Origin of the sequence: Rhizobium phaseoli, assembly GCF_003985125.1 — a bacterium.
GTDB classification, from domain to species: Bacteria; Pseudomonadota; Alphaproteobacteria; order Rhizobiales; family Rhizobiaceae; genus Rhizobium; species Rhizobium phaseoli.
The window spans coordinates 170,151-227,074 of sequence record NZ_ML133572.1; the positions used below are offsets into that span (position 1 = coordinate 170,151).

The window sequence follows — 56,924 nt, forward strand, 5'->3', positions numbered from 1 at the left end:
AAAGCCCGTATCGGCTGGCCGAGGACCTTGCGACGGTCGATGTTCTCTCGCGCGGGCGGCTGAATATTGGCGTCAGCGCCGGCCGGCCGCTGCATGCCGAGCTGATCGGTCCGCTCGCCTTCGACGGTGACTGGACGAGCTACGATTTCTCGCATGACCGCGTGCTGCGCTTTGCCGACAATCTGCGTGGCACCTATCTCGGCGACGACGAGACCTTCATCAAGACGCCCTTCGGCCCACGGCGGCCGCGCCTGCAGCCCTATGCCAACGGCTTGATCGACCGGATCTGGTATGGCGGCGGGTCGCAGCGCTCGGCCGGCTGGGCCGGCCGCAACGGCTTCAACCTGTTGACGGGCAATGTGATAACGGGGGAGGGGACCGACGATTTCTTCGTCGCCCAATCCAGGCTGATTGAAACCTATCGCGACTCTGGAACGCAGCGCCGCGTCGCGCTCGGCCGCGTCATCGTGCCTTTCGACAGCGCTGATGCGCCAACGCGCCGCCGCTACCGCGACTATGCCGACGGCCGCCATCAGCGGACGCTTTCGCCGCAGGGCGAGCGGCGCACCCTGTTCGCCCGCGATATCGTCGGCACGTCGGACGAGATTCTCGAGCGGCTTTTCGCCGATCCGATCCTGCCCGAGGTCAGCGAGTTGCGGCTGGAGCTCCCTTACGAGTTTGAGCACGAGGAATATCGCCAGATCCTCCACGACCTGGCGACAAGAATCGCCCCGGAGCTCGGATGGAAAGCGCAGCCGGAAATTCGGCCGCTTCCTGAAGGGCCGTCAGCAGACGACGGCACGCATTCGCCATCAACCCATCATCTCAGGAGGAACATTCGTCAGTGACCAAATCGGTGGAATATTTCTTTTCGATCGGCTCGCCCTGGTCCCACATCGGCTTCGACGCCTTTACCGAACTGGCGGCGAAGAACGACGTCGTCGTCACGCCCTATCTGACGACGGTGGTCGAGGAGAATGGCGGCATCTTCTCGCGCAACCGCCCGGAGATCCGTCGTGCTTATTGGACGCGCGACCTCAAACGCTGGGCGCGCGTGCGTGGCAAGGAATTGCGGCTGGAGCATCGGCCGGAGCTCAGCGATCCGACCCCGGCATCCCTCTTCGTGATCGCCGCCTATCTCGACGGGCAGGATTGGATTGGCGTTAGCAGGGCCCTGCAGCATGCTTTCTGGAGCGAGGCGAGGGATATCGGCAAGGCTGATGTTCGCGAGGCGATCGTGACAGCAGCCGGTTTCGATGGCGCAGCACTTCTCCGGCGGCAAGCCGACGACGACGTCCAGAACAAATGGTCGGCAGACCGCGTGCATGCGCGCGACAGCGGCGTCTTCGGTTTTCCCAGCTATGTCTACGACGGCGAGCTTTATTGGGGCCAGGACAATCTGCCCTTCCTGGAAAGCCATCTCCGCGGCGACCGACCGTAAGCTTCAAGACGAATGTTTTTTCAATCGAGCGCCGAAGGAGAGATGCACATTCCTTTAATCCAGTAATTTTATAGACAATATTTGAAGGCAACCAGAGAGAGGAAAAACCATGTCAGGTTTCAAACTCGTCGGCATTGCCGGCAGCTTCAACCGCCCATCGAAGACATTGGCGCTCGTCCGGCATGTCGCCGAACGCGCCAGCATCAGATACGGCTTTTCGAGCAAAACCTATGATCTGCACGATGTCGGTCCGTCGCTGGGCGGCGCGCTGTGGCGCAAGGACCTCGACGAGCAGGCCAGGCGTGTCGTCGACGAGATCGTAAGGGCCGATGTGCTGATTATCGGTTCGCCGACTTACAAGGGCTCATACCCCGGCCTTTTCAAGCACCTCATCGATCTGATCGATCCGCAGGAGCTTCGCGCGAAGCCGATCATCATTACGGCGACCGGCGGCGGCGATCGGCACGCCTTGATGGTCGAGCATCAGCTCCGGCCGCTATTCGGTTTCTTCATGGCCCATACGCTGCCGACGGCAGTCTATGCGTCCGACCGTGATTTTGCGGATTACGCGGTCTCTTCCGATGCGCTTTCGAACCGCATCGGCGAAGTGGTCGGCGAATTGTCGGCCTTCTTTCCAGAGGCAAGACCGACAGTAGCGGCGGCCGAATAAGGCGAGTCACGAACTTCGTTCTCAGGAGGCAGCGATGAATGATGCAGGCCCGCAGGGATCAAGCGAACAGATCTGGAGCGTCTTTGAATTTGCTCGTCGATATCGGCTGGCCAAGCGCGAGGAAAACCGCCTGCTGATGCTCTACGGGCCGACTGCATCGCTGCGCGATCTTCTCGCCAATGCGCAACGTCATTCGTTGATTTCCCAACCGACCAGTTCCTGACAGGAGGTTCGCATGAAGCTCGATTTCCATTTCTGGCTGAAGGTTGCGATCGCCCGCTTCCGGCGCCGGCTGCGAAAGCCTGCAAACGCAGCGGTCACCCGCGACGAGGAGCAGGAACGGTCGGCGCGCGAATACGAACTTCACTATTGGGGCGCAATGCCGGGACTTTGGTATTGAGGAGGGCGGCGGGATGGCGATTGCTGTTGAGACCGGCGACCGTCGGCACGACACCAGCAGAGCAACGGGAAGCCTCATGTCGCAGTTCAGGCATGCGCCCGGGATCTGCACGGTCGCCGGTTCCTTCACCTTCCTCTTCGCCTTGGTGATCGGACTGATCAGATGAGCGAAGTCCTCATTCTCCCCGGATTGTTCGGCTCGGGAGAGGGGCATTGGCAACAGCACTGGCTGCAGGATCAGCCGGGCAGCCGTTTTGTCGCTCAGGACGATTGGGATCATCCCAGCCTCGACAGCTGGTTGCCGCGACTGGAAGAAGCGCTTGAAGAGGCTGGCGAAGCCTATCTGGTCGCCCATAGTCTCGGATGCCTGCTCGCCGCTCGGCTGGCCGGGCGAAGCGCTGCCCGGCGCGTGAAGGGAGCATTGCTCGTTGCTCCCTGCGATCTGCCGGCCACGGAAATACTACATCCCGGGCATATCGCGTTCGGCGGCATGCCGACGGCGCCTCTGCCATTTCCGAGCATCGTCATCGGCAGCATGAACGACGCCTACATGACGGTCGATCGGCTGACCCTGTTTGGACGACTGTGGAAGGCGGAGACCAGGAATATCGGCCTTGCCGGCCACATCAACATCGCAAGTGGTTTTGGCCGCTGGCGAACCGGCTACCGGCTGCTGGATGCCTTGCAGATGCGCACCGGCGATCGAAGGCGCAGCGGTTTCGCGCGGCCGGCCTTTGCGATGTGAATGGAAGCGGAATGTCCGATATCATCGACGATCTCCTGCGCCTCAGTGAAGATCCGAATGCCGACCCCAGGAGCAGGCGCCGGCAAACCATGGAGCGCCTGGTGCAGACGCTGCTTGCCATGGCCGAGGTCGAAATTGGACCGGACGAGGCGCAACATCGCCATTCGATCATTCATTTGACGACGATCATCCGCGACATGACGGGAAGAATCGCCGAGGCCGACGATACGACATTTGCGGCGATCGTCAGGGAGGCCGCGATGCTGATCCGCAGCCTGCAGCGGCGCCGGGCCGACGCGGCCAGATTTACGGTGCATTGAAAGGTGAGGGATATCACCGAGCATAAGCAGGCTTTAATGCGGCGAAGCGAGGTTCGGATGCTCGGCGCAACCAGCATGGCTCTTACGGACGAGCTCGTGTCGCTCAGCCTTCGCCCCGAGCTCGATCCCGGTCCCGAGCCGCACCGCACGCCGCTGACCGAGGTGGAGGTGGAGACGTTCGCCAGGCGGCTGCTGCAGGAATCCGCCGGCGCGCCGCTCTGGGTTTTCGCCTATGGCTCATTGATATGGAAGCCGGACTTCGATGCCGTCGAGTGGCAGCGCGGCGCAGCAAGGGGTTGGCATCGGTCCTTCTGCCTGAAGATGACCCGCTGGCGGGGAAGCCGGGCGCAGCCCGGCCTCATGATGGCGCTTGATCGTGGCGGACGCTGCAACGGCATCCTCTACAAGCTTGCCGATGACGATCGCCTCGGTCAGATTCGGCGATTGATCCGCCGTGAGGTCGGCACGATCGAAGATGCGGCGACGGTTCGCTGGATTCCTGTCGAGACCGCACATGGCTTGGTGCGCGCCCTGGTCTTTTGGGCCGGCCCGAAAGGGGAGCGCGTTTCCCGCAGATTGCCGTTGGAGACGGTGGCGCGCGTGCTTGCCAAGGCCTGCGGACATATGGGCTCCTGCGCCGAATACCTCTATCTGACGGTGAAGCATCTGGAAGAACGCGGCATCCGCGATCGCAATTTATGGCGCCTCCAGGAGCTCGTCGCCGCCGAACTCCAATCGATCCATGGTCTGAACGAGGTTGCGCAAAGGCGTTAAGCGCCGCGCGTCTTTTCAGACCCGCGGCGCTTTGACGTTTTGAACTGCTCATTCCCTCAGAGCTTGCCTTTCCACGGCACAAGGTAGGTCTCCAGGAAACGGATGGCGGCCGAGAAGGTGAAGGCGCAGACCGCGATGATGCCGATGCCGACGAAGACGACGTCGGTTGCCAGGAACTGCGATGCCGACATGATCATGAAGCCGATACCGCGCGTCGAGGCGATCAATTCGGCGGCGACTAGCGTGCCCCAGCCGACGCCGAGGGCAATGCGGATGCCGGTAAGGATTTCCGGCAGGGCCGACGGCAGGACGATGTCGATGAAGAGCTGCAGCCGGCTCGCGCCCAGCGAAAGGGCGGCGTTGACGCGCTCGATCGGCAGCGATCGGACGCCTGCCTGGGCCGAGAGGCAGATCGGCGCGAACATTGCCAGCACCAGGAGCGTGATTTTGGACGTTTCGCCGATACCGAGCCAGATGATCATCAGCGGCAGGTAGGAGAGCGGCGGAAGCGGCCAGTAGAACTCGATCGGCGCATCGAATACGCCTTTGGCCCAGCGGTTCAGGCCCATGAGCAGTCCGAGCGGAATGCCGGCGGAGATGGCGATCAGCGCTGCGACGACGATGCGGAACAGGCTCGCAAGGATATGTTCGGAAAGCGATGCGCCGGCATAACCGTCGCGATAGACGAGGCCGATCTGCGTCAGCACCTCGTCCGGACGCGGCAGGAACAGGTGGGGCACGAGGGCGAGCGCGGAGACGAGCCACCACAGCAGCAGGATCGCCAAGGCGGTGGCAACACTGATCGCCGCCGTGGATTTCTCGCCGGCGCCGAAACTTGCCATCTTCACCAGCTTGACCTGCCGGTCCTCTCTATGCGCCGCAATCGACGGAGACTGGACGATATCGCTCATGCCGCACTCCTCAAATCGTCGCTGCTGTGGAGAATGGCGCGAATCTCCTCACGCAACTCGGCAAATTGCGGCGACGCCTTGATCGATCGTGCATCGCCGGTCTCGGCGAAGCGTCTGATGAAATCGAGATCGAAGCGGGCGACGACGCGCCCCGGCCGAGGCGACATGACGAGGACCTGCGTACCGAGGAACAGGGCCTCCTCGATCGAGTGGGTAATGAAGAAAATCTTCTTTGCCGTCTTGTTCCAGACGGAAACCAACAGTTCCTGCATCTGCTCGCGCGTCAGGCTGTCGAGCGCCCCGAACGGCTCGTCCATCAGCAGGATGTCGGGATTGGTCGCGAGCGCGCGGGCGATGCCGACCCGCTGGCGCATGCCGCCCGACAGCTCGTAGGGAAAGGCATTGGCGAATTCGTCGAGGCCGACGAGCCGGAGCAGTTCGAACGCGCGCGCCTGTCGCTCCCTGCGGTTGACGCCGGCAAATTTCAGGCCGAGCGCGACATTGTCGGCCACCGATTTCCAGGGCAGCAGCGCATCTTTCTGAAAGACGACGCCGCGATCGGCGCCGGGGCGTTCGACCGCGCGGCCATCGAGCGTGATCCGGCCATCCGACAGTGGAAGGAAACCGGCAATTGCGTTCAGAAGGGTTGATTTGCCGCATCCCGAGGCGCCGAGCGCGACCACGAAACCCCGTTCGGGGATATCGAAGGAAACGCGATCGAGCGCATGGACGGTCCGCCCGTCCCGGGCTGCAAAGAAAACGCTGGCGTGATCGACTTTAAGCATGGTCCGCTCGCAAGGTTCGACGCCGGCGCGCAAGTGTCGCGCCGGCGTCGGGGAGGATCAGTTGCTGACGCTGGTAAGCGCGTCTGCGGTGACAAAGGCGCCGTAATTTGCCAGCACGTCGGACACCTTGCCCTGTTCTTTCAGGAACGATGCCGTGTCCTTGAGGATCTTGCCGGCGCCGGCCTTCTCGCCGCCGCCGAGAAGCTTGGCGAGCGACTTGGCGTTGTCGCTGTCAGGCCCCCAGGCGGCCTTATCCGATGCGAAGGAGGCGTAGTATTTGTTGATGACCGAGGCGAAGCCCCTCAGGAATTCCGGGTTGTCGGTCGCGAACTTCGAGGTGGCGACCCAGGCGGAGAATGTCGGCGCTCCCTTGTCTGCCACATCCTTGGAGGTCACCAGCACCTTGCCGTTCTTCTTGAGTTCGGTGAGCGCCGGATCCCAGACGAAGCCGCCGTCGATATCGCCGCGATTATAGCTCGCGACGATCTCCGGCTGCGGAATTGCGAAAACCTGGACGTCCTTTTCGGTCAGGTCAAGCGATTTGATCAGCGCCAGGAGCTGATAGTGGTCGGTGGAGACAGGCGCGGCGGCAAGCTTCTTGCCCTTCAGATCGTTCAGGCTTTCGATGCCCGAGCCGTTGCGGACGACCAGAGCCTCATCGATGCCGGAGATGGAGGCGAGGTAGAAGGCCTTGACCTCGAGCCCGCGCGACACCGCAGCTGCAAACGGGCTGGAGCCGACATAGCCGACCTGAACGTCGCCCGAGGCGATGGCCGCGAATATCTCGGCCCCGGAATTGAACCTGCGGAAGTCGATGTCATACCCGGTCTTCTTGGCGAATTCGCCGTTGGCGATTGCCACGGAAGACGGCAGGGCGTCGGTTTGATAGCCGACGACGACCTTCTTGTCCGCCGCCTCAGCGGCGATCGCCGTTGCGAGAGTGCCGACGCCGACGGCGATTGCGGCAAGCAAATTTCTGAAATTCATCTTGAGCCCCTTTGTTCGAGGGCCACCCGGCCCCTTGATCTCACATGCAAAAGGGTAATGGTTGATATGGGGCTGGCGGGAGGAATAACAAACTATATTTATAGACTATGAAGATAATTGTTTTCGTGATTCTGCCGGTTGAGCCATCCGCGTGGCGGTGAGTGACAAGAAGCGGCTTTACCGAGGTTCAGGGAGAATGCCTTGACATACGATGTTATCGTCGTCGGTTCCGGTTTTTCAGCGATCGCTGTGACCTGTAATCTCGTCGAGCTGCTTCCCGCGTCGGCGAAGATCGCGGTCGTCGGCGACGATGCCGGTTTCGGACGCGGGACGGCATATAGGACGGAGCTCTATCTCCACCGCCTCAACGTGCCGGCCGGCCGCATGAGCCTGCTGCCCCATCACCCTGACGATTTCGTCGACTGGCTGAAGGCCCATGGACGTCCTATGCAGGCCGGCGATTTCGCCTCGCGCAGCGATTACGGCCTTTATGTCAGGGATACGCTTGCGCGGCTGCTTCGAAAGCGGGATGGCCGTTGCCGGGTCGACTTCATCAAGGCCAAGGCGGCCGGATGCGTGGAGCGCTACACCAGCACGCTCGCCTTCCATCTCGGCAATGGCGACGAGATTGCCGGAAAGAATGTGGTGCTCTGTCTTGGCGTTGGAAACGCGAACCTTCCGGTCGATCCGGCCGGCGTCCCGCCATTTTTGCGATCGCGGGTCGTCGAGAACCCATGGCGGCTTTCATGGCTGAGGCGTGTCGCACCGTCCGATGCGGTCTGTATTCTCGGCTCTGGCCTGACGATGATCGATCAGGTTCTGGCACTTCGCGCCCATGGTCATAGGGGCAGGATCGAGGTGCTTTCGCGGCGCGGCCTGGCACCGCTCGGCCATGCAAGGACGCCGCCCGCGCCGCTGCCGATCGACGTGCACACGCTTCCGGCTACGATCAGCGGCCTGTTGAAGCTCTTGCGGGAAAAGAGCAGGGAGGTCGCCGACTGGAGGAGCGTGATGGACGGCCTGAGGCCGGTCGCGCAGGCTCTCTGGCAACGGCTTTCGAACGAGGAGCGAGCCCGCTTCCTGCGGCACGCGCTTCCCTGGTGGAACATCCATCGCCACCGTGTCGCGCCCGACGTATTCGCCGGCTTCGAGACGCTGGTCTCGAATGGAACCGTTCGCTTTCACGCCGGCTTCCTGAAATCGCTCGAGGCCGAAGATGACAGGCTGGTCGCCGGATATAGGGTCAGAGCCAAGCGTGAGATCGCCGAGATCAAGGCGGACTGGCTGGTCAACTGCACGGGCATGGAGCGCGCCGGGATCAGCCATTCGCCGCTTCTGAGGGAAATGAGCCGCTTTCAGCTGATCGTCCCCGATCCTCTCGGCCTCGGCATCCAGGTGGATGCGGCTTCCGAAGTGACGGCTCCGTCCCGGATCTTGCCCGCGCGGCTGTTTGCCGTCGGCGCCTTGACGGCGGGACAATTCTGGGAGATCACCGCCGTCCCCGACATCCGGGTGCAGGCGAAGGCCGTGGCCGAAGAGATCGTCAAAACAGGGCCCGCCTCCGACACGTAGGCTGACAAACTTGGGACCGGCACGGTAGTGTTGAATTGCTGGCCGCCGACCGCTACAGTATTTGGTAGGCCATAATACGATTCCCGAGTTCGACTGCCGCAGCAAAGCTTGAGCCTGCGAAGTCAATCCAACCCCGAGGTACAGCATGAGCGGTGCTCTGAAGGACGCAGCAATTAGGGTCGAGCGTCCTGCGAAGACCTTGCGGGAACTGGCGCTCGACAAGGTCCGCGAGGCCATCGTCAACGGATACTTCCGTCCCGGAGACCGGCTTGTCGAGCGCGACCTCTGCGCTCAGCTCGGCGTCAGCCGCACGGTGGTGCGCGAGGTTCTGCGGCATCTGGAATCGGAAGGGCTTGTCGCCAATCTGCCGAACAAGGGACCGATCGTCGCCCAGCTCGATATCGAGGAAGCCAAGCAGATCTATGAGATCCGCGGTGCGCTTGAAGGCATGGCGGCGCGGCTCTGCGCGGAGCGCGGCAGCCCCGAGATCGTCGCCGCGCTCGAGGAATCCCTGACTGCAATCCGCAACAGCTATCGCGACAGCGATATGGCGGGCGTGCTGGCCAATACCTCGTCCTTTTATCAGACGCTGTTCACCATGGTCGACAGGCATGTCGCCTGGGGCGTCGTCAATCTCCTCACCGTGCGCATCAACCATCTGCGCTCGATGACGATCAAGACGGAACGACGCGGCATCGAAGGGCCGCTGCAGATGTCGAAGATCGTCGATGCCATCCGTCGCGGCGACGGCGAGGGCGCCCAGCGGGCGGCGATGGATCATGTCGCCGCCGCCAGCGCAATTGCCGAAGCGGTGCTGTCCGCCCAGAAGCCTGCGGAATAATTCCTTAAAACTCGTCGTATTGCATTAAACGATCACTGCAGGCCGCCGACAAGGCGACGTCGCATCGACATTTGTCGATGCCACTGCGCATAGGCAATCACATTCCCGGAACTCTACACTCCGAGCTTGACACCCGTCTTTGGTCGATGTGATGGTATGCCATAATGGATAACATATAAGTCGGCATCCCCAATCTGCGCCCGCGCCGAAACCAACTTGACACCGATGTATTATGGTATACCATAATATCAAATAGTGAGACGAGGTGTTCCATGGCCATTCAAATTCGTAAGACGGGACTGCAGATTGAAACGACGCTGATCGAAGGCGGCAAGGCCGCGGCGGTGCCGCTGAAGCTGTTTTCGGCTTTCGCGGTCGTGAAGAACCCCTGGGCGGGCCGCGGCTTTGTCGAGGATCTCAAGCCCGAAATCCATGCGGGCGCTCCGGTTCTCGGTGAGTTGCTGACCAAGATGATCATCGATGCGGTCGGGTCCGGCGATGCGGTCGAAGCCTATGGCAAGGCCGCCGTCGTCGGCCTGGATGGTGAGATCGAACATGCCTCCGCGCTCATCCACACGCTGCGCTTCGGCAATTTTTATCGCCATGCCGTCGGCGCCAAATCCTATCTCGCCTTCTGCAATACACGCGGCCCTGCCAATGCGCCGATCATGATCCCGCTGATGGACAAGAACGATGAAGGCCGCCGCTCGCATTATCTCACGATCCAGACCTCGATCCCCGATGCGCCGGCCGCCGACGAGATTGTCGTGGCTCTTGGCGCGTCGGTGGGCGGGCGTCCTCATCACCGCATCGGCGACCGCTACCAGGATCTGAAAGATCTTGGGCAGGACGTCGCCAATCCTGCGGGCGTTTGAAAGGGGCTCCGAGATGCTGACAGCCGGATCGATCTCGGGCGCCATTGCAGCAAACGGCGCCGGTGACTTACCCCGAAAGAAGACACCAGGCGGAACGGCCTATCACGAGGCCGGCAGCGGCGACCCGCTGGTTCTCATCCATGGCGTCGGCATGCGCCTTGAGGCCTGGGCGCCGCAGATCACCTTTCTGTCGGCCGGCCATCGTGTCATCGCCGTCGACATGCCGGGACACGGCGAGAGCGCAAAACTGCCGGCGGGCAGCCGCCTGGAGGAGTTCGTCGCCTGGTTCGGGCGCTTTCTCGACGAAATGGCGATCGATAGGGTGAATGTTGCCGGCCACTCGATGGGGGCGCTGGTATCGGGCGGGGCGGCGGCGACGTTCGGCGAACGGATCAGCCGTGTCGCCTACCTCAACGGCGTCTACAGGCGCGATCCGCAAGCAAAGGCTGCCGTGCTCGCACGGGCCGCGGCCATTCCGGTGACTGGCGTGGATAAGGAAGGTCCGCTGGCGCGCTGGTTCGGCGACGATGCAGACAGCGTCGTTGCGCGGGAACTGACGCGAGAATGGCTGAGCCGCGTCGATCCGGAGGGTTATGCTGTCGCTTACGCCGCTTTTGCCGGCGGAGACGAGACCTATGCCGATCGCTGGAAAGACGTGGCTGGTCCGGCCCTGTTCCTGACGGGGTCCGACGATCCGAATTCGACACCTCTGATGGCAGAGCAAATAGCGGCGCTCGCACCGAAGGGCTGGGTCCGCATCGTCGAAGGCCATCGTCACATGGTGAACCTGACCGCGCCTGATATCGTCAATTCGCTGCTCGCCGAGTGGCTGTCGTTCGGGGAGGATGAACGATGACAATCCAGACTGTCGACCCAAGAGCATTGCGCGATGCATTCGGGGCTTTCCCGACCGGCGTGACCGTCGTCACCGCCTGCGACGGAGAGGGAAATCCGATCGGCTTCACCGCGAATTCGTTTACATCCGTTTCCCTCAACCCGCCCTTGCTGCTCGTCTGCCTCGCCAAGACCTCGCGCAACTTTGCCACCATGACCGGAGCGCCGCATTTCGCCATCAACGTGCTGTCGGAAACGCAGAAGGACGTGTCGAATACTTTCGCGCGGCCGGTCGAAGACCGATTTGCGGCGGTCGAATGGGCCAAGGGATCGGCGGGCTGCCCGATCTTCTCGAACGTGGCGGCCTGGTTCGAATGCGCTATGGAAGAGGTCATCGAGGCCGGCGACCATGTCATCCTGATGGGCCGGATCGAATCCTTCGACAATAGCGGCCGCAACGGTCTCGGCTATGCGCGCGGCGGCTATTTCACGCCGACGCTTGCAAGCAAGGCGGTTTCCGCCGCCGCCGAAGGCAATATCGAGCTAGCGGCTGTGGTCGAACGCCGCGGAGAGGTTCTGCTGCTGGGCGAGGATGTGCTCTCCCTGCCGAACATCGACGCCCATGACGGCAACCCGACCGAAGCGCTGCAAAAATACCTAGAGACGCTCACCGGGCTGACGGTCAGCATCGGCTTCCTCTATTCGGTCTATGAGGGCAAGAGCGACGGCAAGCAGCACATCGTCTATCACGCCGTTGCCGGCGACGGTGAGCCTGCCGGTGGCAGATTCGTCAAGCCCGACGCCCTGGCTGCGGCAAAGTTCAAGACCAGTTCGACCGCCGATATCGTCAACCGTTTCGCGATGGAAAGCTCGATCGGCAATTTCGGCGTCTATTTCGGTGACGAGACCGGCGGCAAAATCCATCCCATTCCAGCCAAGGGCGCAAAAGCATGAAATTCTCCCTCTTCGTCCATATGGAACGGCTCGACGCCAGCCAGACCCATAAGAGCCTCTATGAGGAGTTCGTCGCGCTCTGCGAGATCGCCGACAGGGGCGGCATGCATGCGATCTGGACGGGCGAGCATCACGGCATGGATTTCACCATTGCCCCCAACCCCTTCGTGACCATTGCCGATCTCGCGCGCCGCACGTCGCGGGCAAGGCTCGGTACCGGCACCGTGATCGCCCCCTTCTGGCATCCGATCAAGCTCGCCGGCGAAGCGGCGATGACCGACATTATCTGTGACGGAAGGCTCGATATCGGCATTGCACGCGGCGCCTACTCCTTCGAATATGAGCGTCTGCTGCCCGGCCTCGACGCCTGGGGTGCTGGCCAGCGCATGCGCGAGCTCATCCCGGCGGTCAAGGGCATCTGGAACGGCGACTACGCCCATGACGGCGAGTTCTTCAAGTTTCCCGCGACCACCTCGGCGCCGAAGCCGCTGCAGCAGCCAAACCCGCCGATCTGGGTCGCCGCGCGCGATCCGAACTCGCATGAATTTGCCGTCGCCAACGGCTGCAACGTTCAGGTCACGCCGCTCTGGCAGGGCGATGACGAAGTCCAGTCGCTGATGGACCGCTTCAACGATGCCTGCGCCAAGAACCCTGGCATCGAGCGGCCGAAGATCATGCTGCTGCGCCACACCTATGTCGGCTCTTCCGAAGACGACGTCGCCCGGGCGGCCCATGAGCTCAGCGTCTACTACAACTACTTCTTCGCCTGGTTCAAGAACGAGAAGCCGATTACCCAGGGCCTGATCGAACGCATTCCCGACGAGCAGATCCGCGCAAATGCGATGCTTTCGGATCAGGTCATGCGCACCAACAATGTCGTTGGAGACGCCGAGACCGTCATCGGCCGGCTCAAGGCCTATGAAGCTCTCGGTTATGACGAATATTCCTTCTGGATCGACACCGGCATGAGTTTCGAGCGCAAGAAGGCGTCGCTCGAACGCTTCATCGCCGAGGTCATGCCGGCATTTCAGGAGTAAGGCCATGCGGCGTTTCCAGCATTATATCGACGGCGATTTCTCGGATGGCGAGGCTTCCTATCCAAGCATCGATCCGGCGTCCGGCGCGGTCTGGGCAGAAATGCCCGAAGCGCGCGAGAATGATGTGGATCGGGCTGTGAACGCTGCCGAAAGGGCGCTCTACGAAGGCCCCTGGGCGAAGATGACGGCGACGCAGCGCGGCAAGCTGCTCTACAAGCTGGCCGACCTGGTTGCCGCCAATGCGCAGATACTCGCTGAACTGGAGACGCGCGACACCGGCAAGATTATCCGCGAGACGTCAGCGCAGATCGCCTATGTCGCCGAATATTACCGTTACTATGCTGGTATAGCCGACAAGATCGAAGGCTCTTACCTGCCGATCGATAAGCCTGACATGGATGTCTGGCTTCGCCGCGAGCCGATCGGCGTTGTCGCCATGGTCGTGCCGTGGAACAGCCAGCTCTTCCTGTCGGCGGTGAAGATCGGGCCGGCGCTTGCGGCCGGCTGCACGATGGTGGTCAAGGCCTCGGAAGACGGGCCGGCGCCGCTTCTCGAATTCGCGCGCCTGGTGCATGAGGCAGGCTTTCCCGCCGGCGTCGTCAACATCATCACTGGTTTCGGCGCCTCCTGCGGTGCGGCTCTCGGCCGTCACCCGAAGGTCGCGCATGTCGCCTTTACCGGCGGCCCGGAAACCGCTAGGCACGTCGTGCGCAACTCGGCCGAAAACCTCGCCTCAACCTCGCTTGAACTCGGCGGCAAGTCGCCCTTCATCGTCTTTGCCGACGCCGACCTCGAAAGTGCCGCCAACGCCCAGGTCGCGGGCATCTTTGCGGCGACCGGGCAGAGCTGTGTCGCCGGCTCGCGCTTGATCGTCGAGCGCAGCGTCAAGGACAGGTTCGTCGCCCTGCTGCGGCAGAAGGCGGAAGCAATCCGGATCGGCGCGCCGCTCGATATGGCGACCGAGGTCGGCCCGCTTGCCACCAAGCGCCAGCAGGACAATATCGGCGCCCTTATCGAGAGATCGATCGAAAGCGGCGCCCGGCTCGTCACCGGCGGCCGCAAGATAGACGGCGACGGCTATTATTTCTCACCGACGATCCTCGATTGCGACAATGTCGCCTCGCCCTCGCTGATCGAGGAATTCTTCGGACCGGTCCTTTCTGTCGTCTCCTTCGAGACCGAGGCCGAGGCGCTGAAGCTTGCCAACGACACCCGCTACGGCCTGGCCTCCGGCATCTTCACCCAGAACCTCACCCGGGCGCACCGGCTGATGAAGGGCATCCGCGCCGGCATCGTCTGGGTCAATACGTACCGCGCCGTCTCGCCGATCGCGCCCTTCGGCGGCTTCGGCCTGTCGGGCCACGGCAGGGAAGGCGGCATGGCCGCAGCACTCGACTATACCCGCACCAAGACGATCTGGCTCCGAACCTCGGACGATCCGATCCCCGATCCGTTCGTGATGAGGTGACGCGATGTTTTACGAGGTCCGCACCTATCGGCTGAAGAACGGCACGATCCCGCAATATCTCAAGGTCGTCGAGGAAGAAGGGATCGAAATCCAGAAGAGCCATCTCGGCACGCTGGTCGGGTACTTCTTTTCGGAGATCGGGACGATCAACGAGATCGTTCATATTTGGGCCTTTACAAGCCTGGACGACCGCGAGGCGAGACGCCAGCGGCTTCTGGCCGATCCCCGCTGGCAGGCCTTCCTGCCGAAGATCCGCGACCTGATCGACGTGGCGGAAAACAAGATTATGAAGCCGGCAAACTTCTCTCCCCGGAGCGAGGCGCGCTGACGGCATAAGGCATACCCGCAGGACAAACCAGAACAGGATAAGGGAACATGAAAACGACATTTGCTTTCGCGGCGGTTGCCGCATTCGTGGCGGTCTCCGCGCCGGCGCACGCTGACAGCATGGTCTTCTCGAGCTGGGGCGGAACGACCCAGGATGCGCAGAAGGCGGCATGGGCAAGCCCGTTCACCGAGAAAACAGGCATCACCGTCGTGCAGGACGGCCCGACCGACTACGGCAAACTCAAGGCCATGGTCGAGGCCGGCGAAGTCAACTGGGATGTCGTCGATGTCGAAGGCGACTATGCCGCCCAGGCCGGCAAGAACGGCCAGCTCGAGAAGCTCGACTTCTCCGTCATCGACAAGTCGAAGCTCGATCCGCGCTTCGTCACCGACTATTCGGTCGGCAGCTTCTATTATTCCTTCGTCATCGGCTGCAATGCCGATGCCGTCAAAGCCTGCCCGAAGACATGGGCCGATCTGTTCGACACGGCGAAGTTCCCCGGCAAGCGCACCTTCTACAAGTGGTCGGCTCCCGGCGTGATCGAAGCGGCGTTGCTTGCCGACGGCGTGTCCGCCGATAAGCTTTATCCTCTCGATCTCGACCGCGCCTTCAAGAAGCTCGATACGATCAAGTCGGATATCATCTGGTGGTCGGGCGGCGCCCAGTCGCAGCAGCTGCTGGCCTCCGCCGAAGCGCCCTTCGGCAGTGTCTGGAACGGCCGCATGACGGCGCTTGCTGCGACTGGCATCAAGGTTGAAACCTCCTGGGAGCAGAACATCACCGCTGCCGATGCGCTCGTCGTGCCGAAGGGCGCGCCGAATGCCGAGGCGGCGATGAAGTTCATCGCGCTGGCAACCTCGGCCGAACCGCAGGCTGCCCTTGCAAAGGCGACGGGATATGCGCCGATCAATCTTGACTCGGCCAAGCTGATGGACCCGGAAACCGCCAAGACCCTGCCGGATCAGCAGACCGCAAGCCAGGTCAATGCCGACATGAACTACTGGGCTGATAATCGCGATGCCATCGGCGAGAAGTGGTACGCCTGGCAGGCGAAATAGGCTGAAACTGGAGATGAACAGGCACGGCGAAAATTCGCCGTGCCTCCTGCAGCGGCGGTACCCGTTCATCGGACCTCGCCGCTCGCGGAAATTGACGGGTGGGAAGGACTGTCATGTCGACGTATAGCGACGCCTCCGGCGCAATTGAGCCTCTGCCAAAGATACGCAGGGCAACAGGTCTTGGCGGGGTCGTTCCGGCTCTTGCCTTTGTGGGCATCTTCTTTGTCGCGCCAGTGGCGATACTGCTGCTACGCAGCGTCCTGGAGCCCGTTCCCGGCCTTGGAAATTATGCCCAGCTGATTGGCTCTGCCACCTATCTCAAGATTTTCGCCAATACCTTCATCGTCTCAGGCTTCGTCACCGTAATTTCGCTGGCGATCGGCTTTCCCGTCGCCTGGGCGCTGGCAATCATGCCCGGTCGGCTGAGCTCGGTGATTTTTGCGATCCTGCTGCTGTCGATGTGGACCAACCTGCTGGCCCGCACCTATGCCTGGATGGTGCTGCTGCAACGCACCGGGCTCATCAACAAGATGCTGATGGGCATGGGCCTGATCGACCAGCCGCTGGCGCTCGTCAACAATCTGACCGGTGTCACGATCGGCATGACCTATATCATGCTTCCCTTCATCATCCTGCCGCTCTACGGCGTGATCAAGAAGATCGACCCGTCGACGCTGCAGGCGGCCGCCCTTTGCGGCGCCAATCGCTGGCAGTGCCTGACGCGTGTTCTGCTGCCGCTGGCGATGCCCGGCATGGCGGCCGGCGCCCTGATGGTCTTCGTCATGTCGCTCGGCTATTTCGTCACGCCCTCGCTTCTCGGCGGCACCGCTAACATGATGCTGGCAGAGCTGATCGCGCAGTTCGTGCAGTCGCTGGTCAACTGGGGAATGGGCGGCGCGGCGGCGCTGGTGCTCCTGGTGGTGACGCTCTCGCTTTATGCCGTGCAGCTGCGTTTCTTCGGCAACCAGAACCCGGGAGGACGTTGATATGTTGCTCAATTTCGACCGTCTCGGCTGGTGGAAATACGTCCTGCTTGCGATCACGCTTCTGACTGCAGCCTTTCTGCTGCTGCCGATCGTCTTCATCGCGGCCCTGTCCTTCGGCTCCTCGCAATGGCTGATCTTTCCGCCGCCTGGCTGGACGTTTCAGTGGTACAGCGAGCTTTTTGCCGATCCGCGCTGGCTGGAATCGGCTTTGACGAGCTTCAAGATCGCGGTCATCGTCACCATCCTGTCGGTGCTGCTCGGGCTCGTAACGTCCTTCGGACTGGTGCGCGGTTCGTTCATGTTCCGCGATGCGCTAAAAGCGCTGTTCCTGACCCCGATGATCCTTCCGGTCGTGGTTCTCGCGGTCGCCCTCTATGCCTTCTTCCTGAGGATCGGCCTTGGCGGCACCCTGACGGGCTTCGTCATTTCGCACCTCGTTCTGGCACTGCCCTTCTCGATCCTCTCCATATCGGGCGCGCTGGAGGGCTTCGACAAGTCGATCGAGGATGCGGCGGTGCTCTGCGGCGCCTCGCCTCTGGAAGCCAAGATCAGGGTCACGCTTCCCGCGATCAGCCATGGGCTATTTTCGGCCGCCGTCTTCTCGTTCCTGACATCCTGGGACGAGGTTGTTGTTGCGATCTTCATGTCCAGCCCGACCCTGCAGACGCTGCCGGTGAAGGTATGGGCGACGCTGCGGCAAGACCTGACGCCTGTTGTCGCAGCCGCGTCGACCCTTCTCATCCTTTTGACGATCATCTTGATGGCCCTGGTTGCCGTCGTGCGTAAGGTACTGAAACAATGAACGAACCATTCCTTCAGATCCGCGGCATACGCAAGGAATACGGCCCAGTCGTTGCCGTCCACGATGTCACTCTCGACGTTCGGCGCGGGGAGTTCCTGACCTTTCTCGGGCCGTCCGGATCCGGCAAGAGCACGACGCTCTACATTCTGGCGGGATTCGACAATCCGACGAAAGGCGACATTACGCTGGAGGGCAAGACCCTGCTCGCGACGCCCTCGCACAAGCGCAACATCGGCATGGTGTTCCAGCGCTACACCCTGTTTCCGCATCTGACGGTGGGCGAAAACATCGCCTTTCCGCTGAAGGTCCGGCGCAAGTCGAAGGCCGAGATCGACAGCAAGGTGAAGGAGATGCTGCGCCTCGTCCGGCTCGAAGGCTTCGAGGATCGCAAGCCGGCGCAAATGTCCGGTGGCCAGCAGCAGCGTGTCGCCCTTGCCAGGGCCCTCGCCTATGATCCGCCGGTGCTTCTGATGGACGAGCCACTGTCGGCGCTCGACAAGAAGCTGCGCGAGGAAATCCAGCATGAGATCCGCCGCATCCACCAGCAGACCGAAGTGACGATCCTCTACGTCACACACGACCAGGAAGAGGCGCTGCGGCTCTCCGACCGCATCGCCGTCTTCTCCAAGGGCGTCATCGACCAGATCGGGACCGGCCCGGAGCTCTACGCCAATCCCAAGACCCGTTTCGTCGCCGAATTCATCGGCGACAGCGACTTCATTTCCTGTGACCTGGTGTCGTCTTCCGGCGGAGAGGCCACGATCGCGCTGGGAGGCGGGGCCATCTTCAATCAAATCCCTGTGCATGGCAAAGGGAGCTCCGGCAGGGCGGCGCTGATGCTGAGACCGGAGCGCATTCGGCTGTCACGCGCAAGAGCCGCGGGCGCAGGTCTTGCCGCGACGGTCAGCGACATTACCTTTCTCGGCAACAATATCCACGTCTCCACGGAGACGGCGACAGGCGAGGCGCTTTCGGTTCGCTTGCCGTTCGGTCATGAGGCTATCGCCGGGCTCAATCGTGGAGATATAGTGCATCTCGATTTCGATCCCGGCGCCGCTCACGTATTTTGCTGAAAGTTGTCCCATGAAGCTCAATGATCCCTCGCTGTTCCGTCAGGCATGCCCCATCGCTGATCGCTGGATCGAAGCGGAAGGCCGCGTGTCGGCCATGGTCCGCAATCCGGCGACAGGTGAGGTGCTCGGTGCGGTCCCTGATTTCGGTGCGACGGAAACCGAAGATGCCATCCGGGCCGCTGTCGTTGCCCAGAAGCTTTGGGCGAAGAAGACTGCCGGCGAGCGCGCAACCGTGCTCAAGACATGGCATCGCCTGATGATCGAAAACCGTGACGATCTGGCGATGATCCTGACGTTGGAACAGGGAAAGCCCTTGGCCGAAGCCAAGGGAGAAATCACCTATGGTGCGAGCTTCATCGAATGGTTCGCCGAGGAGGCACGACGCATCAACGGCGAGATCGTACCGGGACACCAGCCGGACAAACGCATCCTCGTGCTGCGCCAACCGGCCGGCGTCGTGGCGGCGATCACGCCCTGGAATTTTCCGAACGCGATGATTACGCGCAAGATTGGCCCCGCGCTTGCCGCCGGCTGTGCCGTCGTTCTCAAGCCGGCGCTGCAGACGCCGTTTTCCGCAATCGCGATCGCCGTCCTCGCAGAGCGCGCCGGCCTGCCGTCCGGCCTCCTCAATATCGTCACGGGCGATGCAGCTGCAATCGGCGGAGCGCTGACCGCCAGCCGCGACGTTCGGGTCCTGACCTTCACCGGCTCCACCCGGACGGGCGAGCTGCTGTACCGGCAATGCGCGCCGACGATCAAGAAGCTCGGTCTCGAGCTCGGCGGCAATGCCCCCTTCATCGTGTTCGACGACGCCGACCTCGACGCGGCGGTCGAAGGCGCCATCATCGCCAAATTCCGCAACAACGGTCAAACCTGCGTCTGCGCCAACCGGCTTTATGTCCAGGACGGCGTCTATGAGGCATTTGCCGCCAAGCTGGCCGAGGCCGTTTCGAAGTTGAAGGTCGGCAATGGCCTGGAGCGTGACGTCGTGCTTGGCCCGCTCATCGACGACAACGCCGTTGCCAAGGTCGAAAGCCATATTCAGGATGCTGTCGCAAAGGGTGCCGGGATCGTAACGGGAGGCAAACGCCACGCGCTTGGCGGCCATTTCTTCGAGCCGACCATTCTGCGTGACGTTGCCGTCGGCATGCAAGTGGCGCGCGAAGAAACCTTTGGGCCTCTTGCCCCGCTTTTCCGGTTCCGCGATGAGCAGGACGTCATCGAGCAGGCCAATGACACCGAGTTCGGCCTTGCCTCCTATTTTTACGCGCGTGATCTGTCGCGGGTCTTCCGAGTGGCCGAAGCGCTCGAATATGGGATGGTCGGGGTCAATACCGGTCTTGTCTCCACCGCCGAGGCGCCGTTCGGCGGCGTCAAAATGTCGGGTCTCGGCCGCGAAGGCTCCAGGCACGGATTGGACGAATATACCGAGCTCAAATATGTATGCCTGGGCGGCATTGCCTGATCTTCAACCTTTGCGTTCCGGCGCCGCCCGTCTTTCAGGCGGGATGCTGCAGCGCTCATGCAGGGGCAATGAAAGATCGGCATGCATCTCGTCAGCATTGCCATGTACCTGACGTCCCGGCCGCTCGCGGAGGCGACGGCCGAACTCTGGTCGTTTCTCAGGCACTACCTCCAGCATGCCGGCCTCACCGGGGTGCCTGAAACGCTCGACCAGTCGGTTGCCTATGACGAAGCCTGGCTGAGGCCGGATCTGCTGTTGTCGCAGACATGCGGCTATCCTTTTGCCACGAGCCTGCGCGGCCGGGTGCGGCTGGTGGCCACGCCCGTCTATAGCCATCCTGGCTGCGATGGGCCGCTGATGCGCAGCTTCATCATCGTCCGGAAGAATTCTTCCCTTCGCGTGCTGGAGGATCTGCGCGGCACCACAGCTGCGATCAACAGCCCTGACAGCAATTCCGGCAGCAATCTCTTTCGCGCCGCCGTCGCGCCGCTTGCGCGCAACGGCCGCTTCTTTGGGCGGATTATCGAGACTGGCAGTCACGGCGGCAGCCTTGCCGCCGTTATCGAGGGCAGGGCGGAAAGCGCGGCCATCGATTGCATCACGCTTGAGAATATCCGCCGCTTCGATACCGCCCAGGTCGAGGGCATTCGGATCATCGCCGAAACGCCCAAGGCGCCCGGTCTGCCATTCATCACATCAGGCGGCGCATCGAGCCAAACAATTCTCCTCCTCCGAGGTGCGTTGCATGCCGCCATCAGAGAGCCGTCCTTGGCGGCCATGCGCGCCACGCTCGGCCTCGTTGATATCGCGTTGCTCTCCGAAGCGGATTACGAGCCGCTGCTATCATTGGCCGGCGATGCTTTGCCGCCATTAAGGGCCTGAAACAGGCAGGCGGACGTCAGAGCGCCGGGTTTGCTTTGGTTTCAGCGAGGCGGTGGGCAATGCGATCGGCATTCGCCATAATCGTCAACGTGATGTATTTCGAGGAAAGATCGGGAAGGATCGAGCCGTCGACGACGGGAAGACCCGGATGGAGGTTCAATTCGCCGTCCGCAGAGGTACCGAACGGCCCCGCTGCGCCCATCGGCAGGGTGCTGGCAAAATGCGCGTCCATGCCGGGTCCCGCCAGCGACGCGCCCAGAAGCGGAACGAGCCCTAACCGTTTCCAACCGCGGCAGTTGCGCGGAAGCAAATCCAGCCATTGATCAGCTCGCGCTTTCGCCAGATGACATCTTAAGCATTTGCCAGCGCAATAGTGGCAGATGCCTTCGGGAACTCCATCTTGAGCATTAAGCATTAGTAGATCTGTTGAGCTCTCTGCTGAACTGGTTGCGATACAATTTAACGCTGCCGCCACGCGAGATATATAGGACCGATGCTATGCTGAAACCGGCAACACCGATTCCGGCGATCAAATCGACGACATAGTGTCCGCCTTCGGTAATTGCGGCCAGCAGCATCAGCGTATTTAAAAAAATCATTGGGAATCTTGTCCATCGTATTGTCCATGCGCCCCAACTGCACAACACCGCTACCGCTGAATGGACCGACGGAAACGAGATAATACCACTTGCATGCTCCAATTGCAGGACAAAATTTGGATCATCTCTGACGGCCAAAATTTGTGGGACGTATTCGACGCCGAGTATGCCATTGATGTTTTTGAGATCGCCGGGGCGGAGGGAGAAATCAGTGTAGGTTCCGAGCGCTGGATACCAAATGGTAATGATACTCGCGATGACGCAAATGAGGCCATATGTCCCGACGACCTGATACGCGCGAGAGCGATGACCGCACAGGCTCAGCACCATCGGAAGGAATAAAAGCTGATAGTGGAATGCTTGGTATGCCAGCACTAGCGACTTTGCTAGCAGCGGATACGCATCGAAAAAGGCAATCAAACTCAACCAGTCAATGCTAAGAAAGCGATCCATTTGGAGAAGCTGTTGATCCTGCAGAGGCAGTTTCAGAGCAAAAGCAACATAGGTGGACACGACAAGCGGGCTTGTTAGCAATAAGCCCATTCCAGTGCATTCAACAATGCAGAGTAGCGACGGGATTCCACGCCAATGACACAGGAGGCCGAAGCCCAAAAGAAAAATCAGAGCGACCGTGCTTAGCTGCGCGAAGCCACTTGGATCCACTGATAGGCCAACGAGCCAAGCCGTTATGGGAACAATCGCGTACGCACCACCGGTAAGGCCGATCAAAAAGGCTCGCGCTCTGGATGCTTCAGTCATAACTAACCCTAAAAGTGCTTGTAATTTATTATCAATCACAAGTTAAGTTTTAGTATGCCATTGGCCATTTGTATGCAAATGCAGATTGCGCGACAACGCCACTGAGTGTGATGAATATTGACTACGCTGCCATGCTTAAAGGAAACGAAAGGGAATGCAGATGACATCGGGCAGCATCCATGTGAAGGTGAGTGGGCAGTTGCAGGATCATATTCAGCAGCAGATCGGCGACGACGGCCTCTATCCACCGCAACAAGCGCCGATAGCGATGCCCCGCTTATCGATTTTATCCGCGCGCCGACGCCGCAGGACAGAATTTGGCGTGATACCTGCGAAGCTTAGGGGGAAACGCAGGCGGACACCTACATTCTCGGGCTGCATGCTTATTTGCAGTGTCTGTGCGGGGAGCGGCTGATCTGGCGACACCTCCCGCAACGTCTGACGGTCCCGACATCAAGCCTTCTGCCTATTTCGGTCGCTACGAGCATCACTATGTGTCCTTTCGGGAGCTTGGGAATGGCGCTCCCGGTGTCATGAGCATTCTTCACGAACGAATGAATCCGCCTGTCCGGCTCAAAGAGGGCTTGGCGGCTCTCTCACGCAAGCAGCCGTGACGCGGGCAATCATCGGCTGCGCGCTCAAAACCGATGCGCCGCTCCCTCGACCGGACTTGCCCAGACGGTCATCCCAGGCGCAAATGGTGTCTCGCCTTCGGTGCGCACGACCATTTCGCCAAGATCGGCGACATCGAGATAGAGGATTGCGTCGGCGCCGAGGCGTTCTACGTGCCGGATCGTGCCATGCCACTGTCCGGCATCTGCCGAAAGGCGGATATGTTCCGGACGGATGCCGTAGGTCGTGCAGTTCAAGCGCCGCGCCGTCTCGCCGCCATAGAGGTTCATCATCGGGCTGCCGATGAAGCCGGCGACGAAGGGCGTGGCGGGGTTGCGGTAGAGCTCCATCGGGCTGCCGATCTGCTCGACCGCTCCGCCGTTTAAGACGACGATCTTATCGGCCATCGTCATCGCCTCGACCTGGTCGTGGGTCACGTAGATCATCGTCGATTTCAGCCGGGTGTGGAGATCGGAAATTTCCAGGCGCATCTGAGCCCGCAGCGATGCGTCCAGATTGGAGAGCGGCTCGTCGAACAGGAAGACCTTGGGATCGCGGACGATCGCCCGGCCGATGGCGACACGCTGCCTCTGGCCGCCGGAGAGTGCTTTCGGCTTCCGTTGCAAGAGGTGGGTGAGTTGCAAAGTTTCGGCTGCCGCCGCCACCTTGGCTGTGATTTCCGCCTTCGGCCGGCGGGCGAGTGACAGGCCGAAGCCGATATTTTCCGCAACCGTCATATGCGGATAGAGCGCGTAGCTCTGGAACACCATGGCAATGCCGCGCTCGGAGGGTTCGGCATGGGTCACGTCCTTGCCGCCGATGGTCAGCCTACCCGACGTCGTCTCTTCCAGCCCGGCGATGATGCGCAGCAGCGTCGATTTTCCGCATCCCGAGGGGCCGACGAACACCACGAATTCGCCGGAGGCCACCTCCAGATCTATCCCCTTGATAACCTCGAGGGCACCGAAGCTCTTGCGGACCTGTTTGAGCGTAAGTTCGGCCATTCTGCTACCCTTTCACCGCGCCCGATGTCATGCCCGCGACGATCTGCCGGTTGAAGAAGATGAAGACGATCAGCGGCGGGATCGTCACGAGGAGGATATTCATGAAGAGAAGGTTGTACTGGCTCGTATACATGCTCTGGAAATTATAGAGCGTCAGCTGCACCGTCACATTCTCTTTGCCGGGAAGGTAATAGAGCGGGTTGGTGAAATCGTTGAAAATCGCGATCGACTGCACGACGATGTTGGTGACGGTCACCGGCTTCAGAAGCGGCAGGATCACCCGGAAGAAGATCTGCCGGGGCTTTGCGCCGTCGATCAGCGCCGCCTCGTCGAGATCGCGCGGGATGGTCGAGATGAAGGACCGGTAAAGCAATGTGGAGAAGGAGAGATTATAGGCGACCTGGATCAGGATCATCCCGGTCATGGTCTTGAAGAGGCCGATCTCCTGAAGCAGGCCGATCGTCGGAACCACGGCGGGCGGCATCATCAGGCCCATGAAGAGCGCAACGGATGCCACCTTGTTCCAGGCGGTCCTGCGGCGCTGCATCACATAGCCCACCATCGCCGACAGCAGGATGAGGATCGTGACGGAGGCGACGGTAATCAGCGTCGAATTGAAATAGGCGAGCACAAGCTGGTAATCGCGCGCCTTGAAGACGGCGACGAGATTGTCCCAGAACAGCCATTGGCCGGGCAATTCGAAATCGAGACGGGAGGCTTCGGATTTCGATTTCACCGCCTGCAGAGCGACAAAGACGAAGGGCATGACGAAGATAACCGCGGCGACGGCAAGCGAGATCGCGCCGGTCACGTAAGGGCGGATGCGTCTCATTCTTCGACCCCGCGCCGGTTGAACCACAAAGTGAGTGGCAGGATGATTGCGGCGATCAGCGCGAACAGGATGACGTTGCCTGCCGTCGACAGACCGTAGAAGCCCGCCTGATACTGCTTGTAGATGACCGAGGCGATGACGTCGGAGGAGAAACCCGGGCCGCCGCGGGTCATCGCCCAAATCAGGTCGAAGGATCGAAGGCCGCCGATCAGCGACAATGTCACCACCGTGATGGTGGCGGGGCGCACGAGCGGCAGGGTGACGCGGAAAAATTGCTGAAGGCGCGTCGCTCCGTCGATTCTCGCCGCCTCGTAATAATCGGGGCTAATCGCGGCGAGACCGGCGATGAAGATGAGGGTGGCGAGGCCGACACCCTTCCATAGATCGACCAGGGCAACCGAAAAAAGGGCGAGCGCCGGATCAGTGAGCCATCCCGGCCCAGGAATGCCGAGCGCCTCGAGCGTAACGTTGATGATACCCTTGGTCGGATGCATCATCACGGTGAAGGTGATGCCGATGCCGATCGTCGAGACGAGGACGGGAAAGAAGACCAGCGTGCGCAGGAAACCGCGGGCGAAGATATTGCCGGTCAGCAGCACGGCCAGCAACAACCCGCAGACCGTCTTCAGACCAGACGTCGTCACGGCATAGATCAGCGTGTTGACGAGCCCCTGGATCAGGAAGGGTTCGGAAAAGAACTGACGGAAATTTTCGAGACCGATGAATTCGGCCGTCGACAGATCCCATCGTGTCAGGCTGAACCAAAGGGACGATATCGTGGGAACGAGAAACAGCACGCCATATATGACGGCGGCGGGAATGAAAAACCACAGCGGATAGGGCGATTTGCGCGCGGGGCGGCGTGTCTCGATCATAGCTCCCTCTTCGATCGGGTGGAGCCTCGCCTTTGCGGGCGAGGCTGACTGGCCCGAAAGACCGCTCTACCAGTTGGGCAGGCCGAGCTGCTTGGCCTGTTTGCGCACGTCATCGTCATAGAGTTTCGCCGCGTCGGTGGGCTGGCGGATGCCGGAGCCGACCTCGACGGTGATCTGCTCGAGCGCCGGCCCCTTCACCGGAGAGACGAATTCCAGTGCCGGCGTCGTTTTATCCTTGGCCTCGAAATAAGGAAGCATGTCCTTGATCGCAGGCGGTACGTCCGCCGGCAGGTCGCAGCCGTCGACCAGGGAGGGCCCTTGAACGGCGTTGGTGTCCACCATCACCTTGCAGCCCTCGACGCTTCCGGCGAAATCGACGAATTTCTTTGCTTCGTCGGCGTGCTGGCTGCTGGCCGGAATATAAAGGCCCGGCGGCATCCAGACCGTCAGCCCGTTCGTCGCCGCATCGTCGCTCGGCTGGGCGAAGAAGCCGACATCGCCAAGATTTTCGGGATAATTCTGCTTGAGCGCGCCGACGGCGAAACTCAGCATCGGATAATGCGCCGCCTCGCCGGTCGCCACCATTCTCAGGCCGTCGTCGTAGCTTGCCGCGCCGAAATCGTCGTTCATCAGGCCGGCGTCGTGAACGTCCTTCAGCCGTTCGAAACCCTTCATCGCTGCCGGCGTTTCGGCATATTTCGCTTTGTTGGCGGTATAGTCGGCGGCGAAGTTCGGCACGGCGGCGTGCAGATTATAATAATCGGCGAGAACGAAGAGCTGCGAGGTCCAGGTGTCGCGATAGGTCTGCGCCACGGCGACCTTGCCCGATGCCTTGACCTTGGCATTGTTGGCCATGAACTCCGCCCATGTCTTCGGAACGGACAGGCCGAGCTCCTGGTAGATCTTCCTGTTATAGAGGATTCCGCCTGCCATCGCCGTGCCGAAGGGAACGCCGTAGAGCTTGCCGTCGGCACCGACGACCGCCTTGAAGCTTCCGTCCACTTTCGCTTGCGACGACAGCCCGCTCAGATCGACCAGCGTCTGCGTGGGCTTCAGCGCCTGCAGCAGCGAGCCGGAATTATAAAGGAACACATCGGACATTTCGCCGGTCGCCAGGCGTGTCTTGACGATGTTGTCGCCCTCGCCGCCGCCCGGCCGCTGCTCGATCTCGATCGTCACGTCGGGCGCCTTAGCCTGGTAGGCGGCGACCAGGGCCTCGGCCGCCGCGACCGTGTCGGGGTTGTTGTCGATCAGGAAAGACAGCGTGGTTTCCGCCTGCGACGGGCCGGCCGCGGCCAAGGCCAGAAGCGCCGACGCGCCCCAAAGAATGCGCTTTATCCGATGTGTCATGACGTTCCTCCTCTGAACGGTGTGACCTTTATGCTCCTCAATGATCGGGTAGAGAAAAAACCAGCTGGTGCGTTCCGGGTGAAAGAACGGCCTCCCCGGTGACGGGCTTGCCGTCGAGCGACGGGTTCTGGTGCCGCCGTCCGGGCCGGAAGCGGCCGACGCAGCCCTCCGGAAGCGTCAGCACGTAGGTGACCTCGTTGCCGGTGCAGCGCCAGCCCGCCTCGATGCGTCCCTGGCTGACATCGTGATAGGCTGAAACATGCGAAAGCGACGGGATCGGCGCGGGATTGACGATGACCTCGGCAAATCCCGGCGCATCCGGGCTTGGTGAAATGCCGGCGACGCATTCGAACAGCCATTGGCAGACCGCGCCATAGGCATAGTGATTGTAGCTGTTCATGTCGGGTTCGTAGATGGTGCCGTCGGGCGCCATCGAATCCCAGCGCTCCCAGATCGTCGTCGCTCCCTTCGAGACCTGGTAGAGCCAGCCCGGCACATCCTCCTGCAGGAAGACCTTTTCGGCGAGATCGTCCATGCCGAGCTTCGTCAGGGCCGGCAGCAGGGCAGGGGTGCCGATGAAGCCGGTGCCGATCTTGTAGTCGGCATCGATGATCACCTGCCGGAAATGCCGCCGGGCGGCTTCGTCATGCTCGGCTGGTATCAGGTCGTGGAGGAAAGCCAGCGCATAGGAGGTCTGGTCGTTATGAGCGAGGCGTCCCGCCGGAGTGATGAACTCGTTGGCGAAAGCCTGGCTGATTTCGCCGGCACGCCGCTTCATCTGCTCTCCCAGCGCGTCTTCGCCGAGAACGGCGGCGATCTTTGCCAGAAGGTCGGTCGAGATGAAGTGGTAGAGGGTGGCGGCGCAATCGTCGGCGATCGTCGGGCGCGGCTTCCTGTTGTCGCCGACCGGCTGCAGCCAGTCGCCGAAGGTGAAGCCGCGGGCGCCCCAGTGCGACGGCGGACGCACGATCGGGCCATCCGAGATGGACCAGACGAAATCGACCCAGCGCACCATGGAATCGAGGCACTCCGACAGAGCGGCCCGATCGCCGTAATGGGTGTAGAGCACCCAAGGGATGACGACGATCGCATCGCCCCAGCCGGTCGAGCCGGCATAGCCCGGGAAGTCGGCGGGATGCAGACGCGTCGGGTCCGGCGAGAAATGCGAGACGGCTCCGTCCTCGCGCTGGTCGGCCATCACGTCGCGCAGATACTTCCTGAGGAAGGACTGGCTGTCGCTCAGCCAGCATGCGGTTGCGGCAAAGACCTGGGCGTCGCCCGTCCAGCCCAGGCGTTCGTCACGCTGCGGGCAATCGGTCGGCACTTCGACGAAATTGGCGCGCTGCGACCAGATGGTGTTCTGTACGAGGCGATTGACGAGAGAGTTGCTCGAGGTGAAGCCGCCGGCGGGCTCCGGCACCGACGAGATCGGGATCGATGCGATTTCGAGGATCTCGGCGTTCCCCGTGATCGTCACTCTGGCATAGCGGAAGCCGTGGAAGGTGAAATGCGGCGCATAGGTTTCGTCGCCGTCTCCCCGCAAAGTGTAGAGCGTGTGCGCCGCGGCCGCACGATAGTTGCGATTGTCGAAATGGCGATCGGGGCCGAGGACTTCCGAATGCTCCACCCGCACTTCGGCGCCGCCCGTGCCGCGGACCGTGTATCTGACGTAGCCGCCGACATTCTGGCCGAAGTCATAGATCGTCCTGCCTTCCTCATCGGTCCAGCTGTCGACCGGGGCGAGCGGCTGCAACTCCCGCACCGCCGCAGTCTCATGGGCGACGAGCAGCCCCTTGTCGAAAGGCAGCCTCTCGGTCCTGTGCGTTTCCCTAAGCGTTTCCCGGAGCGCGTCATAGATCTCGCCAAAATAGATCCCCGACTTCAAAATGGGCAGAAGGCCGCTGCGCCAGCTCGTATCGGTGGACAGAATGGTGCCGCCCGCCCCGACCAGATCCGCAATGGCGCCGATCCTGTCGCCCCAGCAGTTCGGGATCGCCTTGACGCCCCACATGATGGGCGACCGGTACCATCCGTCTGCGAGCCAGATCTCGATCCGGTTGAGGCCTGATTTGAGCAGGCTCGAGACGTCGTATCGCTGATAGGCGATGCGATCGTCATAATTTGTCCAGCCCGGCGTCAAAAGATCGGTGCCGACGCGTTCGCCGTTGATGAAGCAGCGGTAGAGGCCGAGCGCGGAGATGAAGAGTTCGGCCGGACCGCCGGCGCCATCGTGATCAAAGGTTCTGGAGACGAAGCTTGCCTGCGTTCCCTGGCCGCCGTCCGACAGCGGCGCGATCATGTCTCCCGACCAGGCGCGCGAAACCAGATCGCCGTCGATGGCTGCCGGCTGAAAGTTCATCAAGTCCTCCCACAGAATGTAGAACGTTCTCCATATAACGTTCTACATTTTTTTCGGGAGCGCAATAGAAATTTCGCCGCCACTCTGCCATGGTGTTTTTGCGGGCGATTATGACGGCTCGCAGGGCAGCCCAGAGATTTCATGTCGATCGAAGACAAACAACGACTGCAACGAAATGATCGCGTGACGATCCGGACAGTGGCAAAGCACGCAGGTGTCTCGGTTGCCGCGGTTTCCAAGGTGATGCGAAATGCCTACGGCGTCAGCGAAGGGCTGCGCGCCAAGGTGACCGGCGCCATCGAGGAGCTCGGCTATCGCCCTTCGCGGGCCGCACGGGGTCTGCGCGGCCGCAGTTTCACCATCGGCGTGCTGCTGATCGACATCCGCAATCCCTTCCTGCCGGAGGTGATTGCCGGCGTCAACGGCGTCCTGGCGCCGTCGCATTATCAGGCGATGATCGGCGTCAGCGATGCGCGCGTGCAACTGGAGACCTCGTTGATCGAGTCGATGATCGACTACAAGATGGACGGCCTGATCCTCGTTGCCCCGCGCTTGCCCTCCGAGATCATCGCCAAACTCGCGTCACAGATACCGATCGTCGCCGTCGGCTACCACGATGCCGGCGCCACCGCCTTCGATACCGTCAATGCCGACGACCAGCGCGGGGCGGAGATCGCGGTGGAGGCGCTGCTTGGCTGCGGCTACCGCGATATCGAAATGCTCAGTCTCGGCGAGCGCGAGGGACATCAGGTCTCCGTCGTTCGCCAGCGTGAAATCGGCTTCCGCCGTGCGATGCAGCGTGCCGGGCTCGGCTCGTCTGCCTCGATCAGCAAAATTCCGATCGCTCCGCCAAAGCGGGAGGAAACGATGCGAAAGTTCCTGTCGCGAGAAAACAGGCCGCGCGCCGTATTCTGCTGGAGCGATCTCGATGCGATCACGCTTTTGAGCCTGGCGATGGAGATGGGCGTGCGCGTGCCGGAAGACCTCGCCGTCATCGGCTACGACAATTCCTCGACCGCAGCGCTCGGCCTCGTCAATCTCGCAAGCATCGATCAGTCGGGCAGGGAGCTCGGCCAGGTCGCCACCCGGACATTGATTTCCAGGATCGAGGGCCGCACCAGCGCGGAGCATATTTTCCAGATACCGTCGTTGGTCAGCCGCAGCAGCCTGATCCGTTCCGGCAACGCCGAAGGCGCTTAGCGTGAGCGCGGGAAAAGCCGGCAGCTGCGGTGCGCGCTGCCGGCCTCATTGTCTCAGGCGGCCTTGCCAATCTTCGGCGGACGCGTGGCGGCCGCTTTTTCGACCATGGCGGTGACCTCGGCGCGGCGCGCCCCCGAAAGCGGCAGGCGTGGCATGCGGACGCGTTCGGAGCCGCGGCCCATGATCTGTTCGGCGAGCTTGATCGACTGCACGAGGTCGTGCTCGGCATCGAGATGCAGAAGTGGCATGAACCAGCGGTAGATCTCGCGGGCCTTCGCCCAATCGCCGCGTTCGGCGGCGGCGACGAGTTGCACGGATTCCTCCGGGAAGGCGCTGGTGAGGCCGGAGACCCAGCCCTTGGCGCCGAGCATCAGCCCTTCAAGCGCGACGTCATCGAGACCGGCGAAAATATCGAAACGATCGCCGAATTCATTGATGAGGTCGGTGAAGCGGCGCGGATCCGGCGCACTTTCCTTGACGGCCTTGATATTCGGCACGTCGGCGAGCACCTTCAGCACGTCGGCGCCGATGTTGACGCGATAGGCCGGCGGGTTGTTGTAAAGCATGATCGGCAGCGAGGTCGCTTCGGCGACGGTGCGGAAATGGGCGATCAGCTCTTCCGGCTTCGGCACATAGACCATGGCCGGCAGCAGCATCAGCCCGTCGGCGCCGAGCTTTTCGGCGTCGCGGGCATAGGCGACGGCGCGGCGCGTGTCGAATTCGGAGACGCCTGTGACGACGGGAACGCGGCCGTTGACGACCTCGACGGCGGCTTTGAGGATCGTGCGCTTTTCATCGGGATCGAGCGAATTGTTCTCGCCGCATGTGCCCATGACGATCAGGCCGTTGACCCCGTCATTGACGAGCGCGTCCTGAACGCGCTGGGTCGCGGGCAGATCCACGGAAAGATCTTCGTTGAACTGTGTCGTTACGGCGGGAAATACGCCCTTCCATCCTGTCGTCATCGCTTGCACCCCGTTGAAGTCAGGAGCGTTATATACAAACTGTCGACAGGACTCAACCGGCTTTATCAGGACCGTTGCAGAAACCGGCCGAAACGCAATACAAGGCTTCAGGACAGAGGCGGGACACATGCAGAATGACACGGAAAATGTGCGGGTGCGCGGCTCCGGCACGCAGAGCGTCTATGTGACGCTGCGCCGGGAGATCCTGTCGATGGCTCTAGAACCCGGCAGCCCGCTCGACGAGGTGCGGTTGTCGGAGCGTTTCGGCATGTCGCGGACGCCCATTCGCGAGGCGCTGCTGCGACTTGTCGCCGATGGCCTCGTCACGACCCTGCCCAACCGGAACACGATCGTCGCGCCGATCGATTTCGCGAGCCTGCCCACCTATTTCGAAGCGCTGACGCTGATGTACCGGGTGACGACGCGCGGGGCGGCCGAGCGGCGGAACGGCGACATCATGAAGACGATCCGGCTGCATCAGAAGCATTTTGCCGATGCCGTCGCCGCGCGCGACGCCTATGCGATGATCGAGGCGAACCGCGAATTTCACGTGGCGATCGCCGAACTTGCCGGCAATTCCTATTACACGGCCTTCTTCGCCAAGCTGCTCGACGAAGGCCGGCGCATCCTTCGCCTTTATTATTCGACCTTCGACGACCGCCTGCCGCGTCAGTATGTCGATGAACATGAGGAAATCATCGCCGCGATCGAGGCTGGCGACGCCGAGCGGGCCGACCGGCTGGCGATTGCCCACGCCAGCCAGATCGTCCGCCAGATCCAGGACTATCTCGCCCGCGACCTCGATAGGTCGGTTGCGATCAATATATCCTGAAGCGACGGATCAGGGGCAGAGCAAACGCATCAATCCTGAATGCCAGAGGCACTCCCCGCCTTCAGCTTGACTTCGATGACCGGGACCACGACCTTGGGGCGGCGCACCGGCAGGACGAATGTCAGTTCGTCCTCGGCGACGGGAAACTGCGTGTTCGCCCATAGCGTATTGGCGGACGGGCGCAGCCAGGTGACTTCGCTGGCATCATGCAGGAATTGCGCATATTCGATCTTGCCGGCCAGCGCATCGAAATGCAGATGCTTGTAGGGCCAGTTGAAGAGGTGGATATAGAGGCGGTCGCCGTTCTGGGTCAGGCGGCAGTCGGGCGGGGCGGTGAAGTCGGACTGGGTGCAGCCGACGATACTGCGCTCATGCAGCGCCATCCACTCCTCATAAGCGGTAAGGGCTGATAGTGCGCGGTGGTCGAGCGTGCCGCGCGCCGTCGGCCCGACATTCATCAGCAGATTGCCGCCGATGGCGACGGTGCCGACCAGCATCTGCACCAGTTGCTCGGTGCTTTTCCAGGTGTCTTCGTCGCGGTGATAGCCCCAGGAGCCGCTGAGCGTCTGGCAGGCCTCCCAGACGACGCGCCTGCCGTCGCGTTTCGGCCAGACGCGCGGCATATATTGCTCGGGAGTTACGATATCCGGCTGCAGACCGGCAAGGTCGAGCCGGTTGTTGATGATGATGTCGGGGGCAAGCTCGCGCACCAGCCGCACCAGCTTTTCGCTTTCCCAGTCCCGATGGCCCTTTCCCACAAGTTCGCCGAGTTTCCACTGCGGATAGCTGAAATCGAACCACATGATGTCGATCCGCCCGAACTCGGTCAGCAGCTCGCGCACCTGCTCGCGCATGAAGGCGGCATAGCGCTGCATATCCCGGCCTTCGTTGATTTTTGCTGCATCCGGATGATTGCGCTGCGGGTGGCGCGGATCGACGGTGAAGTCGGGGTGATGCCAGTCGATCAGCGAATAATAGAAGCCGATCCTCAGGCCCTCGGCGCGGAAGGCGTCGACGAAGGGGCGCAGCAGATCCTTGCCATAAGGCGTGTTGGTCACCTTGAAATCGGTAGCCTTGGTGTCCCAGAGACAGAAGCCTTCGTGGTGCTTGGTCGTCAGCACCACATATTTCATGCCCGCGGCCTTGGCGCGCCTTGCCCATTCGCGGGGATCGTAGAGATCGGGGTCGAAATGATCGAAATATTTCTGATAGTCGGTATCATCCAGCTCTTCGCGGCTTTTGACCCATTCATGGCGCGCCGGCAGGGCATAGAGCCCCCAATGCACGAACATGCCGAAACGGTCGTGGACGAACCAGGCCTTCTTCTCCTCGGGCAGGGCCAGTGACTGCAGATTGTCGGTATCCATGGGATATCCTCTTGTTGATCGTCGATCAGGTCGTTTCGCGGATGATGAGCTCGGGCACGATGACGATGCCGTGCTGACGGTTCTTGGTGGCGATGCGGCTGAGCAGCAGGCGCACGGCTTCCTCTCCCATTTCCCGTTTCTGCACCCGCAGGGTGGTCAGTGCCGGAGACAGAAGTTCTGCCGTCGGGATGTCGTCGAAACCGATCAGGGCGATTTGCGCGGGGATCGCAATGCCGGCGGCCCGGCAGGCCTTCATGGCGCCGATCGCGTTGAGGTCGTTGTAGCAGATGAGGGCATCGATGCCTGGCGTTTCCGCCAGCAATTGCGCCGCCGCCGTCTGCCCGCCGGCAGCCGTCGGATCGCAATAGACGATGCCCTGCGCCTTCAGCCCGTGGGCGGCCAGCGTCTTGCGGAAGCCGACGAGACGGCTCTTGCCGCCGAAGGAGCTGCGCGGCCCGGCGACGATCGCGATTTTGCGGCGCCCGCGCTCGACCAGATGGTCGATGGCCCGCGACGCGCCGGTCTCGTAGTCGGTGACGATGGTTCCGGCGATCTCGGGAGGCGCCTCGCGGTTGATGAGCACGACGGCGCGGTGGGGTGCGAGCGCCTTATGCAGCGCGGCGTCGGGCAGCCGGGCGCTGCAGACGATGATCCCGTCGACCCGATGCCTGAGCAGCGCTTCGATGAGTTCCTCTTCCCGTCTGCTGTTTTCGACGACGTTAGACAGCAGCAGGTTGTAGCCGGCCGCACTCGCGGCATCCTCGGCGCCCCTTATAACCTCGGGAAAGAATGGGTTGGTGATGTCGGGAACGAGAAGGCCGATGGTCTTCGACCGGTCGGACCGCAATCCGCGCGCAAAAGGATTGGGACGGTAATTGAGCTCGTTCGCCGCTGAGAGAATGCGCTGACTGGTTTCGGCGCTGGCGCCGCCCCGGCCGTTGAGCACGCGCGAGACCGTCATCGGCGACACGCCTGCGGCATGGGCGACATCGGCGATGGTTATTTTGGAGTCCGGTTCTTTGGGGCTGCTCAAGGGCTGTCTCTGAGAGGGCGAGAAATTTACGATAACGATAACTAACATAAATCAGGTGAAAGCCAAGCCTTTATGGGAATTCATTAGGCCGATACGAATCTTTTTGACAAGATGGAACGATAACGTTAACGTTTGGAATTGAGGAGAATACGTTAACGATAACCTGAGCAGAAGTAGGGAGGACAGAATGCAACACGTCAGAATTCTACGGCGGCAGGTTGTTTCCACAGTTGCCGCGGCCATCCTCATGGGCGCCGGCTGGGCCGGGGCTGCGTTCGGTTTTCAGGAGGCGCCGGAATTGAAGGCGCTGGTCGATGCCGGCAAGCTGCCGCCGGTGGAAAAGCGGCTGCCCAAAGAGCCGCTGGTGCTGACGCCGCTTGAATCGGTCGGCACCTATGGCGGCACCTGGCGCACGGCGACCTTCGGCGGCGGCGACAGCGAGATTGAGCGTTCGATCGGCTATACGAGACTGGTCCGCTGGAACCCTGAGTGGACCGAGGTGATCCCCGACATCGCCAGGAGTGTCGAGGTCAACGACAATGCCACCGAATATACCTTCACCCTGCGGGAAGGCACGCGCTGGTCGGACGGCGAGCCCTTCACCGCCGATGATCTGGTGTGGTGGAACGAGAATGTGCTGCGCAACACCAAGATCACGCCGGCGGCGCCCGACTGGCTGACCGCGGGGGGGGAGACCGTCAAGGTCGAAAAACTTGCCGACGACAAGGTCGTCTTCAAATTCGCCGCGCCGAACGGCCTGTTCCTGATGAACATGGCGACCGTGCGCGGCTCCGATATCCTGGCGGCGGCACCCGCGCACTACCTCAAGCAGTTTCACAAGGATTTCAATCCCGATGGCATCGATGCCCTGGTGAAGTCGGCCGGCGCGGCCGACTGGGTCCAGCTCTTCAACAATAAGATCGGCTTTCCCGGCCGCTGGCGCGATCTCGGCCGGCCGACGCTCGATGCCTGGGTGCTGACCGCGCCCTATAACGGCACGACCCAGGTCGTCGCCGAACGCAATCCCTACTATGCCAAGGTGGATACCGCAGGAAACCAGCTGCCTTACTTCGATCGCATCACCATCGACGTGATGCAGGATACGCAGGCGATCATCCTGAAGGCGATCAGCGGCGAAATCGACATGCAGAACCGCTTCATCGAGACGACGGACGCCCGCACCGTCATCGTGCAGAACCAGCAGAAGGGTGGTTACGGCCTGTTCATCGCCCGGCCGGCCTGGTCGAACGCGCTGCTGATCACGCTGAACCAGACCCACAAGAACCCGGCCTTGCGTGCCGTCTTTTCCAACAAGGATTTCCGCATCGGCCTCAGCTACGCCATCAATCGCGAGGAGCTCAACCAGCTGATCTATGCCGGGCAGGCCAAACCCTATCAGGCCGCACCCCGCGAAGGCACCGCGCTCTACGACGAGAAGATGGCGACGCAGTATCTCGAATATAACGTCGACCTCGCCAATCAATATCTCGACAAGGCGGGCCTGACCAAAAAAGACACCGAGGGTTTTCGCCTCGGTCAGGACGGTAAGCGCATCACTTTCGCGATCGACGCGCTGACGGGCAGCCCGATCCAGGTCGACGCGCTGGAAATGATCCAGCGCTATTGGCGGGCGGTCGGTATCGACATGCAGCCCCGCCCGGCCGAACGTTCGCTGATCTTCTCCCGCCTGCAGAACAACGACAATGACGGCCTGGGATGGGTCGGTGGCGGCGGCTACGACTTCCTCGGCCTGCTCGATCCCAAATGGTATTTCCCGCACGAATACGAGTCGAGCTTCGCGACCGCATGGGGTCTCTACTACCAGAATCCCAAGGATCCGAACGCCGAGGAGCCGAGCCCGGCCGCCAAGAAGCAGATGGAGCTCTACCGGCAGGTGCAGGAAGCCCCGACGCTGGAAAAACAGCTTGAAGCCATGAAGGAGCTGCTGGCGATCACCCGGGACGAATTCTACGTCATCGGCACCAATCTCGAGCCGGATCGCGTCGGCATCGTCAAGACCAATATGCACAACGTTCCGAAGGTCATTCCCAGCACGTCCTTCTACATGACCCCGGGACCGGCGAAGCCCGAGACCTTCTACTACCAGCAATAAAGACATCCGATCGTCGGAATGGCGTCCGTTGCGCCATTCCGGCAGCGGCCCCGCCCCATCATCCGGACCGAGCGGCGATCGCCGGTCGAAGGAGCTTGAACATGGCCGGCTTCATCATCAGACGTCTGCTTTACATGATCCCGATGATGTTCGCGATCTCGGTCGTGACCTTCATCATCATCCAGCTGCCGCCAGGCGACTTCCTGACCGCGATGACGGCGCGTCTTGCCTCGCAGAACGAGACCATCGATCCCAGCGTCATCGCGGGCCTGCGCGAGCGCTATGGGCTCGATCAGCCCTGGGCGGTTCAGTATTGGAAATGGATCAGCGGCATCCTGCTGCGTGGCGATTTCGGTCAGTCCCTCGATTGGAACAAGCCGGTCAGCGAGCTGATCTGGGCGCGCATGGGCCTGACGATGGTGGTCTCGGTCACCACACTGCTCTTCGTCTGGGCGGTGGCCTTTCCGATCGGCATCTATTCGGCGGTGCGGCAGTATTCGGTCGGCGATTATGTCGCCACCTTCTTCGGTTTTCTCGGGCTTGCCATCCCGAACTTCTTGCTGGCGCTGGTGCTGATGTTCGTCTCCGCGCAGTATTTCGGCCAGAGCGTCGGCGGGCTGTTTTCGCCCCTCTATATCAACGCGGCCTGGAGCTGGGCCAAGCTCGGCGATCTCATCTCGCATATGTGGATCCCGGTCGTCGTGCTCGGCACGGGTGCGACGGCGGCGCTGATCCGCATCATGCGCGCCAATCTGCTCGACGAACTCAACAAGCCCTATGTCGACATGGCGCGCGCCCGGGGCCTGAGCGAAATCCGGCTGCTGCTCAAATATCCGGTGCGGGTGGCGCTCAACCCCTTCGTCTCGACGGTCGGCTGGGTGCTGCCACACCTCGTCTCGGGTTCGGTGGTGGTCTCCATCGTCCTCAGCCTGCCGATCACGGGGCCGCTGCTGCTCAACGCCCTGTTTGCCCAGGACATGTATCTCGCCGGCACCTTCATCCTGCTGATGAGCATGCTGACGCTGATCGGCACCCTGATCTCCGATCTGCTGCTCGCCTGGCTCGATCCACGCATTCGCAATGGCTGAAGGACGAAACCAATGACCGATCAAGCCATCGCACTGATACCTGAACGTGTTCGCAATTCCGATGCGATCGCCGGCCAGTGGAAACTGATCTGGCGCCGCTTCCGCCGCCACCGACTGGCGCTTGGGGCAGGGGTCGTCATCCTGCTGATTTACCTGGTCGCCCTGTTTGCCGAGGTGATCGCCCCGGTTTCATCGCAGACCTACGATTCCCGCTACACCTATGCACCGCCCCAGCGGCTCAAGGTCGCCGGTTACGACGCGGCGGGGCAGTTTCATGCGCTCTACGTCAACGGCTATTCGATGAAGGTCGATCCGATCGCGCTCAGCCGCACCTACGTGCCCGATCCGGCGGTCGTCATTCCCGTCGGCTTCTTCGTCAAAGGCGAGCCCTATCGGTTCTGGGGACTGTTCGATTTCGACCGTCACCTGATCGGCCCGGTCGAGGCGGGTAAACCCTTCTATCTGTTCGGCGCCGATCGGCTGGGCCGCGACGTCTTCAGCCGGACGGTGCATGGCACGCGTGTTTCGATGTCCGTGGGCCTGATCGGCGTGGCGATCAGCCTCGTCCTCGGCATCATCCTCGGCGGCATTTCCGGTCTTTGCGGCGGCTGGGTGGATGATGTCATCCAGCGTTCCATCGAGCTCATCAACTCGATTCCGACGATCCCACTATGGATGGGCCTGGCGGCTGCCGTTCCGATCAGCGCCGATCCGATCCTGGTCTATCTCTGGATCACGATCATCCTGTCGCTGATCGGCTGGACCGATCTGGCGCGCGTGGTGCGCGGACGCTTCCTGTCGCTGAAGACCGAGGACTTCGTCATCGCCGCCCATCTCGATGGCTGCTCCAGGATGCGCATCATCTGGCGGCACATGGTCCCGTCCTTCATGAGCCACATCATCGCCTCGGTCACGCTCGCCATTCCGACGATGATTCTCGCCGAAACCGCGCTCTCCTTCCTCGGCATCGGCCTGCGGCCGCCGGTGGTCAGCTGGGGCGTGCTGCTGCAGGAGGCGCAGAACATTCTCGCGGTTTCGAGCGCGCCCTGGCTGTTTCTTCCGGGCCTGGCGGTGATTGTCACCGTGCTTGCCCTCAATTTCCTTGGTGATGGATTACGCGATGCTGCAGATCCCTATGAATACTGACACCAATTTCGCCGCCGCCGGCGGCCGGAGCCCGCATCGCGACGCGCTGATTGAGGTCGACGACCTCAGGACGCATTTCTTCGGCGGCGCGGGGACTATCAGGGCGGTCGACGGCGTTTCCTTCTCCATCCCGCGCGGCAAGACGGTCTGCGTCGTCGGTGAATCCGGCTCGGGCAAGAGCATCACCGGCCGCTCGATCCTCAATCAGGTGCCGCGCGGTGGGCGCATTGTCTCGGGCGCGATCCGCTACCGGCCCGATCCGGCAGCCGCCGCCATCGATCTCGCCTTGCTCGATCCGCGCGGCCGCGACATGCGGGCGATCCGCGGCGCCCAGATCGGCCTGATCAGCCAGGAGCCGATGGCGGCCCTGTCACCCGTCCATACGATCGGCAACCAGATGGTGGAGGTGATCCGTCTGCATCTGAAGATGGGAAAGAAGGAGGCGCGCGAGCATGCGATCGAGACGCTGGCCCTGGTCGGCATTCCCAGGCCGGCCGAGCGCATGGACAGTTACGCCTTCCAGTTTTCCGGCGGCATGCGCCAGCGCGTCTGCATCGCGCTGGCTCTCGCCTGCCGTCCGAAACTGCTGATCGCCGACGAACCGACCACGGCGCTCGATGTGACCACGCAGGCCAATATCCTCGATCTTCTCGCCTCGCTGCAGGCCGAATTCGGGCTCTCGGTGCTGTTCGTCACCCACGATCTCGGCGTGGTGGCCGAGATCGCCGACGAGGTCGTCGTCATGTATGTCGGCCGGGTGGTGGAGGCGGGCGATGTCGACACGATCTTCCACGCGCCCGTTCATCCCTACACCAAGGCCCTGCTGCAATCGGTGCCGCGCATGCACGGGCAGCCGAGCGAACGGCTGGCGACCATCGAGGGCATGGTGCCCTCGCGTTTCGACCGGCCGGAGGGTTGCAGCTTTCATCCCCGATGCAGAGAGGCGAGGGCGGGTCTCTGCGACCAGAGGGATCCCAAATCCATCGCCGTCGGCGACGGACACGTCGCCAGCTGCCTGCTTTACGAGGGGAGACAGTAATGGCCGGTTCCCAAACGCTGCGCAGCCCGCTGCTGGAGCTCAATGATCTCAGGATGCATTTTCCCATTCGCAAGGGCGCGGTCCGGCAGGTGGTCGGGCATGTCAAGGCGGTCGACGGCGTTTCGCTTCGCGTCGAAGACGGCGAGACGCTCGGCATCGTCGGGGAATCCGGCTGCGGCAAGTCGACACTCGCCCGCACGATCCTGCGCATCTACCAGCCGACCAGCGGCGAGATCCGCTATCGTGGCCGCAACGGCGCCACGGTCGATCTCGCAGCTTTGTCCGGTCCGGCCCTCAAGGAAATCCATCGCGACCTGCGCATCGTGTTTCAGGACCCGCAATCCTCGCTCAATCCGCGCCTGCCCGTCATTGACATCATCGGCGAGGTGCTTGGTGTCAACGGCATCGCCAAGGGTCGGGAATTGGAGCACCGGGTCGCCGAGCTGATGCAGAGTGTCGGCCTGCGGCCCGAATATATGCGCCGCTACCCGCATGCTTTCTCCGGCGGCGAACGTCAGCGCATCGGGATTGCCCGGGCGCTGGCGTCCAACCCGCGCCTTGTCATCGCCGACGAGGCAGTCTCGGCGCTCGATGTCAGCGTGCAGGCGCAAACCATCAACCTCTTGCAGGATCTGCAGGAGCAGTTCGGCCTAACCTATCTCTTTGTCGCCCACGATCTCTCGGTCATCAGGCACATCTCCGACAATATCGCCGTCATGTATGTCGGCCGGGTCGTCGAAAAGGCGCCGACCGAGCAGATCTTTTCGCGCCCGCGCCATCCCTACACCGAAGCGCTGCTCTCGGCGGTGCCGATCGCCGATCCGAGGCTGCGCCGTCACGGCAAGCGCATCCGGCTGGCGGGCGAGGTGGCCGACCCCGCGCATCCGCCTCCCGGCTGCGCCTTTCATCCGCGTTGCCGCTACGCCACCGAGCTTTGCAGGCGGGAGCTGCCGCCGCTGCGCAGCGTCACCGCCGATGGACACGAAGTGGCCTGCCATCACGCCGAATCGCTGACCCTCAATCCTTTCGCCGACCGTACTGTTCCGGAGTTCAATTGATGCCCGAATTCATTCCACGCTCCGAGCAGCGTCCCATTGTGGATACCTCCTCCAGGACGCTCGATCTCATCTACTTCGACCTCGTCACGCTTCCCGCTGGTGGCCAGGATACGCGGCGGCTGCCCTTGCACGAAAGCCTCTACGTCGTGCTGTCGGGGCAGGTGGATATCGCGGTGGATGAGGTCAGCTTCGAAGCTGTGGGCCGGCGAGCCGATATCTGGGGAGGCGATGCGGATTCGGTTTACGCGCCCGTCGACGCCAATGTCCGGATATCGGCCCGTGGGCGCCCGGCGGAAGTCGCCATCGCCGGCGGCCTCTGCGAGACGCGCTATGCGCCGTTCCGGGTCGCGCCTGAGGAGGTCGACGCGGTCAATGTCGGCTCGCCCGATACGCATAGCCAGCGACGCATCGCCCACTTGTTGGGGCAGCGGCAGAACGGCCGCTGCGGCAATCTGCTGGTGAGCGAGCTCTATGCCGGCGAAGGCTGCTGGTCGGGCTATCCTCCCCATAAGCACGATACGGAAGACGGCGATGCCGAGACCCTGCACGAGGAGCTCTATCACTATCGTTTCCAGCCCGAGACGGGCTTCGGCAGCCAGATCACCTATGACGACAACGGCCCGGTCAAGATCCTCATGACCCGCAACGGCGATACTGTGCTGGTCGATCGCGGCTATCACCCGACCGTCACCTCGCCTGGCCATCGCGGCTATATCTTCACCATCCTCGTCGGCAAGCACCGCCGCGGGCTGATCCAGCGCTTCGATCCGGCGCACCAGCACCTGACCAAAACCATCCCCGGCATCGATGCGATGCGCGAAAAGTTCAAATAATCCGGCCTTTTGCGCTGCCAGCATTTCCCTCCAAGGAGAACGATCCATGCGTGAACGTACGCGAATAAGCGTTGATGCCGGCGAAGCGGTGCGCCCGTTCAACCGGTTCTGGCGCGGCACCGGCTTTTCGCCGGCCGAATTGCTGCTCGAAACCGAGATGCGCCAGATGCTCGCCTATATCGGCGGCCTGCCGAACGAAGGCATCCGCTATCTGCGCGTGCACTATCTCTACAATCTGCTGCGCTCGACGGGCGGCGAGGGCAGATTCGTCTACGACTGGTCTCTGCTCGACCGGGCGCTCGACGTGATGATCGAGCACCGCCTGAAGCCGTTCTTCGAGCTGATGGGCAATCCCTCGGGCCTCTTCACTGATTACGAGGACATGGACCAGGTCAGGCGCTGGCGGGATCTTGTGACGGCGACGGCAGACCGCTACGGCGCGCGCTACGGCATGGACGAATTGCGGACATGGTATTTCGAAACGACGAACGAAGCCGATTCCGGCTGGTGGACTTACGGCATCAAGGGCTACACCAACTATTACGACGCCTGCGTCGCCGGCCTCGACGCCGTCGATCCCGGCCTGCCGATGGGCGGTCCCGGCACCGCCCGTACGCTCTCGCCGATCTTTCGCGCCCTGATGGCCCATTGCGACAGCGGCACGAGCTGCCTGACCGGCGACGGCCCGCCGCGCCTCGACTACATCTCGATCCACGAAAAGGGAGTCAACGGCAGCAAGGACGATCTGACGCCGAAGACGAATGCCATCGTCGACCGCACGCTGCTCGTCGTCGATTACCTCAAGGAGCACCATCCCAGGCTTGCCGGCCTGCCGATCATCAACGACGAATGCGACCCGCAGCTTGGCTGGAGCGATCATCATAGTTGGCACGGCAAGGCCTATTACGCCGGCATCATCGCCCGCATCATCGAGCAGCACGACCGGCGCATCATCGCGCCGAAAGCGGCGAATTTCGCCCTCCTCAGCAATGATCACGCCTTTATCGGCGGCTGGAGCCAGCGCACGATCTTCGCCTATTTCGGCGCGCGCAATTTCACCAAGGCGCAGTGGGAGCACAAGACCGATCTGGACAGGCTGGTGACCGACATCGACAGCGCGCCGCCCTTCGACATCATCAAGAAGCCTGGTCTCACATCGATGGAGCTGCTTGCGACGCTCGGTGACACCGTCTGCAAGGTGACGGCCGAGCCGCCGTTGACGCCCGATCAGGATGGCTTGGCGATCCTGCCGACACGGTTGCCGGGCGGCGGCGTTTCGATCAGCCTCATCCACAGCATCGATGCCATCAACCGCTCGGGCCGGACCGCCGTGCGGCTTGAGGTGACTGGGCTGGTTCCCGGCCGCCATGCGCTGTGCCTGCTGCGCATCGATGAGGAATTCACCAATCCGATGGAGGTCTGGGAGGCCCAGCGCGACGAAAGCAATCCGCGCGGGCCCTTCGAGCCGGTCGGCGCGCCGTCCGTGCCCGATGAAGCGCAGTTTGCCGAATTGCGCCGCGCCCAAGAGCCCGCCCTGCTGCACCCGGTCAGCATCGTCGAATGCGACGGGGGCCGCATCAGCGTCGATCTCGATGTGCCGTTGCCGTCGCTGACGCAGGTGCTCGTCGTCCCCGACACCGGCGCGCCTCCGGCCACCCCCACTGGTCTCGTCGTCGAACGCTACCTCGGTCTCGGCGGCCGCGAAGAGCGTATGCTGTTCTGGGCGGCCGGCGATAGCAGTCCCGCCATTTTCTATGATGTGCTCACCAGCACGGATGGCGAGACCTTCGAAAAGGTCAGCGCCGCGCCGCTGATCTCGACGGCGTTCCTGCACATGTCGCCGCCGGCGGGTGCGCAATACGCGGTGCGCGCCCGGGACGCGTTCGGCCGCCACAGCGAGCTTTGTGCCATTCGTCGATGAGCAATGAAACGATGGACATCGCCTATTTCACCAAGACCCTGGAAGGCCTACGGCTGGAGACGGCGGCGGAGATCACGGCGGGGCTGGGCTTCGACTGCGCCGATCTTCTTATTCGCGAGGGTCACGCCGTCTCACCCGACAGGCCGGAGGAGATTGTCAAGGCGGTCAAGCTTTTTGCGGCGGCCGGTTTGCGTATCCCGATGGCGACCATCGACGCGACACAGCCGGACGACGCCGCGTCCCGGCTGCTCGATCGTTGCGGCGCGGCCGGCATCGGGCAGATCCGGCTCGGGTTCTGGCGGTATGATCCGTCGCGGCGCTGGCAGGTGCAGCTCGACGAAGCGCGACGCGACCTCGATGGCTTCGAACGCCTCGCCGAAAAATTCGGCATCAAGCTGACCGTCCAGCTGCACGGCGGAACCCTCCATGCCTCGGGCGCGCTGGCGGCGAAACTGCTGGCCGGCCGCGATCCGATGAGGATCGGCGCCTATCCCGACCCGGCCAATCAGCTCATTCGCGAGGGCAGCGAAGACTGGCGTCTCACCCTCGATCTTCTCGATCCCTGGTTCTGCTGCATGGGCGTGAAGAATTGCGGCTGGTTTGCCGGCGTCCATGGGGCGCAGGGCCAGCGTGCCTGGCATTCGGACTGGTATGGGCTCGATGAAGGCATGGTGCCCTGGAACGACATCGTCCCGCATCTCATCGCCACCGGTTTTGCCGGCGTGCTCTCGATGCATTCGCAATACCGGCTTGCCCGGGACCAGGCGCTCGACAAGGCCCGCGCCGATCTTGCCCATCTCAGGCGCCTTGTCGCCGCAGCGAAAGAGTAGAACCATGAGCAAACAGGCTCCCGTCATTGCCGTCCTTTTGACCGAAAAGACCCGCCGCATGATGCTGGACGATGCGGCGACCGCCCGGTTGAACGGCCTCGGCGACGTGCGCTGGCCGGCCGGCGCTACGATCGACGCTGCCGATGTCGACCGGCTGCTGCAGGATGCCACGGCTTGCCTCACCGGATGGGGCACGCCGCCCTTCGATCCCGCCCTGCGCCAGCGTCATCCGCAGCTTGCCCTCGTGGCGCATTCCGCAGGCAGCATTCGCACGCTCGTGCCGGCGCGCCTGTTCGATGACGGGCTTCGCGTCAGCCACGCCGCCTCGAAAATTGCCGCCTCGGTTGCCGAGTTCGTCGTCGCCGAAGCGCTGCTCGCCATGCGCGGCATTCATCGGCTGCATCATCAATTGCGTAGCGGCGGTGAATGGCTCGACGTCCGCGCCGCCATGCCGCAAAGATTGCTCGGCGCCAGAACGGTCGGCATCGTCGGCGCCGGATATGTCGGGCGGGCAGTCATGCGCCTGCTCGTGCCATTCGGCTGCCATGTGCTTATTGTCGATCCCTATCTCGACGACAACGAGGCCGCGGCACTCGGCGTCGTCAGAACAGAACTGGACGATGCGCTGGCGCAAAGCGATGTGATTTCCCTGCATGCGCCCGTCCTGCCGGAAACGCGTGGGATGATCGGCGCCCGCGAACTGGCGCTGCTGCGCCTGGGCGCGCTGTTCATCAACACGGCGCGGGCCGAGCTGGTCGATGAGGCCGCATTGCTTGCCGAGCTCCGCTCCGGCCGCATCGAGGCGGCTCTCGATGTCTTCGACAATGAACCGTTGCCTCAGGACAGTCCGTTCCGCGATCCCGGGCTCACCAATGTCACCATTTCGCCGCATGCCGCCGGCCACACCGAGGAGGCGCATTTCGCCCAAGGGCAGGCCATGGTGGACGAGATCGGCCGGCTGCTGCGCGAAGAACCGCTCCATTATGAAGTGTCGCGCGCCATGCTGGAGCGGATGGCATGAGCATGGAGAGAAGCAACGGAGGTTCAATGGAGGCGCCGTGCATCAGAATTGTCGAGATCGATGCCTTCGAGCGCGAGATCAGCCTGCGCCTGCCGTTCCGCTTCGGCGCGGCCGCAGGCCTTCCTCAGAGTGCGCGTCGAGGATGAGACGGGGAAAACCGCCATCGGTGCTGCCGCCGAAATGATGGTGCCGAAATGGTTCGACAAAAATCCGGCGCTGACGCCGGCGCAGAATGTCGATCAATTGCGCGGCTCGATCCGCGTTGCAGCCGCCGCGTCGCTCGAGGCATCCGCGCCGGCGACATTGTTTGCCGCCGCCAGACTGAACGAGATGGAAACCGTACGACGCCTGCCGGGAAATCCGTTGGCCGCCGGCTTCGGCCCTTCGCTGATTGCCCGCGCAGCACTCGATGCCTATTGCCGCCTTGCCGGCATTTCCGTCTTCGATGCGGTGCGTGGCAACCTGGTCGGCATCGGCGGCCCGATGCTGCCTGGCGACATCGACGCGGATGCCGCCTCAGCGGTGCTCGCGGGCCTTCGTCCCGCCGGCTCGATCGCAGCCCGACATACGATCGGGCTTCTTGACCCGATCACCGAGAGCGAGATCGTCGACCCCGTCGACGACGGCCTGCCGCAGAGCCTCGAGGCGGTGATCGCCCGCTACGGCAATCGCTGGTTCAAGATCAAGCTCTCGGGCGCGGTCGGTGCCGATATCGACCGGCTGGCGCGGATCGCCGCCGTGCTCGACCGCCTGCCGGATTACCGGGTGACGGTCGATGGCAACGAACAATTCGGCGCCGTCGAACAGCTGATCACATTGTTGGCGCGGATCGAGACCATGCCCCGGCTGGCGAGGCTGCGCGCGGCCATTGCCTTCGTCGAGCAGCCCTTCTCACGCGAGATCACCATGGAAACGCCGCTCGGGGATCTAGCGGCGCAATTGCCCTTCCTGATCGATGAGAGCGACGATGGCGACGGCGCCTTCGCCCGCGCCCGCGGGCTTGGTTATACCGGCGTCTCCTCGAAGACGTGCAAGGGCATTTACCGCTCACTGCTGAAGGCGATCCGCATCAGAACGGGAGGCGTGTCGGGGTTGTTTCTATCCGGCGAGGATCTAACCTGTCAGGCCGGGCTTGCCGTGCAGCAGGATCTGGCGCTGGTTTCGCTGCTCGGCCTCTCCCATGTCGAGCGCAACGGCCATCACTATGTGGCCGGCATGCAAGCGGCGCCGCAGGTGGAGAAAGCGCGCTTTGCCGCCGCCCATCCCGATCTCTACGAAGAGGGTGCCGACGGGCCGTTGCTGTCGATCCGCGACGGCCAGATCGCCATCGGTTCGCTCGGGGCGATCGGCTACGCCAGCAGCGTCTTGCCAGATTTCGACGCAATGGAGTTATCGGCCGGATAGCAGGACGCGCAGGCGGCTTGTGGCCGCCTGCGGGGGAATACGTCCCGCGGTCTTGTTCCGGGGGAGAGGAACGCGACCGAAGAAGTTGCCGTCAGCGGCTGCCGACTGGTGAGATCATCTTTGACCTTGCCCTCGCCTTGCCTGCTCGGGCTGGAAGGCGATCGCTGCGTGATCGTTGGAGGCATGCGGTTTATCGCCGGCGATGTCCTCGGCCAGTCCGATCCGGCGCAGAATCCGTTTGAGGATCTGTTCGAAATCGTCGACGAAGGTGAAGATGACCGGGATGACGATCAGGCTGAGCAGCGTCGACACCACCACGCCGCCGATCACCACGATCGCCATCGGCTGGCGGAAGCTCGAATCGCCGCCCATCAGGCTGAGTGCTGCCGGCAGCATGCCCGAGGCCATGGCGATGGTGGTCATCACGATCGGCCGCGCCCGCTTGTGGCAGGCATCCACCAGGGCGTCGAATCTCGACATGCCCCGCTGACGCGACATGATCGCATATTCGATGAGCAGGATGGAGTTCTTCGTCACCACGCCCATCAGCATCAGCAGGCCGATGACCGCAGGCATAGAGAAGCTCGTCCCGGTCAACACCAGCGGCAGCAACGCGCCGCCGAGCGAGAGCGGCAGAGCCATCAGAAGGGTCAGCGGCTGCAGGAAATCGTGGAAGAGCACGACGAGAACCGCGTAGATGCAGAAGACGCCGATTGCCATGGCAAGCGCAAAACTCTGGAACAATTCCGAACTGCGCTGAAGTTCGCCCTGTTCGACCAGGGTGACGCCCGACGGCAGATGCTGGAGCGCCGGCAGCGCCTGCGCCTCGCGGTTGACGTCGCCGAGGATGCGGCCGTTGAGTTCGACCGAAAGGGTGACGTTGCGCATCCGATCGATGCGGTCGATCTCGGACGGGCTGCCGCCGATCCTCACATCGGCAATCGATCCGAGATCGACATTGCCGTGCGTTCCCGCCACCCGCATGTTCTTGATGTCGTCCAGATTGGTGCGGGTCTCGGGCGAGAAGCGGACGACGATCGGAATCTGCCGCTGCGGCAGGTTGAGCTTCGGCAGATCGGAGGAATATTCTCCGTTGGTCGCCACGCGCACCGCCTCGGCGATGGCGCTCGACGTGACCCCGAGCGCGGCGCTGCGCGCAAAGTCGGGTGTGATCTGGATCTCGGGCGCCTGCCTGGCCGCGGTCGACGTCACCGCGCCGATGCCTTGCAGCGAGCGGAGCTGTTCCTCCAGCGCCGTGCTGGCGCTGTCGAGCACGTTCGCATCGTCGCTTGCGAGCGTGATATCGAGCTTGGTGCCATTGCCGCCGCCGCCGACCGCCACGCGCACGCCGGGCAGGACCGAAAGCGCCTGCCGGATGTCGTTTTCGATTTCCGATTGCTTGCGGTCGCGCTCATCGATGGGCGGCAGCACGGCCACGATCGTTGCCGATCGGACATCGCTCGTGGTGCTGGCATCGGGGCCGCCGCCCGAGGAGGTCGAACCGACGGCGGAAAAGACATGCGTCACGTCGGGAAGCTTGCCGATAATATCGGCGGCCTTCCTGGCCGTGGCATCCGTCTGCTCGATGGTGGCGCCCGGCTGCATGGTCAGCGTGACCTGGGTTCGCGCGTCGTCGGACGCCGGTAGAAAGCCCGATTTCAGCAGGGGGATGGTCGAAAGCGAGAGCGCCACGACGACGGCGGTGACGGCCACGGTCGTCTTCCGGCGGTTCATGGCGGCCTTCACGATTGCTATATAGGCGCGCATGATCCGGCCGTCCTTCTCCTCGGTCGGATGGGCCTCCATGAAATAGGCGGCCATCATTGGCGTCAGCAGGCGCGCGACCACGAGCGAGGCGAGCACGGCGACGGCGGCGGTGATGCCGAACTGGCGGAATATGAGGCCTGGTATGCCGCTCATGAAGGCCGTCGGCAGGAAGACCGAGACCAGCGTGAAAGTGGTCGCGATGACGGCAAGTCCGATCTCGTTGGCCGCTTCGAGAGCGGCGTCGATCGGCCGCTTGCCCATCTGCAGGTGGCGGGCGATGTTTTCGATCTCGACGATGGCATCGTCGACGAGGATGCCGACCACCAGCGACAGTGCAAGCAGCGTGACGATGTTCAGGCTGAAGCCAGCGAAATACATCACAAGGAAGGTCGGTATGACTGACAGAGGCAGCGCCACGGCCGACAGGATCGTCGCCCGCCAGTCCCGCAGGAAAAGCCAGACGACGATGATCGCCAGGATCGCCCCTTCGTAGAGCATGTGCATCGAGCCATCGTAATTGCCGATGATCGGGCCGATCGTGCTGTAAGCCTCGTCGATCTTAACATTGGAATGTTTGGCGGCGAACTGTTTGATCGCCTTGTCGACGGCGGCGGCAACGCCGCTATCGGAAAATCCGTTCGAGCGCTTGATCTCGACCGCGATCACCGGCTTGCCGTCGAGATAGGCCATCGAGGAGCGTTCGGCGAAGCTGTCGGTGACGGATGCGACGTCATCGAGGCGAATCTGCTGGCCGTTTGCCAGCGGGATTTTCAGCCCTTTCAGTGCCTCGACCGAGGGCAGGGCGCCGAGCGTGCGCAGGGTCTGGCGGGTGCCGCCGATTTCGCCGAGGCCGCCCGAGGTATCCGTCTGCACCGCCTTCAGCTGCGACGATACGGTGGCTGCCGTGACACCCAGCGATGCCATTGTCGCCGGATCGAGATCCACATGAACCTCGCGGTCGATCCCGCCGATGCGGTTGACCTGCCCGACGCCGGGCACCGACAGCAGCGCCTTGGTCAGATCATTGTCGACGAACCAGGAAAGTTCCGTCTCGTTGAGAGCGGTCGAGCGGACGGCATAGGTGACCAAAGCCGAGCTCTGTACCGTGACCTTGCTGACGTTTGGTGTTTCCATTTGCGCCGGCAAGTCGCCCTTGACGCTGTCGACGGCATTGCGGACTTCGTTCAAGGCCGTTTCGCTGTCTTTTTCCAGCTTGAAGGACACCTTGATCGAGACGGTGCCGTCGGTGATCGTCGTCGTGATGTGATCGAGATAGCTGAGCGCGGCAAGGCCATCCTCGATCTTGCGGGCAACCTCGGTTTCGAGCTGCGTCGGTGCGGCGCCTTCGAGCGTGGCGGTGACGTTGATCGTCGGAAGGTCCATATCGGGGAAGTTCTGGATCGGCAGCTGATTGAAGGCCAACAGCCCACCAACGGTCAGCATCACAAACAGCAATATCGCCGGTACGGGATTGCGGATCGACCAGGCTGAGAAGTTCATCAGTTTTTCTCCGCAATCTTCACGAGGTCATTGTCCGACAGGAAGGCGCCGCCCGAGGTGACGACCCTCGACGCGCGGTCGATGCCGGAGACGATTTCCACCTCGCCATTGTTGCGGCGGCCCGTTTCCACCCTCACCCTTTGCACCCGGTGATCGTCGCCTGAAGTGAAGAGGTAGCTGATGCCGTCCCGGAACACGATCGCGGTCTCGGGAACGGTCAGCGCCGGAGATGTCTGCAGTTCGATGTTGCCGGTGACGTAAAGGCCGGTGCGCGGACGCACGTCCGCGGGAAGCGCGACATAGACGATTGCCCGGCTGGTATCGGTACTGACCGAAGGCCCGACAAGCCTCACCTTGCCGTCGATGACCTGGCCGTCCGGCCCGTTGATCTCGACGCTCAGGCCTTCCGAAATACGCAGGAGATAACGCGCCGAAATCTCGGCCTGCCATTCGACACGCTGCTGGCGAACCATGCGGAACAGTTCGCTGCCGGCCGAGACGACGGCGCCGAGATCGGCGGAGCGGGAGGTTATGAGACCGTCATCGACGGCCGTGATCGTGGTCTGCGCAAGCTTGATCTTTTCGCTGTCGAGTGCGGCCTCTTCGGAGGCAAGGCTTGCCGTCGCCGTCTGCTCGTCGGCCAGATATTCGACGATCTTCTCGTCGGAAAGCGCACCGGAGGGTTGGAGCTGCCGTGCCCGGTCGGCATTCGCCTTGGCCTTCGTAAGACTTGCCTTGGCGATCTCGACGGCCGCCTGCTGTTTGCGGAGATCGGCCATTACGCTCTCCTGGGAAAGCCGGACGAGCGTCTGTCCCTTGGTGACCACGGACCCCACATCGACCAGGACATCGGTGATGCGCAGACCGCTCGTTTCGGAGGCGATGACCGCTTCCTGCCATGGTTTCAGCCAGCCGCTCGCGGGAACGGTCTCCGGCCAGTTCCGCTGCGCCGGCGCCGTCAGAGAGACGGTGAGGGCGGTTGCCGTGGCTTGTTCCGCCATGGCAGAACGCACGGGGGAAACAAATGCTGCCGCAACAAGTGCAGCGGCAAGTATTCTGGATGGTTTTCTCAACAAAGCATTCCTTGTGGTCAAAGGCATCGATACCTTTGGGGTCCGCGCGAACGCGACGAAGGACTGCCGCTCATGTCGAGGCGACCGATCCTGGTGCGCATCCATGTCATGGCAGGATAAGTAACGGGGCGAACGTTAAGCGCGGTCAAGTTAGTGTTAAGTTAGGTAAAACTTGGCCGGCTGAGGGTGTTTGTGCTGTATGGCTTGCCCGGATTTGAGCATGATGCCGAAAAGTGTGAGCGGTTTTCGGACGATATCATGCTCTAGCTCTTTAATGTGGAACAGGATGCAGATTTTAGGCCGACCCGGTCTAAAATCATCCTGTTCTAGTGACGGACAACGCAAATGAACAAGGTTCTCCTCATCGACGACGATGCCGAGCTGACGACGCTTCTGCAGGAATATCTGGTCGAGGAAGGATATGACGTCGCAACGGATACGGACGGCCGCGCCGCCATCGCCGCGGCTGCCGGCAATACGGTCGATATCATCGTGCTCGACATCATGATGCCGCGGATGAACGGCATCGAGGTGCTGCAGAGGATCAGAAAGCTGAGCCAGGTCCCCGTCCTGATGCTGACCGCAAGGGGCGACGACGTCGACAGGATATCGGGCCTCAATCTCGGCGCCGACGACTATGTGCCGAAACCCTGCTCGCCGGGCGAACTGGCGGCAAGGCTGCGCGCCATCCTGCGCCGCGCGGGTCAGACTGGGGCGGGCGCATCGACCGACACGATCAGGGCAGGGCAGCTGGTGATCCATTCCGGCAGCAGAAGCGCCGAATGGCGCGGCGAGACTTTGGAGCTCACCGGCACCGAGTTCAGCCTGCTCGAGGTTCTCGCCCGTAGCGCCGGCCAGCTGGTGTCGAAGCAGGATATTTCGAAGCGGGCCTTCGGCAAGCCGCTCACACCGTTCGACCGCCGCATCGACGTCCATATCAGCAGCGTTCGCCAGAAGCTCGGACTGCGGGAGGACGGGCAATCCTGGATTCAGTCCGTTCGCGGCCAGGGCTATCAACTGCTGTTGGATTGACCATGCCCCGGCTTTTCTGGAAATTCTTCAGGATTATCTGGCTGACTCTGGCGGCAAGCCTTGCTGCCATTATCCTTACTGTCAAACTCCTCCAGGCGGTTCCCTTCGCAAGCGAGCTGGAACATGAGCGCCGGACGCTTGTGCTGAACCTGACTGCAAATATTCTGGCTGAGGACGGCGAAACAGCCGCTGCGCGTTTCGTGACCACAAGCGAAAAGACGCAACCGCTTGGCTTGACCCTGTCGAAGCCTGACGAGGCCGATGCCTGCGCCGAGAAGAACACGGTCACCACCCGATCCGTGCTGAAGAACGGAGTCTGCTATCGGCTTTCCGTGTCGGCTCCGGCCGGTTCCACCTTCGACAGCCTTGGGCCATTCCTACCGTGGCTCACCATTCTGGTCGCCAGCACGATCGCGGCCGGTGCGCTGGCGCGATACCTCATTCGTCCTGTCGTGCATCTGCGCGACGGCTTGAGCGCGCTCGCCCATGGGCGTTTCGACTTTCGCATCGGCGACAAGATGGCCGGACGAAAAGATGAAGTCACCGCACTTGCTTATGATTTCGATGCGAGCGCCGCCCGGCTTCAGGAGCTTCAGGATGTGCAGCAGAGGCTGTTCCATGACGTCTCCCATGAACTGCGCTCACCTTTGTCCCGCCTGCAGGCCGCCGTCGGCGTTCTCAGGCAGAGCCCGGCCAAACTCGCGGCCATGCTGGATCGCATGGACCGGGAGGTGGAACGGCTCGATACGCTGGTGGGCGAGGTTCTCACACTTGCGAGACTGACGGCGGGATCCAGTCGGCCGCTGAAAACGCAGAGTCTGGATGTGATCGAACTCCTCAACGAAATCCTCGGCGATGCGGCATTCGAGGCCCAGGCGCGAGAGGTTTCGATCACGGCGAGCGTCGATGGCATCTTCCGTGCCGAGGTGGAAGGCGAACTGATCTACAGGGCGCTCGAAAATGTCGTGCGCAACGCCGTCAAATATACCGCCGAGCATTCGCGTGTGGCCGTATCCTGCGAAACGATGGCCGACCGCCTCAGGATCTGCGTCACCGATCAGGGGCCAGGCGTCGGGCGTGATGAGCTCGAACGCATCTTCCAGCCGTTTTCCCGCGGCAAGGATGCCATGCCGCGCGGCGGATATGGTCTCGGCCTTGCTATCGCCAGGCAGGCGATCGAGCGTCACGGCGGGCGCGTGCATGCCTCGCTACCGGAAGCCGGCGGCCTGGCCATCACGCTCGAGCTTCCGAGGCGGCCGATGCCTTATGGTGCGGCCGGCGGTGAACGCTGATCAGCATCGCTCGACAGGGCGGTGCCGGATTTTACCCAACTTTACAGTTTCTTAACCGCCATTAACGCTGGCGCCGCTAAGCCTGAACCCACGATCCCGGTTCAAGAGGCTCGCCCGTGAGTACGTCGCTTCGCACAAGATTATCACCCCTCCGCTATGCCGCATCGCTCCTGACAATTCTGCTGGCAGGCTGCGTCAGCGGCCCGGATCACGTTCCCCCGCAAATGCCGCTGCCCGCCAAATTCGAAGAGGGCGGTAGCAAGAGCAACGGCAATGTCGTGACGGCCGAGTGGTGGACGGCCTATCGTGACAAGCGGCTCGACGGCCTGGTGGCTCACGGCCTCAGCGAGAATCTCGATGTGCTGCAGGCGCTCGAAAGCATCAACTCGGCCTCGGCCAATGTCACCGTCGCCGGCGCCGGCGGCCTGCCGAGCCTGACCGTCGGCGCATCGCACACGCTATCCGGCGAGAAAGGCAAGCTCCGCACGACGGTCGGCACCACGAACACGACGGGCGGCGAGGCCAGCCTCTCCTGGCTGCTCGACTTTTTCGGCCAGTATCGCCGCTCCAGGGAGAGCGCGATCGCCTCGCTCGGGGCCGCCTATGCGACGGCCGACAATGCCAGACTCACTTTTCTCAAAGATCTCGTCGAGAGCTATATCGACGCCCGCTATTATCAGGAGCGCATCGCGCTTTCCCGGGCGAGTTTGAAATCCCGGCAGCAGACTTACGAGCTCACGCAGCTGCAGCTGAAAGCCGGTGCGGCCTCCCGCCTCGACGTCGTGCAGGCTGAAGGCCTGGTGCAATCGACAAAGTCCGACATTCCCGGCCTGGAAAAGAGCTTCACGGAATCAGCCCATCACATCGCCACGCTCATCGGCATGCCGGCATCCTCGCTGATGGGTGAGCTGCAGAAGAGTGCGGGCCAGCCGGTCTTCCGTGGCGACATTCGCGCCGGCATTCCGGCCGATCTCATCCGCAACCGTCCCGATATTCGCAAGGCCGAACGCGAGCTGGCGGCGGCCGTCGCCGATATCGGCGCGGCCGAAGCCCAGCTCTATCCGTCGATCACCTTGTCCGGCTCGATCTCGCCGAGCTGGGTCAAATCGTCAGGCGCCAAAGGCGCAAGCCTGACCAGCTGGTCCTTCGGTCCATCGCTCAACCTGCCGATCTTCGATGGCGGTACGTTGCGGGCAAATGTCGATATCGAAAAATCCGATGCCCGAACGCAGTATCTCGCCTGGAAAGCGACGGTGCTGAACGGCGTCGAAGAGGTCGAAAACGCACTGACCGCCGTTCGCCGCGACACGCAGACGCTGGAGCCGCTGCGCCGGCAGGTCGAGACGGCGCAGGAATCGCTCGCGCTCTCGACCGTAAGCTACAAGGATGGCGCCTCCTCGCTGCTCGATGTCCTGGACGCCCAGCGTTCGGTCTCCGATGCTCAGGCGAGCCTTGCCGCCACCGTGCAGCAGGTCGCCAAGGATTATGTGGACCTTTATGTCGCCATCGGTGCCGGTTATCTCGAGCCGGAGCGTGCCTCCAAGCCAACGGCAAAGTCGGGCTGATTGGCCGGAGGGTTTTGCCTATCGCCCAGCACTCTCCAGAAGGCGGAGCGCGAGCTTGAGGTGCGGCAGGTCAAGCATGCGCCCGTCAAGCTGGATAACACCGGCGTCGGGCTGGGCGGCAAAGGCGGCGGCGACCTTCTGCGCCCAGGCGATCTCGGAGGCATCCGGCGTGAAGGCGTGATTGATCGTTTCCACCTGGCTCGGATGGATCGCCATCATGCCGGAAAAGCCGTCGCGCCGGGCGCGGCCGACATAGGCTCTCAAACCGTTGAGATCGCGAAAATCGGGATAGACGGTATCGATCGCCGGAACGGCTGCGGCATGGGCAGCGAATAGGGTGAGCGAGCGGGCAAGCTCGTAGGGCGGCGTATAACGGCCATCCGTTCTTCGCGCGGTCGCAGCCCCGATCGCGGCCGGCAGGTCCTCGGCACCCCAGGTCAGGCCGCGAAGCTTGTCCGAGACTTCGTGGTAGCTGCCGATCTCGAAGATCGCCGATGGCGTTTCGGTCGCGATCGGCAGGATGGGAAGGGCCGATGCCAGAGCGCTTGCAAGCTTGCGCACGGAAGCGGCGCCTTCGGCCTTCGGCAGCATGAGCGCGAAAGGCTGAAGGCCGCTCAGGGCGGCGAGGTCGTGTTCGAATTCCGGCGAGGCGAGGGGATTGATGCGGATCAGGAGAGCGGTCTCGCCGGCATGGCGCCGTACGAAAGTGTGCACGCTGTCGCGGGCCTTTGGCTTGTTGGCAGGCGCGACGGAATCTTCCAGATCGAGAATGACGGCATCGGCGCCCGATGTGAGCGCTTTTTCGAAACGTTCCGGCCGGTCGCCGGGCACGAAGAGCAGCGAGCGCAGCCTCATGACGGCTTCACCTTCAGCATGGCGGTGCGCAGGCACTGGCAGACGATCTCGTCGCGCTGGTTCAGGGTGATGTGCCGAAAGGTAACGATGCCGGCATCGGGTCGGGAGGTCGAGCGGCGCAGCTCCGTCACCTCGCTTTCCACTCTCAGGGTATCGCCGATGAAAACCGGCTTCGGCATCGTCACTTTGTCATAGCCGAGATTGGCGACGAGCGTGCCGAGCGTCGTGTCGCCGACCGAAAGGCCGACGGTCAGCGCGAAGGTGAAGGTGCCGTTGACGACGATCCTGCCGAATTCGGTGCCGGCCGCATATTCTGCATCGAGATGCAGCGGCTGCGGATTGTGGGAGAGCGTCGTAAACAGCAGATTGTCGGTCTCGGTGACCGTGCGGCGG

General features: G+C 62.4%; 53 protein-coding genes and 3 pseudogenes (2 of these 56 cut by a window edge). 39 read left to right on the top strand and 17 right to left on the bottom strand.

Annotated elements, in window-relative coordinates:
• The 9 genes from EFD56_RS16025 to EFD56_RS16055 form a co-directional block, all read left to right on the top strand.
• Positions 1-848, top strand: partial view of an LLM class flavin-dependent oxidoreductase gene (locus tag EFD56_RS16025; RefSeq protein ID WP_406549983.1) — the 3' portion only. It extends 256 nt beyond the left edge of the window; the window shows 848 of its 1,104 coding nt (coding positions 257-1,104); its start codon lies off the left edge, out of view; its stop codon occupies positions 846-848.
• Positions 845-1,441: a 2-hydroxychromene-2-carboxylate isomerase gene (locus EFD56_RS16030; protein ID WP_126905754.1), complete on the top strand. Its 597-nt coding sequence runs from the start codon at positions 845-847 to the stop codon at positions 1,439-1,441. The genes EFD56_RS16025 and EFD56_RS16030 overlap by 4 nt, the downstream gene beginning before the upstream one ends.
• Positions 1,442-1,550: 109 nt before the next feature.
• A complete protein-coding gene (msuE, locus tag EFD56_RS16035) occupies positions 1,551-2,111 on the top strand; it encodes an FMN reductase (protein WP_126905755.1) in 561 nt (186 codons plus the stop codon).
• Between the two features lie 34 nt (positions 2,112-2,145).
• The gene (locus tag EFD56_RS16040) at positions 2,146-2,334 is read left to right on the top strand and encodes a hypothetical protein (RefSeq protein WP_126905756.1); all 189 of its coding nucleotides are present in this window, start codon (positions 2,146-2,148) and stop codon (positions 2,332-2,334) included.
• Between the two features lie 12 nt (positions 2,335-2,346).
• Positions 2,347-2,511, top strand: a complete 165-nt coding sequence (locus EFD56_RS32645; protein ID WP_164736835.1) for a hypothetical protein — start codon at positions 2,347-2,349, stop codon at positions 2,509-2,511.
• A 13-nt stretch (positions 2,512-2,524) separates the two neighbouring features.
• Positions 2,525-2,677 (top strand): hypothetical protein, encoded by a 153-nt coding sequence (locus EFD56_RS32650; RefSeq protein WP_164736836.1) that lies wholly within the window; start codon positions 2,525-2,527, stop codon positions 2,675-2,677.
• Positions 2,674-3,255, top strand: a complete 582-nt coding sequence (locus EFD56_RS16045; protein ID WP_126905757.1) for an RBBP9/YdeN family alpha/beta hydrolase — start codon at positions 2,674-2,676, stop codon at positions 3,253-3,255. The genes EFD56_RS32650 and EFD56_RS16045 overlap by 4 nt, the downstream gene beginning before the upstream one ends.
• An 11-nt stretch (positions 3,256-3,266) precedes the next feature.
• Entirely contained in the window at positions 3,267-3,575 is a 309-nt protein-coding gene (locus tag EFD56_RS16050) for a hypothetical protein (RefSeq protein WP_037147494.1), read from the top strand.
• Positions 3,576-3,578: 3 nt separating this feature from the next.
• Positions 3,579-4,349 (top strand): gamma-glutamylcyclotransferase, encoded by a 771-nt coding sequence (locus EFD56_RS16055; RefSeq protein ID WP_126905758.1) that lies wholly within the window; start codon positions 3,579-3,581, stop codon positions 4,347-4,349.
• 56 nt (positions 4,350-4,405) lie between these two features.
• Here the strand turns inward: EFD56_RS16055 and EFD56_RS16060 are convergent, their stop codons facing one another.
• From EFD56_RS16060 to EFD56_RS16070, 3 genes are read right to left on the bottom strand one after another with little or no spacing between them, the layout of a single operon-like run.
• Positions 4,406-5,260, bottom strand: a complete 855-nt coding sequence (locus tag EFD56_RS16060) for an ABC transporter permease subunit (protein ID WP_126905759.1) — start codon at positions 5,258-5,260, stop codon at positions 4,406-4,408.
• On the bottom strand, positions 5,257-6,045 hold the full coding sequence (locus EFD56_RS16065) for a taurine ABC transporter ATP-binding protein (RefSeq protein ID WP_126905760.1): 789 nt from the start codon (positions 6,043-6,045) through the stop codon (positions 5,257-5,259). The genes EFD56_RS16060 and EFD56_RS16065 overlap by 4 nt, the downstream gene beginning before the upstream one ends.
• Before the next feature lie 57 nt (positions 6,046-6,102).
• Positions 6,103-7,032, bottom strand: coding sequence for a taurine ABC transporter substrate-binding protein (locus tag EFD56_RS16070; protein ID WP_126905761.1), 930 nt, complete (start codon positions 7,030-7,032; stop codon positions 6,103-6,105).
• Positions 7,033-7,233: 201 nt separating this feature from the next.
• Between EFD56_RS16070 and EFD56_RS16075 the strand changes: the two genes are divergently transcribed.
• The 14 genes from EFD56_RS16075 (at position 7,234) to EFD56_RS16140 (ending at position 21,207) form a co-directional block, all read left to right on the top strand.
• Positions 7,234-8,604, top strand: a complete 1,371-nt coding sequence (locus EFD56_RS16075; protein WP_126905762.1) for an FAD/NAD(P)-binding protein — start codon at positions 7,234-7,236, stop codon at positions 8,602-8,604.
• Positions 8,605-8,749: 145 nt separating this feature from the next.
• Positions 8,750-9,445 (top strand): GntR family transcriptional regulator, encoded by a 696-nt coding sequence (locus EFD56_RS16080; protein WP_004676649.1) that lies wholly within the window; start codon positions 8,750-8,752, stop codon positions 9,443-9,445.
• 272 nt (positions 9,446-9,717) lie between these two features.
• Positions 9,718-10,320, top strand: coding sequence for an amino acid synthesis family protein (locus EFD56_RS16085; RefSeq protein ID WP_004676653.1), 603 nt, complete (start codon positions 9,718-9,720; stop codon positions 10,318-10,320).
• Positions 10,321-10,333: 13 nt separating this feature from the next.
• Positions 10,334-11,176, top strand: a complete 843-nt coding sequence (locus EFD56_RS16090; RefSeq protein WP_126905763.1) for an alpha/beta fold hydrolase — start codon at positions 10,334-10,336, stop codon at positions 11,174-11,176.
• Positions 11,173-12,108 carry a flavin reductase family protein gene (locus EFD56_RS16095; RefSeq protein WP_126905764.1) on the top strand — a complete coding sequence of 312 codons (936 nt, stop codon included), beginning with the start codon at positions 11,173-11,175 and terminating at the stop codon, positions 12,106-12,108. The genes EFD56_RS16090 and EFD56_RS16095 overlap by 4 nt, the downstream gene beginning before the upstream one ends.
• Entirely contained in the window at positions 12,105-13,145 is a 1,041-nt protein-coding gene (locus EFD56_RS16100) for an LLM class flavin-dependent oxidoreductase (protein WP_126905765.1), read from the top strand. The genes EFD56_RS16095 and EFD56_RS16100 overlap by 4 nt, the downstream gene beginning before the upstream one ends.
• Before the next feature lie 4 nt (positions 13,146-13,149).
• The gene (locus EFD56_RS16105; RefSeq protein ID WP_126905766.1) at positions 13,150-14,613 is read left to right on the top strand and encodes an aldehyde dehydrogenase; all 1,464 of its coding nucleotides are present in this window, start codon (positions 13,150-13,152) and stop codon (positions 14,611-14,613) included.
• A gap of 4 nt (positions 14,614-14,617) precedes the next feature.
• Positions 14,618-14,941, top strand: a complete 324-nt coding sequence (locus EFD56_RS16110) for an NIPSNAP family protein (protein WP_064819526.1) — start codon at positions 14,618-14,620, stop codon at positions 14,939-14,941.
• A 47-nt stretch (positions 14,942-14,988) separates the two neighbouring features.
• Positions 14,989-15,999 (top strand): ABC transporter substrate-binding protein, encoded by a 1,011-nt coding sequence (locus EFD56_RS16115; protein WP_126905767.1) that lies wholly within the window; start codon positions 14,989-14,991, stop codon positions 15,997-15,999.
• A 113-nt stretch (positions 16,000-16,112) separates the two neighbouring features.
• Positions 16,113-16,985, top strand: a complete 873-nt coding sequence (locus EFD56_RS16120; protein ID WP_126905768.1) for an ABC transporter permease — start codon at positions 16,113-16,115, stop codon at positions 16,983-16,985.
• Between the two features lies 1 nt (position 16,986).
• On the top strand, positions 16,987-17,787 hold the full coding sequence (locus tag EFD56_RS16125) for an ABC transporter permease (protein ID WP_126905769.1): 801 nt from the start codon (positions 16,987-16,989) through the stop codon (positions 17,785-17,787).
• A complete protein-coding gene (locus EFD56_RS16130; protein ID WP_126905770.1) occupies positions 17,784-18,860 on the top strand; it encodes an ABC transporter ATP-binding protein in 1,077 nt (358 codons plus the stop codon). The genes EFD56_RS16125 and EFD56_RS16130 overlap by 4 nt, the downstream gene beginning before the upstream one ends.
• Before the next feature lie 10 nt (positions 18,861-18,870).
• Positions 18,871-20,325, top strand: coding sequence for an NAD-dependent succinate-semialdehyde dehydrogenase (locus EFD56_RS16135; RefSeq protein WP_126905771.1), 1,455 nt, complete (start codon positions 18,871-18,873; stop codon positions 20,323-20,325).
• 81 nt (positions 20,326-20,406) lie between these two features.
• Complete coding sequence (locus EFD56_RS16140; RefSeq protein ID WP_126905772.1) at positions 20,407-21,207, top strand: phosphate/phosphite/phosphonate ABC transporter substrate-binding protein; 801 nt, start codon at positions 20,407-20,409, stop codon at positions 21,205-21,207.
• Between the two features lie 16 nt (positions 21,208-21,223).
• Here EFD56_RS16140 and EFD56_RS16145 read toward each other — a convergent pair.
• Positions 21,224-21,499 (bottom strand): annotated as a pseudogene (locus EFD56_RS16145) (GMC oxidoreductase); the annotation flags it as partial.
• Positions 21,500-21,614: 115 nt separating this feature from the next.
• The gene (locus EFD56_RS16150; protein ID WP_126905773.1) at positions 21,615-22,565 is read right to left on the bottom strand and encodes a phosphatase PAP2 family protein; all 951 of its coding nucleotides are present in this window, start codon (positions 22,563-22,565) and stop codon (positions 21,615-21,617) included.
• A gap of 160 nt (positions 22,566-22,725) precedes the next feature.
• On the opposite strand from EFD56_RS16150, the pseudogene EFD56_RS33575 reads away from it, so the two are divergent.
• Positions 22,726-22,809, top strand: a pseudogene (locus EFD56_RS33575) (transcriptional regulator); the annotation flags it as partial.
• A 394-nt stretch (positions 22,810-23,203) separates the two neighbouring features.
• On the opposite strand, the gene EFD56_RS16165 reads toward EFD56_RS33575, so the two are convergent.
• From EFD56_RS16165 to EFD56_RS16185, 5 genes are all read right to left on the bottom strand, one after another.
• Positions 23,204-24,181: an ABC transporter ATP-binding protein gene (locus EFD56_RS16165; protein ID WP_126905774.1), complete on the bottom strand. Its 978-nt coding sequence runs from the start codon at positions 24,179-24,181 to the stop codon at positions 23,204-23,206.
• A 4-nt stretch (positions 24,182-24,185) separates the two neighbouring features.
• Positions 24,186-25,013, bottom strand: a complete 828-nt coding sequence (locus tag EFD56_RS16170; RefSeq protein WP_004676685.1) for a carbohydrate ABC transporter permease — start codon at positions 25,011-25,013, stop codon at positions 24,186-24,188.
• Positions 25,010-25,888 (bottom strand): carbohydrate ABC transporter permease, encoded by an 879-nt coding sequence (locus EFD56_RS16175; RefSeq protein WP_126905775.1) that lies wholly within the window; start codon positions 25,886-25,888, stop codon positions 25,010-25,012. Before EFD56_RS16175 ends, EFD56_RS16170 begins: the two co-directional genes overlap by 4 nt.
• A gap of 66 nt (positions 25,889-25,954) precedes the next feature.
• Positions 25,955-27,238 carry an ABC transporter substrate-binding protein gene (locus EFD56_RS16180; protein WP_126905776.1) on the bottom strand — a complete coding sequence of 428 codons (1,284 nt, stop codon included), beginning with the start codon at positions 27,236-27,238 and terminating at the stop codon, positions 25,955-25,957.
• 37 nt (positions 27,239-27,275) lie between these two features.
• Complete coding sequence (locus EFD56_RS16185) at positions 27,276-29,597, bottom strand: alpha-L-rhamnosidase (RefSeq protein ID WP_126905777.1); 2,322 nt, start codon at positions 29,595-29,597, stop codon at positions 27,276-27,278.
• Between the two features lie 141 nt (positions 29,598-29,738).
• Here EFD56_RS16185 and EFD56_RS16190 point away from each other — a divergent pair, with 141 nt between their 5' ends.
• Complete coding sequence (locus tag EFD56_RS16190; protein ID WP_126905778.1) at positions 29,739-30,797, top strand: LacI family DNA-binding transcriptional regulator; 1,059 nt, start codon at positions 29,739-29,741, stop codon at positions 30,795-30,797.
• 53 nt (positions 30,798-30,850) lie between these two features.
• Here the strand turns inward: EFD56_RS16190 and EFD56_RS16195 are convergent, their stop codons facing one another.
• Positions 30,851-31,762, bottom strand: coding sequence for a dihydrodipicolinate synthase family protein (locus EFD56_RS16195; RefSeq protein ID WP_126905779.1), 912 nt, complete (start codon positions 31,760-31,762; stop codon positions 30,851-30,853).
• Positions 31,763-31,889: 127 nt separating this feature from the next.
• On the opposite strand from EFD56_RS16195, the gene EFD56_RS16200 reads away from it, so the two are divergent.
• Positions 31,890-32,594, top strand: a complete 705-nt coding sequence (locus EFD56_RS16200) for a GntR family transcriptional regulator (protein WP_126905780.1) — start codon at positions 31,890-31,892, stop codon at positions 32,592-32,594.
• 29 nt (positions 32,595-32,623) lie between these two features.
• On the opposite strand, the gene EFD56_RS16205 is transcribed toward EFD56_RS16200, so the two are convergent.
• Positions 32,624-33,961, bottom strand: a complete 1,338-nt coding sequence (locus tag EFD56_RS16205) for an alpha-L-fucosidase (protein WP_126905781.1) — start codon at positions 33,959-33,961, stop codon at positions 32,624-32,626.
• Positions 33,962-33,986: 25 nt separating this feature from the next.
• Complete coding sequence (locus EFD56_RS16210; RefSeq protein WP_126905782.1) at positions 33,987-34,994, bottom strand: LacI family DNA-binding transcriptional regulator; 1,008 nt, start codon at positions 34,992-34,994, stop codon at positions 33,987-33,989.
• Between the two features lie 187 nt (positions 34,995-35,181).
• Between EFD56_RS16210 and EFD56_RS16215 the strand changes: the two genes are divergently transcribed.
• The 10 genes and pseudogenes from EFD56_RS16215 (at position 35,182) to EFD56_RS16260 (ending at position 47,447) form a co-directional block, all read left to right on the top strand.
• Positions 35,182-37,107, top strand: coding sequence for an ABC transporter substrate-binding protein (locus EFD56_RS16215; protein WP_126905783.1), 1,926 nt, complete (start codon positions 35,182-35,184; stop codon positions 37,105-37,107).
• Positions 37,108-37,208: 101 nt separating this feature from the next.
• On the top strand, positions 37,209-38,195 hold the full coding sequence (locus tag EFD56_RS16220) for an ABC transporter permease (RefSeq protein WP_126905784.1): 987 nt from the start codon (positions 37,209-37,211) through the stop codon (positions 38,193-38,195).
• Between the two features lie 12 nt (positions 38,196-38,207).
• On the top strand, positions 38,208-39,341 hold the full coding sequence (locus tag EFD56_RS16225) for an ABC transporter permease (protein ID WP_126905785.1): 1,134 nt from the start codon (positions 38,208-38,210) through the stop codon (positions 39,339-39,341).
• Positions 39,331-40,380 carry an ABC transporter ATP-binding protein gene (locus tag EFD56_RS16230; protein WP_126905786.1) on the top strand — a complete coding sequence of 350 codons (1,050 nt, stop codon included), beginning with the start codon at positions 39,331-39,333 and terminating at the stop codon, positions 40,378-40,380. The genes EFD56_RS16225 and EFD56_RS16230 overlap by 11 nt, the downstream gene beginning before the upstream one ends.
• Positions 40,380-41,438 (top strand): ABC transporter ATP-binding protein, encoded by a 1,059-nt coding sequence (locus EFD56_RS16235; protein WP_126905787.1) that lies wholly within the window; start codon positions 40,380-40,382, stop codon positions 41,436-41,438. The genes EFD56_RS16230 and EFD56_RS16235 overlap by 1 nt, the downstream gene beginning before the upstream one ends.
• Complete coding sequence (locus EFD56_RS16240; RefSeq protein ID WP_126905788.1) at positions 41,438-42,271, top strand: 5-deoxy-glucuronate isomerase; 834 nt, start codon at positions 41,438-41,440, stop codon at positions 42,269-42,271. Before EFD56_RS16235 ends, EFD56_RS16240 begins: the two co-directional genes overlap by 1 nt.
• Positions 42,272-42,317: 46 nt before the next feature.
• Positions 42,318-44,192 carry a GH39 family glycosyl hydrolase gene (locus EFD56_RS16245; RefSeq protein ID WP_126905789.1) on the top strand — a complete coding sequence of 625 codons (1,875 nt, stop codon included), beginning with the start codon at positions 42,318-42,320 and terminating at the stop codon, positions 44,190-44,192.
• A gap of 11 nt (positions 44,193-44,203) precedes the next feature.
• Positions 44,204-45,022 (top strand): sugar phosphate isomerase/epimerase family protein, encoded by an 819-nt coding sequence (locus EFD56_RS16250; RefSeq protein WP_126905825.1) that lies wholly within the window; start codon positions 44,204-44,206, stop codon positions 45,020-45,022.
• 4 nt (positions 45,023-45,026) lie between these two features.
• A complete protein-coding gene (locus EFD56_RS16255; RefSeq protein WP_126905790.1) occupies positions 45,027-46,043 on the top strand; it encodes a hydroxyacid dehydrogenase in 1,017 nt (338 codons plus the stop codon).
• Positions 46,040-47,447: pseudogene (locus tag EFD56_RS16260) on the top strand (enolase-like domain-containing protein). The gene EFD56_RS16255 and the pseudogene EFD56_RS16260 overlap by 4 nt, the downstream one beginning before the upstream one ends.
• Positions 47,448-47,561: 114 nt before the next feature.
• Here the strand turns inward: EFD56_RS16260 and EFD56_RS16265 are convergent.
• Positions 47,562-50,714: an efflux RND transporter permease subunit gene (locus EFD56_RS16265; RefSeq protein ID WP_126905791.1), complete on the bottom strand. Its 3,153-nt coding sequence runs from the start codon at positions 50,712-50,714 to the stop codon at positions 47,562-47,564.
• A complete protein-coding gene (locus EFD56_RS16270) occupies positions 50,714-51,814 on the bottom strand; it encodes an efflux RND transporter periplasmic adaptor subunit (RefSeq protein WP_184333184.1) in 1,101 nt (366 codons plus the stop codon). Before EFD56_RS16270 ends, EFD56_RS16265 begins: the two co-directional genes overlap by 1 nt.
• Positions 51,815-52,132: 318 nt before the next feature.
• Here EFD56_RS16270 and EFD56_RS16275 point away from each other — a divergent pair, with 318 nt between their 5' ends.
• The 3 genes from EFD56_RS16275 (at position 52,133) to EFD56_RS16285 (ending at position 55,676) form a co-directional block, all read left to right on the top strand.
• Positions 52,133-52,819, top strand: a complete 687-nt coding sequence (locus tag EFD56_RS16275) for a response regulator (RefSeq protein ID WP_126905793.1) — start codon at positions 52,133-52,135, stop codon at positions 52,817-52,819.
• Between the two features lie 2 nt (positions 52,820-52,821).
• Complete coding sequence (locus tag EFD56_RS16280) at positions 52,822-54,111, top strand: HAMP domain-containing sensor histidine kinase (protein ID WP_126905794.1); 1,290 nt, start codon at positions 52,822-52,824, stop codon at positions 54,109-54,111.
• Positions 54,112-54,227: 116 nt separating this feature from the next.
• The gene (locus EFD56_RS16285) at positions 54,228-55,676 is read left to right on the top strand and encodes an efflux transporter outer membrane subunit (protein ID WP_126905795.1); all 1,449 of its coding nucleotides are present in this window, start codon (positions 54,228-54,230) and stop codon (positions 55,674-55,676) included.
• Between the two features lie 18 nt (positions 55,677-55,694).
• Here the strand turns inward: EFD56_RS16285 and EFD56_RS16290 are convergent, their stop codons facing one another.
• On the bottom strand, positions 55,695-56,531 hold the full coding sequence (locus EFD56_RS16290) for an HpcH/HpaI aldolase/citrate lyase family protein (protein WP_126905796.1): 837 nt from the start codon (positions 56,529-56,531) through the stop codon (positions 55,695-55,697).
• Positions 56,528-56,924, bottom strand: the 3' portion of a protein-coding gene (locus EFD56_RS16295; RefSeq protein WP_126905797.1) for a MaoC family dehydratase. Its footprint extends 56 nt past the window's final position; 397 of the gene's 453 nt are visible here — the last part of the coding sequence; the start codon falls outside the window, past its right edge — the gene reads right to left on this strand; the stop codon is at positions 56,528-56,530. The genes EFD56_RS16290 and EFD56_RS16295 overlap by 4 nt, the downstream gene beginning before the upstream one ends.

Coding starts and splice junctions, on each gene's coding strand:
- msuE (WP_126905755.1), top strand. CDS start 1,551: ATGTCAGGTTTCAAACTCGTCGGCATTGCCGGCAGCTTCAACCGCCCA.
- EFD56_RS16040 (WP_126905756.1), top strand. CDS start 2,146: ATGAATGATGCAGGCCCGCAGGGATCAAGCGAACAGATCTGGAGCGTC.
- EFD56_RS32645 (WP_164736835.1), top strand. CDS start 2,347: ATGAAGCTCGATTTCCATTTCTGGCTGAAGGTTGCGATCGCCCGCTTC.
- EFD56_RS32650 (WP_164736836.1), top strand. CDS start 2,525: ATGGCGATTGCTGTTGAGACCGGCGACCGTCGGCACGACACCAGCAGA.
- EFD56_RS16045 (WP_126905757.1), top strand. CDS start 2,674: ATGAGCGAAGTCCTCATTCTCCCCGGATTGTTCGGCTCGGGAGAGGGG.
- EFD56_RS16050 (WP_037147494.1), top strand. CDS start 3,267: ATGTCCGATATCATCGACGATCTCCTGCGCCTCAGTGAAGATCCGAAT.
- EFD56_RS16060 (WP_126905759.1), bottom strand. CDS start 5,260: ATGAGCGATATCGTCCAGTCTCCGTCGATTGCGGCGCATAGAGAGGAC.
- EFD56_RS16065 (WP_126905760.1), bottom strand. CDS start 6,045: ATGCTTAAAGTCGATCACGCCAGCGTTTTCTTTGCAGCCCGGGACGGG.
- EFD56_RS16070 (WP_126905761.1), bottom strand. CDS start 7,032: ATGAATTTCAGAAATTTGCTTGCCGCAATCGCCGTCGGCGTCGGCACT.
- EFD56_RS16080 (WP_004676649.1), top strand. CDS start 8,750: ATGAGCGGTGCTCTGAAGGACGCAGCAATTAGGGTCGAGCGTCCTGCG.
- EFD56_RS16085 (WP_004676653.1), top strand. CDS start 9,718: ATGGCCATTCAAATTCGTAAGACGGGACTGCAGATTGAAACGACGCTG.
- EFD56_RS16090 (WP_126905763.1), top strand. CDS start 10,334: ATGCTGACAGCCGGATCGATCTCGGGCGCCATTGCAGCAAACGGCGCC.
- EFD56_RS16095 (WP_126905764.1), top strand. CDS start 11,173: ATGACAATCCAGACTGTCGACCCAAGAGCATTGCGCGATGCATTCGGG.
- EFD56_RS16100 (WP_126905765.1), top strand. CDS start 12,105: ATGAAATTCTCCCTCTTCGTCCATATGGAACGGCTCGACGCCAGCCAG.
- EFD56_RS16105 (WP_126905766.1), top strand. CDS start 13,150: ATGCGGCGTTTCCAGCATTATATCGACGGCGATTTCTCGGATGGCGAG.
- EFD56_RS16110 (WP_064819526.1), top strand. CDS start 14,618: ATGTTTTACGAGGTCCGCACCTATCGGCTGAAGAACGGCACGATCCCG.
- EFD56_RS16115 (WP_126905767.1), top strand. CDS start 14,989: ATGAAAACGACATTTGCTTTCGCGGCGGTTGCCGCATTCGTGGCGGTC.
- EFD56_RS16120 (WP_126905768.1), top strand. CDS start 16,113: ATGTCGACGTATAGCGACGCCTCCGGCGCAATTGAGCCTCTGCCAAAG.
- EFD56_RS16125 (WP_126905769.1), top strand. CDS start 16,987: ATGTTGCTCAATTTCGACCGTCTCGGCTGGTGGAAATACGTCCTGCTT.
- EFD56_RS16130 (WP_126905770.1), top strand. CDS start 17,784: ATGAACGAACCATTCCTTCAGATCCGCGGCATACGCAAGGAATACGGC.
- EFD56_RS16135 (WP_126905771.1), top strand. CDS start 18,871: ATGAAGCTCAATGATCCCTCGCTGTTCCGTCAGGCATGCCCCATCGCT.
- EFD56_RS16140 (WP_126905772.1), top strand. CDS start 20,407: ATGCATCTCGTCAGCATTGCCATGTACCTGACGTCCCGGCCGCTCGCG.
- EFD56_RS16150 (WP_126905773.1), bottom strand. CDS start 22,565: ATGACTGAAGCATCCAGAGCGCGAGCCTTTTTGATCGGCCTTACCGGT.
- EFD56_RS16165 (WP_126905774.1), bottom strand. CDS start 24,181: ATGGCCGAACTTACGCTCAAACAGGTCCGCAAGAGCTTCGGTGCCCTC.
- EFD56_RS16170 (WP_004676685.1), bottom strand. CDS start 25,013: ATGAGACGCATCCGCCCTTACGTGACCGGCGCGATCTCGCTTGCCGTC.
- EFD56_RS16175 (WP_126905775.1), bottom strand. CDS start 25,888: ATGATCGAGACACGCCGCCCCGCGCGCAAATCGCCCTATCCGCTGTGG.
- EFD56_RS16180 (WP_126905776.1), bottom strand. CDS start 27,238: ATGACACATCGGATAAAGCGCATTCTTTGGGGCGCGTCGGCGCTTCTG.
- EFD56_RS16185 (WP_126905777.1), bottom strand. CDS start 29,597: ATGAACTTTCAGCCGGCAGCCATCGACGGCGATCTGGTTTCGCGCGCC.
- EFD56_RS16190 (WP_126905778.1), top strand. CDS start 29,739: ATGTCGATCGAAGACAAACAACGACTGCAACGAAATGATCGCGTGACG.
- EFD56_RS16195 (WP_126905779.1), bottom strand. CDS start 31,762: ATGACGACAGGATGGAAGGGCGTATTTCCCGCCGTAACGACACAGTTC.
- EFD56_RS16200 (WP_126905780.1), top strand. CDS start 31,890: ATGCAGAATGACACGGAAAATGTGCGGGTGCGCGGCTCCGGCACGCAG.
- EFD56_RS16205 (WP_126905781.1), bottom strand. CDS start 33,961: ATGGATACCGACAATCTGCAGTCACTGGCCCTGCCCGAGGAGAAGAAG.
- EFD56_RS16215 (WP_126905783.1), top strand. CDS start 35,182: ATGCAACACGTCAGAATTCTACGGCGGCAGGTTGTTTCCACAGTTGCC.
- EFD56_RS16220 (WP_126905784.1), top strand. CDS start 37,209: ATGGCCGGCTTCATCATCAGACGTCTGCTTTACATGATCCCGATGATG.
- EFD56_RS16225 (WP_126905785.1), top strand. CDS start 38,208: ATGACCGATCAAGCCATCGCACTGATACCTGAACGTGTTCGCAATTCC.
- EFD56_RS16230 (WP_126905786.1), top strand. CDS start 39,331: ATGAATACTGACACCAATTTCGCCGCCGCCGGCGGCCGGAGCCCGCAT.
- EFD56_RS16235 (WP_126905787.1), top strand. CDS start 40,380: ATGGCCGGTTCCCAAACGCTGCGCAGCCCGCTGCTGGAGCTCAATGAT.
- EFD56_RS16240 (WP_126905788.1), top strand. CDS start 41,438: ATGCCCGAATTCATTCCACGCTCCGAGCAGCGTCCCATTGTGGATACC.
- EFD56_RS16245 (WP_126905789.1), top strand. CDS start 42,318: ATGCGTGAACGTACGCGAATAAGCGTTGATGCCGGCGAAGCGGTGCGC.
- EFD56_RS16250 (WP_126905825.1), top strand. CDS start 44,204: ATGGACATCGCCTATTTCACCAAGACCCTGGAAGGCCTACGGCTGGAG.
- EFD56_RS16255 (WP_126905790.1), top strand. CDS start 45,027: ATGAGCAAACAGGCTCCCGTCATTGCCGTCCTTTTGACCGAAAAGACC.
- EFD56_RS16265 (WP_126905791.1), bottom strand. CDS start 50,714: ATGAACTTCTCAGCCTGGTCGATCCGCAATCCCGTACCGGCGATATTG.
- EFD56_RS16270 (WP_184333184.1), bottom strand. CDS start 51,814: ATGCCTTTGACCACAAGGAATGCTTTGTTGAGAAAACCATCCAGAATA.
- EFD56_RS16275 (WP_126905793.1), top strand. CDS start 52,133: ATGAACAAGGTTCTCCTCATCGACGACGATGCCGAGCTGACGACGCTT.
- EFD56_RS16280 (WP_126905794.1), top strand. CDS start 52,822: ATGCCCCGGCTTTTCTGGAAATTCTTCAGGATTATCTGGCTGACTCTG.
- EFD56_RS16290 (WP_126905796.1), bottom strand. CDS start 56,531: ATGAGGCTGCGCTCGCTGCTCTTCGTGCCCGGCGACCGGCCGGAACGT.